General features: G+C 69.8%; 53 protein-coding genes and 1 pseudogene (2 of these 54 running past the window's edge). 34 read left to right on the top strand and 20 right to left on the bottom strand.

The features are described 5' to 3' along the window. Together VF106_RS06865 and VF106_RS06860 are read left to right on the top strand one after the other, a co-directional pair. Positions 1–722 carry part of the coding region annotated (locus tag VF106_RS06865) for a hypothetical protein (RefSeq protein WP_330838723.1) on the top strand (this coding region is incomplete at its 5' end). 629 nt of the annotated region lie to the left of the window's left edge, so 722 of the 1,351 annotated nt are shown. Between the two features lie 124 nt (positions 723–846). Further along, a complete protein-coding gene (locus VF106_RS06860) occupies positions 847–2,652 on the top strand; it encodes an MSCRAMM family protein (protein ID WP_330838722.1) in 1,806 nt (601 codons plus the stop codon). Here VF106_RS06860 and VF106_RS06855 read toward each other — a convergent pair. From VF106_RS06855 to VF106_RS06845, 3 genes are all read right to left on the bottom strand, one after another. Then, positions 2,642–3,805, bottom strand: coding sequence for an ARPP-2 domain-containing protein (locus VF106_RS06855; protein WP_330838721.1), 1,164 nt, complete (start codon positions 3,803–3,805; stop codon positions 2,642–2,644). The two genes, VF106_RS06860 and VF106_RS06855, sit on opposite strands and share 11 nt — an antisense overlap. Continuing rightward, the gene (locus VF106_RS06850) at positions 3,802–5,205 is read right to left on the bottom strand and encodes a hypothetical protein (RefSeq protein ID WP_330838720.1); all 1,404 of its coding nucleotides are present in this window, start codon (positions 5,203–5,205) and stop codon (positions 3,802–3,804) included. The genes VF106_RS06855 and VF106_RS06850 overlap by 4 nt, the downstream gene beginning before the upstream one ends. Before the next feature lie 152 nt (positions 5,206–5,357). Further along, entirely contained in the window at positions 5,358–5,801 is a 444-nt protein-coding gene (locus VF106_RS06845) for an Lrp/AsnC family transcriptional regulator (RefSeq protein WP_330838719.1), read from the bottom strand. Positions 5,802–5,930: 129 nt separating this feature from the next. Here VF106_RS06845 and VF106_RS06840 point away from each other — a divergent pair, with 129 nt between their 5' ends. Next, the gene (locus VF106_RS06840) at positions 5,931–6,785 is read left to right on the top strand and encodes an EamA family transporter (RefSeq protein ID WP_330838718.1); all 855 of its coding nucleotides are present in this window, start codon (positions 5,931–5,933) and stop codon (positions 6,783–6,785) included. Between the two features lie 22 nt (positions 6,786–6,807). On the opposite strand, the gene VF106_RS06835 is transcribed toward VF106_RS06840, so the two are convergent. The 3 genes from VF106_RS06835 to VF106_RS06825 are packed head-to-tail and all read right to left on the bottom strand — an operon-like array spanning position 6,808 to position 10,123. Then, positions 6,808–8,010: an ABC transporter substrate-binding protein gene (locus tag VF106_RS06835; RefSeq protein ID WP_330838717.1), complete on the bottom strand. Its 1,203-nt coding sequence runs from the start codon at positions 8,008–8,010 to the stop codon at positions 6,808–6,810. Continuing rightward, entirely contained in the window at positions 8,007–9,032 is a 1,026-nt protein-coding gene (locus VF106_RS06830; protein ID WP_330838716.1) for an ABC transporter ATP-binding protein, read from the bottom strand. The genes VF106_RS06835 and VF106_RS06830 overlap by 4 nt, the downstream gene beginning before the upstream one ends. Continuing rightward, positions 9,029–10,123, bottom strand: coding sequence for a FecCD family ABC transporter permease (locus VF106_RS06825; RefSeq protein WP_330838715.1), 1,095 nt, complete (start codon positions 10,121–10,123; stop codon positions 9,029–9,031). The genes VF106_RS06830 and VF106_RS06825 overlap by 4 nt, the downstream gene beginning before the upstream one ends. Positions 10,124–10,255: 132 nt before the next feature. On the opposite strand from VF106_RS06825, the gene VF106_RS06820 reads away from it, so the two are divergent. Next, the gene (locus VF106_RS06820; RefSeq protein ID WP_330838714.1) at positions 10,256–11,002 is read left to right on the top strand and encodes a class I SAM-dependent DNA methyltransferase; all 747 of its coding nucleotides are present in this window, start codon (positions 10,256–10,258) and stop codon (positions 11,000–11,002) included. On the opposite strand, the gene VF106_RS06815 is transcribed toward VF106_RS06820, so the two are convergent. Together VF106_RS06815 and sigC are read right to left on the bottom strand one after the other, a co-directional pair. Then, positions 10,977–12,095: an MFS transporter gene (locus tag VF106_RS06815; protein ID WP_330838726.1), complete on the bottom strand. Its 1,119-nt coding sequence runs from the start codon at positions 12,093–12,095 to the stop codon at positions 10,977–10,979. The genes VF106_RS06820 and VF106_RS06815 overlap by 26 nt on opposite strands. Before the next feature lie 50 nt (positions 12,096–12,145). After that, a pseudogene (sigC, locus tag VF106_RS06810) lies at positions 12,146–12,739 on the bottom strand (RNA polymerase sigma factor SigC). A 75-nt stretch (positions 12,740–12,814) separates the two neighbouring features. Here sigC and VF106_RS06805 point away from each other — a divergent pair. From VF106_RS06805 to VF106_RS06770, 8 genes are all read left to right on the top strand, one after another. Then, the gene (locus VF106_RS06805; protein WP_330838713.1) at positions 12,815–13,573 is read left to right on the top strand and encodes a zf-HC2 domain-containing protein; all 759 of its coding nucleotides are present in this window, start codon (positions 12,815–12,817) and stop codon (positions 13,571–13,573) included. 95 nt (positions 13,574–13,668) lie between these two features. After that, complete coding sequence (locus VF106_RS06800) at positions 13,669–14,418, top strand: class I SAM-dependent methyltransferase (protein ID WP_330838712.1); 750 nt, start codon at positions 13,669–13,671, stop codon at positions 14,416–14,418. Beyond that, the gene (locus tag VF106_RS06795; protein WP_330838711.1) at positions 14,411–15,472 is read left to right on the top strand and encodes a pyridoxal-phosphate dependent enzyme; all 1,062 of its coding nucleotides are present in this window, start codon (positions 14,411–14,413) and stop codon (positions 15,470–15,472) included. The genes VF106_RS06800 and VF106_RS06795 overlap by 8 nt, the downstream gene beginning before the upstream one ends. After that, positions 15,469–16,695: an ATP-grasp domain-containing protein gene (locus VF106_RS06790; protein ID WP_330838710.1), complete on the top strand. Its 1,227-nt coding sequence runs from the start codon at positions 15,469–15,471 to the stop codon at positions 16,693–16,695. The genes VF106_RS06795 and VF106_RS06790 overlap by 4 nt, the downstream gene beginning before the upstream one ends. Positions 16,696–17,118: 423 nt before the next feature. Next, positions 17,119–17,631, top strand: coding sequence for a helix-turn-helix domain-containing protein (locus VF106_RS06785; protein ID WP_330838709.1), 513 nt, complete (start codon positions 17,119–17,121; stop codon positions 17,629–17,631). After that, positions 17,583–17,996, top strand: a complete 414-nt coding sequence (locus VF106_RS06780) for an MmyB family transcriptional regulator (protein WP_330838708.1) — start codon at positions 17,583–17,585, stop codon at positions 17,994–17,996. Before VF106_RS06785 ends, VF106_RS06780 begins: the two co-directional genes overlap by 49 nt. Before the next feature lie 63 nt (positions 17,997–18,059). Further along, positions 18,060–18,944 (top strand): alpha/beta fold hydrolase, encoded by an 885-nt coding sequence (locus VF106_RS06775; RefSeq protein ID WP_330838707.1) that lies wholly within the window; start codon positions 18,060–18,062, stop codon positions 18,942–18,944. Positions 18,945–19,070: 126 nt separating this feature from the next. After that, positions 19,071–22,079, top strand: a complete 3,009-nt coding sequence (locus VF106_RS06770) for a 3-keto-alpha-glucoside-1,2-lyase-like domain-containing protein (protein ID WP_330838706.1) — start codon at positions 19,071–19,073, stop codon at positions 22,077–22,079. Positions 22,080–22,496: 417 nt separating this feature from the next. Here the strand turns inward: VF106_RS06770 and VF106_RS06765 are convergent, their stop codons facing one another. The 3 genes from VF106_RS06765 to VF106_RS06755 all read right to left on the bottom strand — a co-directional run bounded on the left by VF106_RS06765 (position 22,497) and on the right by VF106_RS06755 (position 27,903). After that, positions 22,497–23,936, bottom strand: a complete 1,440-nt coding sequence (locus VF106_RS06765; protein WP_330838705.1) for a beta-propeller fold lactonase family protein — start codon at positions 23,934–23,936, stop codon at positions 22,497–22,499. Between the two features lie 47 nt (positions 23,937–23,983). Next, the gene (locus VF106_RS06760) at positions 23,984–27,193 is read right to left on the bottom strand and encodes an ATP-binding protein (RefSeq protein ID WP_330838704.1); all 3,210 of its coding nucleotides are present in this window, start codon (positions 27,191–27,193) and stop codon (positions 23,984–23,986) included. A 65-nt stretch (positions 27,194–27,258) separates the two neighbouring features. After that, complete coding sequence (locus VF106_RS06755) at positions 27,259–27,903, bottom strand: TetR/AcrR family transcriptional regulator (RefSeq protein WP_330838703.1); 645 nt, start codon at positions 27,901–27,903, stop codon at positions 27,259–27,261. 142 nt (positions 27,904–28,045) lie between these two features. Here VF106_RS06755 and VF106_RS06750 point away from each other — a divergent pair, with 142 nt between their 5' ends. Genes VF106_RS06750 through VF106_RS06730 form a run of 5 tightly spaced genes read left to right on the top strand, consistent with a single transcriptional unit; the run spans position 28,046 to position 32,973 of the window. Next, positions 28,046–28,840 carry an SDR family NAD(P)-dependent oxidoreductase gene (locus VF106_RS06750; RefSeq protein WP_330838702.1) on the top strand — a complete coding sequence of 265 codons (795 nt, stop codon included), beginning with the start codon at positions 28,046–28,048 and terminating at the stop codon, positions 28,838–28,840. Positions 28,841–28,842: 2 nt separating this feature from the next. Then, on the top strand, positions 28,843–29,976 hold the full coding sequence (locus tag VF106_RS06745; protein WP_330838701.1) for a DUF5938 domain-containing protein: 1,134 nt from the start codon (positions 28,843–28,845) through the stop codon (positions 29,974–29,976). A 1-nt stretch (position 29,977) separates the two neighbouring features. Further along, on the top strand, positions 29,978–31,501 hold the full coding sequence (locus tag VF106_RS06740) for an AMP-binding protein (RefSeq protein WP_330838700.1): 1,524 nt from the start codon (positions 29,978–29,980) through the stop codon (positions 31,499–31,501). Continuing rightward, positions 31,501–32,595, top strand: a complete 1,095-nt coding sequence (locus VF106_RS06735) for a DUF2332 domain-containing protein (RefSeq protein WP_330838699.1) — start codon at positions 31,501–31,503, stop codon at positions 32,593–32,595. The genes VF106_RS06740 and VF106_RS06735 overlap by 1 nt, the downstream gene beginning before the upstream one ends. Positions 32,596–32,622: 27 nt before the next feature. Beyond that, positions 32,623–32,973, top strand: coding sequence for a DNA polymerase ligase N-terminal domain-containing protein (locus VF106_RS06730; protein ID WP_330838698.1), 351 nt, complete (start codon positions 32,623–32,625; stop codon positions 32,971–32,973). Between the two features lie 6 nt (positions 32,974–32,979). Here VF106_RS06730 and VF106_RS06725 read toward each other — a convergent pair whose 3' ends face one another. The 4 genes from VF106_RS06725 to VF106_RS06710 are packed head-to-tail and all read right to left on the bottom strand — an operon-like array spanning position 32,980 to position 37,346. After that, positions 32,980–33,990: an NADP-dependent oxidoreductase gene (locus tag VF106_RS06725; protein ID WP_330838697.1), complete on the bottom strand. Its 1,011-nt coding sequence runs from the start codon at positions 33,988–33,990 to the stop codon at positions 32,980–32,982. A 10-nt stretch (positions 33,991–34,000) separates the two neighbouring features. Continuing rightward, positions 34,001–34,849, bottom strand: coding sequence for a TetR/AcrR family transcriptional regulator (locus VF106_RS06720; protein WP_330838696.1), 849 nt, complete (start codon positions 34,847–34,849; stop codon positions 34,001–34,003). Beyond that, a complete protein-coding gene (locus VF106_RS06715; RefSeq protein ID WP_330838695.1) occupies positions 34,846–36,372 on the bottom strand; it encodes a class I adenylate-forming enzyme family protein in 1,527 nt (508 codons plus the stop codon). The genes VF106_RS06720 and VF106_RS06715 overlap by 4 nt, the downstream gene beginning before the upstream one ends. A gap of 5 nt (positions 36,373–36,377) precedes the next feature. Then, positions 36,378–37,346 (bottom strand): phosphotriesterase family protein, encoded by a 969-nt coding sequence (locus VF106_RS06710; RefSeq protein WP_330838694.1) that lies wholly within the window; start codon positions 37,344–37,346, stop codon positions 36,378–36,380. Positions 37,347–37,506: 160 nt separating this feature from the next. Here VF106_RS06710 and VF106_RS06705 point away from each other — a divergent pair, with 160 nt between their 5' ends. From VF106_RS06705 to VF106_RS06695, 3 genes are read left to right on the top strand one after another with little or no spacing between them, the layout of a single operon-like run. Further along, positions 37,507–38,265, top strand: a complete 759-nt coding sequence (locus VF106_RS06705) for an SDR family oxidoreductase (RefSeq protein WP_330838693.1) — start codon at positions 37,507–37,509, stop codon at positions 38,263–38,265. Continuing rightward, on the top strand, positions 38,262–39,053 hold the full coding sequence (locus VF106_RS06700; protein ID WP_330838692.1) for an SDR family oxidoreductase: 792 nt from the start codon (positions 38,262–38,264) through the stop codon (positions 39,051–39,053). Before VF106_RS06705 ends, VF106_RS06700 begins: the two co-directional genes overlap by 4 nt. After that, positions 39,053–40,285 (top strand): acyl-CoA dehydrogenase family protein, encoded by a 1,233-nt coding sequence (locus tag VF106_RS06695; protein ID WP_330838691.1) that lies wholly within the window; start codon positions 39,053–39,055, stop codon positions 40,283–40,285. The genes VF106_RS06700 and VF106_RS06695 overlap by 1 nt, the downstream gene beginning before the upstream one ends. A 7-nt stretch (positions 40,286–40,292) precedes the next feature. Here the strand turns inward: VF106_RS06695 and VF106_RS06690 are convergent, their stop codons facing one another. Continuing rightward, a complete protein-coding gene (locus VF106_RS06690) occupies positions 40,293–40,676 on the bottom strand; it encodes a hypothetical protein (RefSeq protein ID WP_330838690.1) in 384 nt (127 codons plus the stop codon). A gap of 188 nt (positions 40,677–40,864) precedes the next feature. Here VF106_RS06690 and VF106_RS06685 point away from each other — a divergent pair, with 188 nt between their 5' ends. From VF106_RS06685 to VF106_RS06670, 4 genes are all read left to right on the top strand, one after another. After that, positions 40,865–41,692 carry a DUF6597 domain-containing transcriptional factor gene (locus VF106_RS06685; RefSeq protein WP_330838689.1) on the top strand — a complete coding sequence of 276 codons (828 nt, stop codon included), beginning with the start codon at positions 40,865–40,867 and terminating at the stop codon, positions 41,690–41,692. A 55-nt stretch (positions 41,693–41,747) separates the two neighbouring features. Further along, a complete protein-coding gene (locus VF106_RS06680; RefSeq protein ID WP_330838688.1) occupies positions 41,748–43,055 on the top strand; it encodes an FAD-binding oxidoreductase in 1,308 nt (435 codons plus the stop codon). A gap of 91 nt (positions 43,056–43,146) precedes the next feature. Continuing rightward, positions 43,147–43,302 carry a hypothetical protein gene (locus VF106_RS06675; protein ID WP_330838687.1) on the top strand — a complete coding sequence of 52 codons (156 nt, stop codon included), beginning with the start codon at positions 43,147–43,149 and terminating at the stop codon, positions 43,300–43,302. 9 nt (positions 43,303–43,311) lie between these two features. After that, positions 43,312–43,695 (top strand): PPOX class F420-dependent oxidoreductase, encoded by a 384-nt coding sequence (locus VF106_RS06670; RefSeq protein WP_330838686.1) that lies wholly within the window; start codon positions 43,312–43,314, stop codon positions 43,693–43,695. A 15-nt stretch (positions 43,696–43,710) separates the two neighbouring features. Here the strand turns inward: VF106_RS06670 and VF106_RS06665 are convergent, their stop codons facing one another. Both VF106_RS06665 and VF106_RS06660 read right to left on the bottom strand, forming a co-directional pair. Then, complete coding sequence (locus VF106_RS06665; RefSeq protein ID WP_330838685.1) at positions 43,711–44,070, bottom strand: hypothetical protein; 360 nt, start codon at positions 44,068–44,070, stop codon at positions 43,711–43,713. Positions 44,071–44,234: 164 nt separating this feature from the next. Continuing rightward, positions 44,235–45,317, bottom strand: a complete 1,083-nt coding sequence (locus VF106_RS06660; RefSeq protein WP_330838684.1) for an oxygenase MpaB family protein — start codon at positions 45,315–45,317, stop codon at positions 44,235–44,237. A 68-nt stretch (positions 45,318–45,385) separates the two neighbouring features. Here VF106_RS06660 and VF106_RS06655 point away from each other — a divergent pair, with 68 nt between their 5' ends. The 5 genes from VF106_RS06655 (at position 45,386) to VF106_RS06635 (ending at position 51,537) form a co-directional block, all read left to right on the top strand. Continuing rightward, positions 45,386–46,090, top strand: a complete 705-nt coding sequence (locus tag VF106_RS06655; protein WP_330838683.1) for a TetR/AcrR family transcriptional regulator — start codon at positions 45,386–45,388, stop codon at positions 46,088–46,090. A 30-nt stretch (positions 46,091–46,120) separates the two neighbouring features. Continuing rightward, positions 46,121–47,137 (top strand): NAD-dependent epimerase/dehydratase family protein, encoded by a 1,017-nt coding sequence (locus VF106_RS06650; protein WP_330838682.1) that lies wholly within the window; start codon positions 46,121–46,123, stop codon positions 47,135–47,137. An 82-nt stretch (positions 47,138–47,219) separates the two neighbouring features. Continuing rightward, positions 47,220–49,049 carry a flavin-containing monooxygenase gene (locus VF106_RS06645; RefSeq protein WP_330838681.1) on the top strand — a complete coding sequence of 610 codons (1,830 nt, stop codon included), beginning with the start codon at positions 47,220–47,222 and terminating at the stop codon, positions 49,047–49,049. Beyond that, entirely contained in the window at positions 49,046–50,563 is a 1,518-nt protein-coding gene (locus VF106_RS06640; RefSeq protein WP_330838680.1) for an SMP-30/gluconolactonase/LRE family protein, read from the top strand. Before VF106_RS06645 ends, VF106_RS06640 begins: the two co-directional genes overlap by 4 nt. Positions 50,564–50,568: 5 nt before the next feature. Then, entirely contained in the window at positions 50,569–51,537 is a 969-nt protein-coding gene (locus VF106_RS06635) for a dipeptidase (RefSeq protein ID WP_330838679.1), read from the top strand. On the opposite strand, the gene VF106_RS06630 is transcribed toward VF106_RS06635, so the two are convergent. After that, positions 51,538–52,734, bottom strand: coding sequence for an MFS transporter (locus VF106_RS06630; protein WP_330838678.1), 1,197 nt, complete (start codon positions 52,732–52,734; stop codon positions 51,538–51,540). Between the two features lie 16 nt (positions 52,735–52,750). Here VF106_RS06630 and VF106_RS06625 point away from each other — a divergent pair, with 16 nt between their 5' ends. From VF106_RS06625 to galE, 5 genes are all read left to right on the top strand, one after another. Then, the gene (locus tag VF106_RS06625; protein ID WP_330838677.1) at positions 52,751–53,332 is read left to right on the top strand and encodes a sugar O-acetyltransferase; all 582 of its coding nucleotides are present in this window, start codon (positions 52,751–52,753) and stop codon (positions 53,330–53,332) included. Positions 53,333–53,339: 7 nt separating this feature from the next. Further along, a complete protein-coding gene (locus tag VF106_RS06620; RefSeq protein WP_330838676.1) occupies positions 53,340–53,918 on the top strand; it encodes a TetR/AcrR family transcriptional regulator in 579 nt (192 codons plus the stop codon). A gap of 620 nt (positions 53,919–54,538) precedes the next feature. Further along, the gene (locus tag VF106_RS06615) at positions 54,539–55,741 is read left to right on the top strand and encodes a radical SAM protein (protein ID WP_330838675.1); all 1,203 of its coding nucleotides are present in this window, start codon (positions 54,539–54,541) and stop codon (positions 55,739–55,741) included. 10 nt (positions 55,742–55,751) lie between these two features. Beyond that, positions 55,752–56,576 carry a phytanoyl-CoA dioxygenase family protein gene (locus tag VF106_RS06610; protein ID WP_330838674.1) on the top strand — a complete coding sequence of 275 codons (825 nt, stop codon included), beginning with the start codon at positions 55,752–55,754 and terminating at the stop codon, positions 56,574–56,576. A gap of 12 nt (positions 56,577–56,588) precedes the next feature. After that, positions 56,589–57,554, top strand: coding sequence for a UDP-glucose 4-epimerase GalE (gene galE, locus VF106_RS06605; RefSeq protein WP_330838673.1), 966 nt, complete (start codon positions 56,589–56,591; stop codon positions 57,552–57,554). On the opposite strand, the gene VF106_RS06600 is transcribed toward galE, so the two are convergent. Continuing rightward, positions 57,543–57,671, bottom strand: partial view of a Gfo/Idh/MocA family protein gene (locus VF106_RS06600; RefSeq protein WP_330838672.1) — the 3' portion only. 762 nt of this gene lie beyond the right edge of the window; the window shows 129 of its 891 coding nt (coding positions 763–891); its start codon lies off the right edge, out of view; its stop codon occupies positions 57,543–57,545. The genes galE and VF106_RS06600 overlap by 12 nt on opposite strands.

Genomic DNA, 57,671 nt, shown 5'->3' with positions numbered 1-57,671 from the left:
TGTGGCAGGAACCGTTGACCGACCAGGTCGCCAGGGCGTTCGCCGCCCACGCACTCCCCGAGCCCGACCGCCCGGCGGGTGCGGACCTGCTCTTCCTCGACGCGGAGTTGCTCGGCGCCGCGGGCCCTGCCCTGCGGGTGGCGGCAGGGGGCACCGAGATCGACCTGACCGGCGACACCGACCGCACCCGCCAGAACCTGCGTGTCCTGGCCGCCGCCACCGGCACCCGGCTGCGCGTGATCGCCCGCCTCCTCCCCCACCAGCCCGGCACCGCCACCGCCCTCGCCGTCCAGGGCGATGCCCTCACCTTGCCCAAGGCGCTGAACGGCACCGTCCACCTTGCCTTCGACCAACTCCAGCGTTCCCATGTCCCGGCGGGCGACCCCCGCGACCTCCCGGGGCGCCGGCCGCCCGAGCACCGCGTCCCGCCGCCGCTGCACCCGCTGCGCAACCTCGTGCACCGCATCGCCCTCGCCGGCCGCTCGGTCGCCACCGCCACCTCGTCGGACCGGAACGTCCAGTCCCTGACCGCGAACGGCCTCACCACCACCGCGGCCGTGCTCTCCACCCTGAGCGCCACCACGCACGCCCGCCACCGCGACGCCTTCGGCCGCACCACCGACGACCACACCGACGACTTCCCCCGCGCCTGGCTGACCGCCGCCCTTCACCTGCGCGAGTTCACCACGGCGGCGGCACACCACACCTGGCTGTCCACATAGGACATAAGGTCTGAGCGGGGTGATGGGATCGCCTGCGGCTGAACGGACCTCGTCGTCCGGCGGCCGCGATCACTACAGTTCTTCCTGTCGGTGATGCGTCGGGGTGATCTACTGGGGGATCATGATGAGGCGGCGTGTTCTGTCGGTACTGGCGTGCGTCGTGGCGGTCGCCGCCGCACTGGGTCTCGCCGGCGCACCCGCGTCAGCGCAGACAATCATGCTGCAGGGTAAGGTCCTCGCGCGGTTCACCGGGGTGCCGGTGCCCGGGGCCTGCGTCTCACTGTTCGACGACACGGCCACCGAGGTCGCCCACACCTGCGCGGACGGCGTCGGCGACTACCGGTTCGACGACACGCCCGCGGGCTCGTACCGCGTCAGGACCTCGGCCACCGGATACGCCGACACCTGGTACGCGGTGCATTCCGGCGTCGACGCGCGGGACTTCGCTTCCGCCGACCCAGTACACCTGCCGCGACAGCTCAACCTCGGTCTGCGGCCGGCGGGTGTCGGTACGATCAGTGGCCGCCTGACCGACCGCGGCGCTCCCGTGGCCGGCTACTCGGTCTCCTACGTCGACGTCGACGGCAACCACTGGGGGAACCAGTCGGTCCGTACCGACGCGGATGGCCGGTACTCGTTCTCGGGACTGTGGGTCGGACACTACATGCTGCAGTACAGCAACACCCCGCTCGTGCAGTACTACCACCAGAAGGAGAGCCTCTCCGACGCCGAGCCGGTCGTGGTCACCGACGGGCCGGCCACCGTGGTCGACGAGGAGCTGATCCCACCCGGCACGGTCGAGGCCACGATGACCGACGCGAAGACCGGCGCTCCGGTGCAACGATTCTGTGTGGTGGCCCCAGGAAGCGGCCTCAACCAACGGCCGTGCACGACCACCGGCCTACTGCGGCTCGAGCTGGCTCGGGGTAGGTACTCCCTGGCGTTCAACGGCAGCCCCGAGTACTTCGGCACCAACGTCGGGAACGTGGTCGTCACCCCGAACGCGACCACCGTCGTCACCGCTGTCGCCGAGCCGGGCCTGGCCGTGCACACCACGGTCCGGGACGCCGAGACAGGCGACCCGGTGGCCGGGACCTGCCTCCAGACCCTCGAGATCGGCGCTCCCGGCATCGGCACGTGGGACGATGACGAGGGCTGCAGCGACGCGAACGGCGAAGTCACGATCGGACCGTTGCGGCCATCGACCTACCGGTTGCTGGCCATCCCCGGCGACGGCGCCCACGGCATGCAATGGGTCGGGCCCAACGGCGGAACGGGCGACCAGGAGCAGGCGACACAGGTGACCGGCAATCCCGGCACGCTGACAACGCTGCCCGACATCCACCTGGACCCGGCCGGCACCGTCACCGGCATCGTGCGTGACGAACAGACCGACGCGCCGGTGCGGGGCGTCTGTGTTTTCCCGTACGCGACCGACTGGGGCTACGGCGACTTCTGCACCGGGCTGGACGGTCGGTACCGCATGACCGGGCTCGGACCGTACGACTGGCCGCTGGAGTACGCGGACACCTCGGACACCTACGGGTGGCAGTGGTCAGGTGGCGCCGCCAACCGGCTGGCCGCCACAGCGGTCACGGTCGTCGCGGGCCAGGAGGTGACCGCCGACGAGCGGCTGCGGCCCGCCGGCGCCATCACCGGGCTGGTCACGGTCGCGGACGTGGAGTTCTCGGACGTCTCCGTGATCGCCTACGACGCCACCACCGGTGACTATGTCGGCCCCAGCGCGTTCGGCGCACCCGACTTCGTGCTCGGCAATCTCGGTGCGACCACCGTGAAGATCTTCTACCGGGACATGAGCACCGGAGCTCAGGGCTGGTATCTGGCCGCGACCTCGCCGGCCACGGCGACCCCCGTTTCAGTGCAACCCGGTGTGACGACGACGGTCGCCGACCAGGTACTCACCCCGTGACGGGACCGGTCCCCTTCCGAAGTTGCGCGCGATAGTGGTCCAGCACGTCCTGGCGCAGGAGGGCGCCGAAACCGGCTGACTGGATCCGCATGCCGAGCTGCGCCTCCGACACGTTCATGGCGGTCGCGGTGTCGGCCAGATGCCAGTCGTTGGTGGCGAGTTGGGTCAGCAGGTGGCCGCGTCGTACCTGCTTCTCGGACAGGCGGAACGTCTTGAGGTAGGCGGTGGTGCCACGCCGGTCGGTGATCAGCTCACCGATGTGGTTGGGCTCGCCGGGCCGGAACCCCGGCAGGAACCGCGACAGCGTGAAGTCGCCGAGCCGGTACACGCGCCGGATGTCGTAGCTGGGTTCGAGCAGTCCGGCGGCCATCGTCGAGTCGTGGAACGCCGCCCAGTCCGCGCGCTGCCGCCCGGCCGCGGCACGCAGGTCGGCCAGCGTGCGCACCTGTGTGTCGCTGATCGCCGCGTGGAACCGCGGCACGGGCAGGGCGAGCATCGCGTAGTGGTAGATCATCTCGCCGTACAGGTCGAGCAGCAGCGTCGGGTGCAGCGCGCGGTAGTCGTCGGGGTGCGGCACCACGAACGCCGCCGCCAGCGCGTCGGCCACGTAGCAGAGCACACCGCACTGTCCAGGGTGGATCTCGAACACCCGCAGCGCGTCGGCAAGGCCCGCGACGTTCGCGCCTCGGTAGGCCTGCTCCTCGCGTGGGGACAGCCCGCGGGCGACGGCCCGCTGGGACCACTCGTCCCAGACGATCGTCGGACCGCCGAAGTGCAGCGCGAGGTAACCCTCCAGGGCAAGGTGCAGCGGCATGAACCGCAGCCGGTTCTTGTCCACTCGCTTGGCCATCCGTCGGTGCGTGCGCAGCGGCATGCAGCCCACGGACGTGGTGGTGCCGTCCTTGGTCAGCTGGGTGCCGTAGGCGGCGGCGGGCGTGCCGTCTCCGTTCCACGTGGCCACGAATCCGTGCGGTATGTAGCTGACGTAGGAGGACCTGGCGTTCAGCGCGACCACCGCCGACTCGATCTCGTAGACCTGGTTGTGCAGCCGCAGTCCGGTGATCGGTCGGTCACGGACCAGCGGCACCAGCCGCACGCCGCCCCACACCTGTGCCGGCAGCACGGTCAGCCCATCGAGGCTCAGCCTCGTCATACCGACTCCCCGAGGAACAGCGCGGTGCGCTGGGTGAGATAGGACCGCAACACGTCCAGCTCGCCGGCGCCCGATGCGAACTGGGCGAACTCGACCAGTGCCGGGATGTCCTCGGCGTCTCGCACACCGACGGTGGGCACGTCGGCCGACAGCCGGTGTACGTCGAAGTCGTCGGCGTCGTACACCGGGTTGAGGTGCACCACCGCGGTGCGACGCTCCGGGTCCAGCCGCGCCCGCCACACCCGCAGCACCTCGGCGGCCAGCCCGGGCGGGGCGTTGTCCCAGCCGTCGGACACGATCAGCAGCCGTTCCGGCGCGTGCTCGAGCCCGTCGAGCACGCGCTCACCCAGGGGCGTCGCACCGTACGGGTAGAGCAGCAGCGCGTCGGTCCGCCCCGAGGTCCACAGTGGAACGTAGGTGGTCGCCAGCGCCTCCAGCAGGAAGTGCGCGGCCAGCGCCACGGCCAGGGGGCGACGCCGCTTCTGCGTCGAACCGATCGACGAGAAGCTGTCGTCGAGCACCGCGACCACCCGGCCCCAGCGTCCGGCGTGCCGGCCGGCGACGCGACGCGCGGCGGCACGCAGAACGCCGGTGAGCTCGGTCCGCCGGGCCGCCCGGTCGTCAAGGGACAGCGACAGCACGTAGGACGCCAGCCTGGTCAGCGGCATCGCGGTCAGGTCAACGGCCACGTCGATCCCGGCCCGGTCAGCCACTCCCTGCAGTCGCAGCCGCTCCAGCCGCGTCATCGTCGGCGTGGCGCGCTCCAGGAACAGGGCGCGGTCGATCCCGTGCCGGGCGGCGAAGCCCTCGGCGACCGTGAACGGCAGCTCGTAGACCGCGGCCTTCTCGTAGTGCGCGCGCCGCCAGGAGTCCAGGATCGCCGTGCTGTAACGGTTGTGGCGCCGGGCGAACAGGAACGGGCCGAGCTCGCCCGGTGGGGCCAGGTGCGCGTGCCGTGTCGCCTCCTTGACCGCGCCGCGGTACTTCACCGCGTCGAACGCCGGATCCGGCCGGGCGGCCAGCCAGTCGCGGATGATCGCCCGGGTCAGCCGGTTGTTGACCCGCGACCGCCGCAACGTCCGGAACAGGTCGTAGACCCGCTGCGGCGGCAACAGAGCCAGGCGCGCGGCGATCAGCCGGCCCTCCAGGCGGCGCTCGTCGGGGCTCACCTCACCGGGCGAATCCAGCAGGTTCGCTACGATCAGCACGGCGTTGTGGTCGTTGATGTCCAGTGCGAGCGTCGCGGCGTACAGGTCGCGGTAGTTGCCGACGATGTAGCTGTGCAGGAAGTCCAGCGACAGCCGCTGGTGCCCGGCGTCGCCGCGGAACTCCCGCTGACCAGTAGCGGTGATCGCCGCGTTCACGAACAGCAGCAGATCCGACGCGGCAAGGGTGTCCATCACTCCTCCGGGCAGACGAACGGTGGCGCCGGCCGGGGAATGAGGGCGCGAGCAGCGAATCACCGCTTCAGAGACGAGTTCCGGAAGTCGCGCCGAAGTCCCACGGCCGGCCCGAGGACAGTAGCAACGATCGGCGGGCCGGGACCCCTGAATTAGCGTGGCTTGTCCGGGAAGGACACGGGCAGTGGCCGTCGCGGGACGGGCTCGGACACCACGATCGACGTGGTGGTCTGGCCGAACATCAGGAACCGGTCGAGCACCTCCTCGAGCTGACTGATCGACGGACCGTGCACCTTGAGCAGGAAGCAGTCCTCGCCGGTGATCCGGTAGCACTCGACGACCTGCGGCGTGTCCTGTGCCGCCGCCACGATCTTGGGCAGCTGGCCGGGGCCGGGCCGGATGCGTACCAGAGCGGTCACCGGCATGCCGAGGGCGGCCGGGTCGACCTCCATCCGGAAGGCGGTGATCACGCCGGCCCGTTCCAGGCGCTGTACCCGCTCGGTGACCGCGGGCGCCGACATGCCGACGCGGCGGGCGAGCGCCGACATGGACAGTCGCGGATCGCCGTGCAGCTCGTTCAGCAGCCGCACGTTCACCTCGTCCAGCAGCTGCGATCGATCAGTGAAGGTGCCTTGGCCATTTGACCTTGAGTTTCCAGACAACTCACGCCGTCTTCCTGGTTAGTGCCATTCCGGGTGTGGGTTCCACTTTGGAAGATACTCCGGGTGACCACACTGTCCAGGCGGGTGCCGGCGCCGGCCTACTTCGGCATCAGCGCGGTCTTCCACTATCTCGGGCCGGCCTTCGCCGTGTTGCTGTTCGCCCAGGTGGACGTCCTCGGCGTGGCCTGGCTGCGGATCGCCAGCGCCGCGGTGGTGTTCGCGGTGTGGCGCAGACCGTGGCGGCTGGTCCGGCATCTCACACGGGAACAACGACGGGTGCTGCTCGGGCTCGGCGTGGTGCTGGCGGCCATGAACGCGACGTTCTACCTGGCCATCGCCCGGCTGCCGCTGGCCACCGTCGGCGCGATCGAGTTCCTCGGCACGATCGTCCTCGCCGCCATCGGTGTGCGGAGCGGCCGCAACGCGATCGCCCTCGTGCTGGCCGTGGGTGGGGTGGCCGCGTTGACCGACATCCAGCTCGCCGGCCAGCCGCTCGGGTTCGTCTTCGCGTTCGCCAACTGCGCGCTGTTCACGCTGTACGTGATCCTCGGCCACCGGATCGCCAACACCGGCGCCGGTCTCTCCGGGATCGACCAGCTCGGTGCCGCGATGCTGATCGCCACGGTGGCCGCGACACCGTTCTGCGTCGGCGCCGCCCCGGCCCTCACCGACCCGGCCGCACTGCTGGCCGGTGCCGGAGTCGGCATCTGCTCGTCGGTCATCCCCTATGTGACCGACCAACTCGCGATGGCCCGGCTACGACGGAACACCTTCGCGCTGATGCTGAGCATCCTGCCGGCGGTCGCGACGGCGATCGGGATCACTGTGCTCGCCCAGGTCCCCACCCTCCAGGAGCTGACCGGCATCGCGCTGATCGCCTGCGGTGTCGCGGTCCACCAGGAACGACGGGGGCACTGAGGGGTCAGCGCGCGCCCGTCGGTCACGTTGAGCGGGCGAAGCAGGTGCCCTTCGCGTCCGGGAACAGGTCGGGGGCGAGGCCGATCGCGACGTCGCGGATGAGCACGTCCACGTCGAGGTAGGTCTTGGCGCGGCACTCGTCGAAGTTCTCGTCGACCCCGGCGATGAAGTCGCCTTCCTTGAACGGCCGGAACTGGCTCATGCGCGGGTCGGTTCTCAGCGTGTCCTGGGCCATGGTCATGGGGTCGTAGACCACGAAGAAGTCGGCGCCCGCCCCGGCGCCGATGCTCTCCTCGAAGTCGTACGGTTTGCCGTTGGGGGCTGGGTTGTCGCCGGCGAAGACGTTGCTCACGCCGAGTTCCGTGAAGAGGCGGCCGACGAGGGTCTCGTCGCCGTGTGCGTAGACGAACTCGCAGCCTCGTTCCGCGTTGATGCACAGGTAGCCGACCTCGCGGTCGTCCACCTTGCCCGAGATCGTGGCGACGACGTCGTCGAACCTGGACCTGATCGCGTCGAACTCGGTGTTCGCGGCGGCTTCGGCGTTGTAGAAGGCGGCGATCATCTTGATCCACTCCGCTGAGGCCAGCGCGTGTCGCTCCATCCGGTTGGACACGCTCACCCCGGGCAGCCCGGCGGCGCGGGCGCCTGAGACGTCGTCGAAGCCCTGACCGAACCCGGACATCAGGATGACCTGGTTCTCGAGGCCGAGGATCGCCTCCCGGTTGAGGTCGGTGTACTCGCCGATGGACATCGGCGTGCCCGCGTCGGACACCACACCGGCGTACCAGTCGTCCTTCTCCGCCCAGCCCAGAAGCTCGCCGGACAGGCCCTTGATGGTGTCGTTCTTGCCCAGCCGGTCCACCATGGCCAGTGCGTTGAACGAGGTGACCGACACGTTGGTGACCGGGACCTCGACGAACAGCGCGTCGCCGGCGGCCTCGGGTCGTGGCGTGCCGCACTGGTAGAGCACGTACGTCAGCTTGTCCCCCTCGGCGTTCTCGGTGTCGGTCAACGTGATGGTCTTGTAGGAGCCGTGGTAGCTGATGTCCCACAGCTCCGACTCCTCCACCGTGCTCTTGTCGGGGAAGTAGTCCTTGCCCTCCGCGTAGTCGGTGACACAACCCGCCGTGCTCCCGGTGTCGCTCGACGCGTCGGAGCCTCCGCACCCGGCCAGGGCGATGGGCAGCACCAGTAGTGCGACAGCGGAGCGGATGACCTTCTTCACTGTGGTGCTCTCCTGCTTGTCAGATGGATGACGAGGGATTCGAAGCCGAGCCCTTCCGTCCCGTCGAGCTGCCAGAGGCACGGGGTGCCGTGCATGACCTTCAGGACGGGGCCGGAGATGTCCTCTGTGGATGTCCAGCCTGCGCGCCGCACGGCGTGTTCGGCCCACTGCCGCAGCCGCCCGTCGGCGGCCACGTGCACGGTGGCGCCCGGGTCTCCGTCGGCGTCGGCGACGACGATCGTGGCGGCGGCGTCGTCGAAGGACATGTTGGCCCCGGCGAAGGTCCGGGTGATGGCGCCGCTGTAGGCGAGGTCCTCCGGGGCACTGGCCGTGACCGTCGCATCAGGACCGACCAGCCACACCTGGTCGGCGCGGCGGAGCGCGAACCCGAGGTCGTGGGTCGACAGGATGATCGCCGCACCGGTTGTCGTGGTGAGCCGGGTCAGCATCGCCGCGAGCTCGATCCGGCGGGCGACGTCCAGGAAGGCGGTGGGCTCGTCGAGTACCAGCACCGCCGGCTCCTGGGCGAGGGCTCTGGCGACCATCACCCGTTGCCGTTCGCCGTCGGACAGGTCGGTCAGCATGCGGTCACGCAGTTCCGCGACGTCGGCGTCGGCGAGGGCCCGGTCGACGGCGGCGCGGTCCTGTTCCTTCTCACCGCCGACCCACGACCGGTACGGCAGCCGGCCGAGATTCACCACCGCCTCGACGCTCATCAGTCCCACGTCGACGGGCTCGGTCAGCACGACCGCGAGCCGTTGGGCTCGGTGCCGGGGTGAGAGGGTCGCGAGGTCCTGTCCGTCCAGCAGTACCCGGCCGGCCAGCGGGGGCTGCGCTCCGACGAGGGTGCGCAGCAAGGTGGACTTGCCGGCGCCGTTGGGGCCGATCAACGTGATCAGCTCGCCGGGTCGGGCGACCAGCTCGACGTCGTGCAGCACGGTGACGCCCGGATGTCGGCGGCGCTTCCGGTAGCCCGCGCTCAGTGCGAGGGTCTGCAATGCCGGTCGGGTTTCCTCGGTCACTGTGTCCCCCTTCGTGCCCTACCGGACATGAGCACCCAGAGGATCACCGGTGCGCCGACGAACGCGGTCACCGACGTGAGCGGCAGTGACGTGCTGGTGATCCCGTTACCACCGGCGATGAACTCGGCGACGAGCACGATGATCGCCCCGGTGAGCGCACTGGCCGGGAGGACCAGCCGGTGATCGGCGGTGCGCAGGAGTCCGCGGGCCAGGTGGGGCGCGGCGAGGCCGATGAAGGCGATTTCCCCGCAGTAGGCGGTGATGATGCCGGCGAGTCCGGCGACGCTGGCGAGGGAGAGGAAGTGGACGCGCCGGACGTTGATCCCCAGGCTGGCGGCATACCGTTCGCCGAGCAGCAGAGCGTTCAGCGGCTGGGCAAGGAGAATCGACACGCCGAGGACGGCGCCGCAGGTGATGCCGACGATCTGTAGCTCGTTCCAGGTCACGTTCCGCACCGAGCCGCGGCGGAAGGTCGTCAGCGCCTGCAAGCGGTCCGGGTCGGTGTAGTAGACGAGCATGTCGACGCCGGCTTCGGCCAGGTAGCCGAGCATGACGCCGATGACGAGGACCACGACCGGGTTGCCTACGCGGCGGGAGATGCCGAGCGTGATGAGCAGGACCACGGCGGCACCGGCGACGGCGGCACCGGTGACCCCGAGTTGGCTGACCACGCCGAGTCCGGCCAGCCAGCCGACACCGCTGGTGCCCAGGATGACGATGGCGGCGCCCAGGATGGCGCCGGAGTTGACCCCGAGCACGAACGGCTCGGCCAGCGGGTTGCGGAACAGGGTCTGCATCTGGACCCCACTGACCGCGAGCGCGGCGCCGGCCAGCAACCCGGCGACGACCTTGGGCAGTCGGGCGTCCATGACGATGGTCTGGTTGATCTCGGACTCGGTGCCCTGCCCCGTGAGGATCCGCAGCACCTCGCCGATCGGGATGGCGATCGAGCCCTGCGCGATCAGGACCACGACGGCGCTCAGGAGCAGGAGGACGAGCAGCACGAACAGCCCTGCCACGTACCCGGTGCGTCGACGCGGTGTTGACTCGCGCGACGGTGCGGGAACCTCCTCGACGTCCGTGTCACTCACCGACACCCTGGTGTTCTCCCTCCGCTCGACGCGGACCGCCCATCACGTTGGAAGGTCGGCTCCGGTCGGGGTGAAGTTCCCGCGGGATCGTGGCTGGGAACTTTCGCGGTCGGCGGGCCGACCTGTTGTGCCATGGAGAACTACGGGCCGGAGACCTACGGCGAGCTGAACGCCGACGTCTACGACGAGTGGCACGCCGCGCTCGACCCCACGGAAGCGGTGCGGGGCCTGGCCGAACTCATCAGGGAGGGACCGGCCGGGCCAGTGCTCGAACTCGCGGTGGGCACCGGCAGGGTGACGATTCCGTTGGCGGAGCAGGGTTTCGACGTACGGGGCATCGACGCGTCCGAGGCGATGGTGGCACGCATGCGCGCCAAGCCCGGCGGCGACCGGATCCCCGTCACCATCGGCGACATGGCCGACGTCGAACCCGACACCGACGAGCGGTTCGCGATGGTGTTCGTCGTGTTCTCCACGTTCTTCTTCCTGATGACCCAGGAGGACCAGGTGCGTTGCTTCGGCGGCGTCGCCGAGAGACTCGTGCCGGGCGGCCGGTTCGTGCTCGAGTGCCCGATGCCGGATGTGGCGCGCTACCAACGGAACCAGACCGTCGAGGTGCACGAGATGGGCCTTGGTCAGGTACGGCTCGTCGCGGTCCGCCACGACCCGGTCGAGCAGCGCTTCGACGGGCACCACGTGCTGATCTCCAACAACGGGATCAGGTTGGCGCCCGCGTCCATGCGGTACGCATGGCCGACCGAACTCGACCTGATGGCCCGGCTGGCCGGTCTCGAACGTCGTCACCGGTGGGGCGGCTGGCGCGGTGAACCGTTCCGCGCCGAGGGAAACTACGTCACCGTCTACGAAAAGCCTGTCTGACCAACAGAACCAGCGGCAGCAGCGCACACTGCGCGGCGACGACGAGCCAGAATCCCGCCAGCTGGTCCGCCTGCTCGAGCAGACCGTACACGCTGCCACCGAGCACACCACTGAGCAACGAGCCGACGCCGGCTGCCAGCCGCTGCTGGCCGAAGGTCACCGTGTCCGACCGTCTGGACCGCGCCAGTGCCTCCAGGTCGTTCTTGAGGAACAGGACCGCGGTACCGACGCTCATCGCCGCCGCACCGGCGGCGACGGCGACCGGCGTGCCACCGGCGAACGCCGCCATGCCCACCGCCATCAAGGAAAAGCCGACCGCGGCAGCCGCCGGATAGCCGATTCGTCCGATCCAGCGCGCCGCCAATGGTTGGACCACGGCCAAGCCGAGGGAGTAACCCATCATGATCACGCCGTAGACGGCCGTGGGCAGGCGACCGTCCGTGAACACCGACAGATACTGGTAGAACTGCATGTAGAGGTAGTGGGTGAGCACCGTCACCGCGAACGGCAGCACGGCCAGGCCGCGGAGCACCCGCCAGAACGGCTCGACGCGCGGTCCGTTCTCCACCGGCCGTTCCCGGCGCAGCAAAGCGTGGCCGACCGCCAGGACGGCGTAGAGCCCGGTGGTCGCGGCGAACAACCGGCTCGGATCATGCAGGAACCACGCCCCGACCACCGGGCCGAGTGCGATGCCGAGGTTGCTGGCGGCGTTGCCGGAGGACACCAGTCTCGGGCGCTGCTCGGCGGTCGCCGACTGCGTCAGGTAGCCGCGGTACGCGGGTGAGTACAGCGCACCCGCGCCACAGCTCAGAAAGAGAGCCAGCACCGTCAGCCCGGCGTTGCCCGCCCCATTCAGGTAGGTCACCGCACCGACGCAGTACAGGAACGTGGCGAGCAACAGTGCCCGTTTCAACCCGACACGTTCGGCGAAAGCGGCGGTGAACGGCGCGCTCGCGAACTGCACCAGCGTGGCCGCCCCGAGCACCGCGCCGACCTGCGCCATCCCGGCGTCCAGCCGCTCACGCAACAGGACGGCCAGGTACGGGTAGACCGCGAACGTGCCGATGTTGACGAGGAGTCCGAAAAGGAGCAGCGCGCGCTGGGACCGGCGGCTCTTCTCCTCGTCGACCGGTCCGACCCGCGTCAGTGTCCGATCGCCTCGTTCCCCTCGGCGCCCAACTGCCCCGAGGAGACTGCACGTTCGAGGTCGTCGCGGGCTCGGGCGACGCGGGAGCGGATGGTGCCGACCGGGCAGCCACAGATGTCGCCAGCCTCGGCGTAGGAAAGGCCGAGGACCTGGGTCAGTACCAGCGCCTCACGTCGTTCGGGTTCGAGCGCGTCGAGCAGCACGGTGAGTTCGACGATGTCCTCGAACCCGACGGCGTTTCCGTGCGCGGCGGCCTGGCGCCGGTCGGCGGCCTGGGCCTAGTCGACGGACGCGGCTTTCCTTGGTCGGGCCTGGATCGCGCGAATATGGTCGACCACGACACGCCGGGCGATGGACAGCAACCAGGTCCGCGCGGAGGAGCGTCCTGCGAACCGGGCGAGGCTGGGGATCGCGCGGAGGTAGGTTTCCTGTGTGAGGTCATCAGCCACCCCGACGTTCGCCAGGTGGGCGACCAGCCGCCACACCTCCCGCTGGGAGGCGCGGACGAACTGCTCGAGAGCGGACTGGTCACCGGCTCCCGCGGCCAACGCCAACACGGTCAACTCGTCACGAACCTGCGGGATCGGCACAACACGAAAGGATAACGACCCCGCCGCCCAAAAGGGAAATATCCTCCGGGAACTTTTTCCGGCCGGTGCGCGACCATGACTGATGTGGACTGCCTGACATGTCGAGAAGCGGTGTCGGCTCGCCTGGACGGTGAGGCCGAACCGGTGCCAGCCGAGCACACCGACGAACACCTGGCATCGTGCGCGGACTGCCGGGCCTGGCAGGCGCGGGTCACCGCGACCTCCCGCCTGCTGCGAGTCCGGCAGGCACCGGACGTGCCCGACCTCAGCGCCGCCATCCTGGACATGGCCGTGCCACCGTCCAACACGCGGGGCTGGTGGGCACGCATCGCGCTGATCGCCGTCGCGGCCGCACAGCTCAGCCTCGCCCTCTCCCAGATGCTCGGAGTCGGCGCACCCCACAACGCCGAACACGCCGGCGTGCCGATCGCCGACCACTTCTTCAACGAGAGCACCGCCTGGAACCTGGCACTCGGCATCGGTCTGTTGTGGACGGCGTTCCGTTCCCGGGCCACCTCCGGGCTGATCCCCGTGCTCGGCGGGTTCGTGCTGCTCCTGGGGATCTACTCCACCTACGACCTCGTCACCGGGGCCGCGCCGGTTGCCCGGGTGATCGGACACGGCCTGCTGCTGGTCGGCTTCGGCCTGCTGGTCGTGATCAACCGCTGTTACAACGACCCGGCACCTCAACCCGGCCAGTCACTCGACGACACACGCGACGACCTGCCCGGTGGCCCCGCCGCCGAAGCCGATCAACCGCAACCGGACACCGCCGCGGGGAACGGGAAACGTCACCGGCATCTGCGACCGGCGGGCCGCCACCGGGCCGCCTGAACCGTCGAGTCACCGATTGTCGGGAACCGGTGTGATGTCCGGTCCGACTACCAACGCCAGAACGACTTCCACCGAACACGAACGAGTGGAGCGGCATGACGTGGTACGAGGACGAGAAGTTGTGGGTCGACTTCGCGTGCGTGATGTTCCCCGAGCGGCGCGAACGGGAGGCGGCCGAACTGGTCGCGACGTCACCGCTGCTGAAGGTCGTGCGCGGGACGCGGGTCCTGGACCTCGCCTGCGGGCCGGGAGTGCACGTCGTACCGCTGGCGGCGCGGGGCGCTGAGGTCACCGGCGTCGACCTCAGCGAGACGATGCTGGTCCGTGCTGGCGAGGCGTGCGCGCGGGCCGGTGTGGCCGCCCGGTTGGCGCGTGCGGACATGCGGGAGTACGTCGAGCCGGGCGCCTACGACCTGGTGATCAACATGTACACGTCGTTCGGCTACTTCACCGATCCCGGCGACAACCTGGCCGTGCTGCGCAACGCCCACGCGAGCCTCGCGCCCGGCGGCACACTGCTCATCGACGTACTGGGCAAGGAAGTTCTCGCCTCCTGGGTCGGCCGGCCGCAAGCCGTCGACGTCGACCCGGAACTGGGCGGCGGCACGGTGTTCATGCGTGACACCATCCTGGACGACTGGACCCGGCTGCGCACCGACTGGACCCACGTCCGCGGCGACGAGGTGCGACAGGCATCGATCATGTGTGTGCTCTACAGCGCGGCCGAACTGCGGGCACTGTTCGAGCAGGCGGGGTTCACCGACGTCGAGTGCTTCGGCGGCTTCGACGCCGGCCCGTACGACAACCACGCGCGCCGGCTCATCGTGCGAGGTGTCCGTGGGTGAGCGACTGGAGATCCACGAGCACGTCACGGACGCCATCAGGACACCCACGCTCGTCCGTCTTGCACCGAACGTGGTGCTGGTCCGCTTCGAGACCCTCAAGGTCTACGCCGCGCTCGGCGCCGTGCGCCACCTGCTCGACACCGGGAGGATCCACAGAGGACATACCCTTGTGGACTCGTCCAGCGGCATCTACGCGCTGGCGTTGGCGATGGCCTGCCACCGCTACGGCCTGCGGTGCCACATCGTCGCCTCCACGACCGTCGACGCCACCATCCGCGCACAGCTGGAGATCCTCGGCGCCACCGTCGACCAGATGCCGCCCTCCGACGACCTGTGCCTCGACCAACAACGCCGCGTCACCCGGGTACGCGACCTGCTCGCGCACCGCCCGGACATGCACTGGATGCGCCAGTACCACGACCCGATCCACTATCTCGGCTACACCGCACTGGCCGACCTGCTGCGCACCACGCTGCCACGCGGATCACTGACGGTGGTCGGCAGCGTCGGCACCGGCTCCTCCACTGGAGGACTGGTCCGCGCGTTACGCGAGCACGATCCCGACGTACGCCTGGTGGGTGTGCAGCCGTTCGGCAGTGTCACGTTCGGCAGCGACCATCTACCCGACCCCGAGGCCATCATCGCCGGCATCGGCAGCGCCATCCCGTTCGACAACGTCCACCACGAACTCTACGACCGGATCCACTGGGTCAACTTCACCCACGCCATGGCCGCCACCGTCGGCCTGATGCGCGACCACGCCGTCTTCGCCGGCCTGTCAACCGGCGCCGCCCACCTCGCCGCCCGCTGGGAAATCCGGCACGCGCCTCACCGCACCCACCTCGTCATCGGCGCCGACACCGGACACCGCTACACCACCCGCGTCTTCGCCCGTCACCGTGAGGCCCTCGACCCGACCGGCCTGACCCCGGTGGAGATCAGCTCCCTCGACGACCTCGCACCGCCATGGTCCACGATGGACTGGAGTAGGCGCCGGTTCGGCGCGGCCCCCGCGATTCCCCCACAGTTACGGAGAAAGGACCGCGTCCCGTGACCATCGCCCTGCTGGAGGCCCTCTCGTTCGGTCTGGGCCGGCTGGTGGACGCGGCCACCGAGGCCGGGCATCGCCTCTGCCTGCTCACCGGCGACCGCTCCATCTACACCCACGAGCTGTCCCGGCTCGACCCCGGCCAGCTCGACGTGATCGACATCGACACCACCGACCTCAACGCGTGCGAGGACGTACTGCGCGCGATGCCGGACCTGGCCGGTCTCATCAACTCCACCGACACCTGGGCGATCCCCGGCGCCGAGCTGGCCGCACGGCTCGGCCTGCCGGGTCCCGACCTCGACACCGCCCGACTGCTGCGCGACAAAGGAAAAGTCCGGGCCATGCTGTACAAGCACGGGCTGAGCCGCGCCCCCGCGGTCCCGGTCGACGCGATCGACGAACTGCCACTACCGGTGATCATCAAGGACTCCGCCGGCACCTCCTCCCGAGCCGTGTGGCTCGCCCGCACCCGCACCGAGGTCGACAACGCGCTGCGGGAAGCGGAATCCGCCCCGCTCAAAGGACATCTGGTCGCCGAGCCCTACTTCGCCGGCCCGCTCTACAGCGCCGAGACCATCACCTGGCAAGGCCGCACCCGGCTGCTCGGCGTGTTCAGCCGACAGGTCTCCCCCGAACCCCGGCGCCGCGAGGAGGCCGCCGCCTTCCCGGTCACCCTCCCCGCGATCGAGCACGCCGACCTCGCCAAGTGGATCGCGCGTGTGCTCGACACGCTGGGACACCAGGGCTTCGCGCACACCGAGTTCATCCTCACGACCGACGGCCCGGAGGTCGTCGAGGTGAACGCCAGGATCGGCGGCGCTCTCGTCGGCGAAGCCCTCTGTCGAGCACTGGACACCAACGTCCACACCGCCATGATCGCCGCCGCCGCCGGTCAGGAACCCGCGCTGTTGACCCAGTCCCTTCGTCCCGGCCACGGCATCGGCTTCGTCCTGCTCTACCCCACCCAGCCGGGCACACTGGCCGGCTGGACCGGACTCGACCGGCTCGCCGACTTCCCCGGCGCACCCGAGTGGTACCCCACCGCGAGCCCCGGCGATCACCTCCGCCACATCGACGACCAACGCGGCTGCACGGGCATCCTTCTCGCCGAAGGACCCACCGCGGAACTCGCTCTCCACCGCGCACTCGCCGCCGCGGGCGCGATCACCCCCGTCATCGAGGCGAGAGAGGCGGCACTCGTCGGTCAGGTGCGCGCCGCCGACTGACCTGGCCGGTGACCGCGTCGATGACCAGGAAGGCCAGCAGACTCCATCCGAGCAGGGGGATGGCCCAGGCGAGCGCGACCACCGCCAGTGCGCCGACGACGAGCGGGACGCGGGGCAGGTTCCGCCACGCGCCTCGGGCCGGCGGGTCACCATCAACAGTGACATACCCACGCGGTGATGTCCGGCAACGAAGGCCCCTGTCTGGCAAGGAATGTCGTCACCTCGTCGGCCACGTTGTCGCGGATGAACCGAGGTAGCCGCCGATCTATCGTGACCGTGTCCAGCGCCGGACACGCACCAATTGTTCCTCTCTCCCCATGTTCCACTGTGGACTGTGGTCGTGGGTGCCCGAAAGTCTTCTGGACAATGCCTGATCGCGCACGATGGCGGACTCATCGCCCACGGCGTGGCACGATGGGGACGATGCCGGAGCACACCATGCGGGAGGAGTTGGCCGACTTCCTCCGCCGGCGACGAGACGCCCTGTCACCTCACACGGTCGGGCTGCGGGTCGATCGGCGGCGCCGCACGCCGGGACTGCGCCGGGACGAGGTGGCGCGCCTGGCGAACATGTCGACGAACTACTACGAACGGCTGGAGCAGGGCCGTGGTCCGCAGCCGTCGGCCGCCATCCTCGCCGGGTTGACCCGCGCGTTGCGGCTGGACCCCGACGAGCGTGGCTACCTGTACCGGCTGGCCGGGCACGCCGCGCCCGCGGAGGCGAAACCGGACGGCTTCGTCGATCCTCGGCTGCTGTCGGTCATGCGGGCGGTTGCCGCGACCTCGCCGGCGTTCATCGCGGACGACCTCGCGACCGTCGTGGCCCAGAACGAGTTGCACACCACGCTGTTCGGTCACGTCACCGGCCTCCCGGCTGGGAGGCGAACATGTTCTGGTGCTGGTTCGGGTCGGGCCGGTGGCGGCGGGCCGTGCTGAACCCACCGGCTGAGCAGGAGGCCATCGGCCGGGCCTATGTCGCGTACCTGCGTGTCATCGTCGCGCAGCGCGGCTACGACGCGGCCGCGGTGGCACTCGTCGCCGACCTTCGCGCGGCGAGCGCCGAGTTCTCGCAGATGTGGGACGACCACCGAGTCTCCAGGTCCTATTCCTCGACGGTGAGCGTGCGCGACAGTCGCGTCGGCCGCCTCGACTTCGACTACGCCCTGATGGTGAGCTCGCAGTCACGTCAGCGCCTGCACACGCTGCACGCCGTCCGCGGCACGTCCACCCAGGAGCGGTTCGTCAGGCTCATGGAACTCCCACCCGACGGCGATATCCACGTACTGACAGACCGTGGTTGAGCCCACCGGCCGACCGTAGCGTTTTCGGGCGAAACCCCTGAAGCACTCGGATCGAAGGTGAGTATGGAATCCGTTCCCCCGGTCGTCCTCGTACACGGTTCCTGGCACGGGAGCTGGTGCTGGAGCCTCGTCACCGAACACCTGGCCGGCCTCGGCGTGCCGGCGGTGGCCGTGGACCTGGACGGTCACGGGCTGAAGGGCCCGTCGCCGCTGTCGCGCTGGAGCCGGCCGTTCGACCAGGACGCGTACGCCGCCGAGCTTTCGCCGGTCGCGGATGTCACCGCCTCCTCCGCGGCGGCGACGCTGGTCGGCCAGCTGCGTCGGATCGGCAACGGGCGGCCGTGCGTGCTCGTGGCGCACAGCATGGGTGGCGTCGTGGCGACCGCCGCCGCGGAGCAGGCCCCCGAACTCGTCAGCGAGCTCGTCTACCTGTCGGCGTACGCCCCGGTCAGCGGCAAGCCCACCAGCGACTACTTCACCCTGCCCGAGTCCGGCGACGCGGTGCTCCGCCTCCTGGTCGGCGATTTCCTGGAAACCGGCGCGTTGCGCATCGACCCCGGCGACCCCGAACGGCACCGCGCCATCCAGGACACGTTCTACAACGACGTCGACGACGCCACCGCGGCCGCCGCGATCTCGCTGCTCACCTCCGACGGCCCGATCGGCATTCCCGCGGAGACGCTCACCGTGACGGCAGAACGGTACGGAACCGTGCCGCACACCTACCTGATCTGCTTGCGGGACAACGCTTTTCCGGTCGCGCTGCAGCGCGGCTTCGTCGCGGAGATCGACGCCGTTTCGGACCGACCCACCACCGTGCGGGAACTCGCCACGTCGCACTCGCCGTTCCTGTCCCAACCGGCCGAGCTGGCACGGGCCATCGCATCGGCACACCGCGACGCCAGCGCACGAACCTCACCCTCGGTAAGAGGAAACCACATTTCGTAGCACTTTGGGTCATAGTGCGCAAAAGAAGGTCAGAAATCAGCGAAAGCGCCTTCCACTTTTGCCTGATTGGCTGAAAGATCCTCGGTGGGCGCTACGCCCGGCTCGGGTGATCTTCAAGGAGGAAGAATGCGCTTACCATCGCGACGTCGTCGCAGGAGAGGCCTGGCCGGTCTTCTCTGTGCCAGTGTCATCGGCTCGATCGCCGCGCTCACGGCGCCTACCGCCGCGGCAGCCCCCGCGGAACTGCCGCCGCAGGAACCCGGTGTCACACTGCGCACCTACGACATGCAGGCACCGCTGAGCGCGATCTGCACCCTCAAGACCGGCCAGACCCCCAACGTCGACAAGCTCATGCCGACGATCGACTGGACCACCTCGGCCGACTTCGGCCTCGAGAGCAACTTCATCACCCACGCCATCGGCAACATCAACATCGCGGAGGCCGGCAACTACACGTTCCGCCTGACGAGCGACGACGGTTCGCGGCTCTACATCGACGACCAGGTCGTCGTCGACCACGACGGGCTCCACGGCGAGACGTCCAAGGACGGCACGGTCACCCTCACCGCCGGCTACCACTCGCTGCGGACCGAGTTCTTCGAGGCGGGCGGCGAACAGGTCCTCCGGCTGGCCTGGCAACCGCCGGGTGCCGCCGACTTCGCCGTCGTGCCCAACTCCGTGCTGTCCACCGACGCCGGCGTGGTGCGCGTGACCGCGCCAGGACGCAAGGCGTGCGAGGGCGACAACGACTCCCCCGGCGACGGCCTGCCGCTCGACGCGGTGAACCCGAACTACACGCTGACGAACCTGCGCCCGGCGGGGTTCGAGCCGCAGGTGTCAGCAATGGACTGGACCAGGGACGGCAGGCTCGTCATCGCCACCTGGGGCGGCAGCGAGAACACCCTGGGCGAGGTCTACATCCTGGACAACGTCACCGGGCAGACCGACCCGTCCAAGGTCACCTACAAGAAGGTGGCGAGCGGGCTGCGTGAGCCGATGGGCCTCAAGGTCGTCGACGGGATGATCTACGTCTCCCAGAAGCACGAGCTGACCGAGCTGCGCGACACCAACCGCGACGACGTCATCGACACACAGCGAACCGTCGCGACCTGGCCGTTCGGCGGGAACTTCCACGAGTTCGCGTTCGGCCTTCTCTACCGGGACGGCAACTTCTACCTGAACCTGTCGGTCGCGATCAACTACGGCGGCGCGACGACCGACCCGCAGCCAGCGCCCAACCGGGGCACGAGCATCATGGTGAACCGGAAGACCGGGAAGATCACCTACGTGGCGGGCGGCCTGCGCACCCCGCACGGCATCGGCTGGGGACCGAACGACGAGATCTTCGTGACCGACAACCAGGGCGGCTGGCAGCCCGCGTCGAAGCTCGTGCACATCAAGAAGGACCGGTTCTTCAACCACTACACCAACCCCGACGGCCCGTTCGACACGAACCCGGTGACCAAGCCCGTGTTGTGGTTGCCGCAGAACGAGATCGCGAACTCGCCTGCCATGCCGGTGACGCTGAAGTCAGGGCCGTTCAAGGGCCAGCTGCTGATCGGTGACGTCACCTACGGCGGTCTGCAGCGTGCGTACCTGGAGAAGGTGAACGGCGAGTACCAGGGCGCGGTGTTCCGGCACACGCAGGGCCTGGAGTCCGGCCTCACCGAGACCACGATCGGGCCAGACGGCGCGATCTACGTCGCGGGGCTCGGCGCGGGCGGCAACTGGGGGCAGGAAGGGAAGCTGACGTTCGGCCTGCAGAAGCTGACCCCGAACGGCGCCAACACCTTCGACATGAAGTCGATGAGCGCCACCGGGGACGGCTTCAAGATCACCTACACGCAGCCGCTGTCGGACGAGACCGTCGCGAAGCTCGCCTCGGACGCCGGCAAGGCCTACCAGGTCCAGCAGTGGCGCTACGCCGCGACCGAGCAGTACGGCGGTCCGAAGGTGGACGAGGAGACTCTGACGGTCACTTCCGCCCAGGTGTCGCGTGACCGCAGGACGGTGACGCTGAAGGTAACGGGCCTCAAGACCGACCACGTCGTGTACCTGCGCTCGCCACGCCCCTTCGCCGCGGCCAACGGCGAGGAGCTCCTGAGCACCGAGGCCTGGTACACGCTCAACGCCGTGCCGGGAAAGCACGAGCGCCAGGTGTTCTACGAGGCCGAGGAGGGCAACCGCGAGGGCGGCGCCGGGGTGAACACCGACCACCGCGGCTACACCGGCATCGGGTTCGTCGACCGGTTCGGCAACCAGGGCGCGTCCACCACGATGCACGTCACCGTGGACCGACCAGGCACCTACGACGTCGGGCTGCGCTACTCCAACGGCCCGAACCCGTTCTCGGGCGACAAGTCCGTGAGCGTGTACGTCAACGGCACGAAGGTGAAGCAGACCGTGCTGCCCACGACGGTGACGTGGGAGGACTGGGCCACCAGGACCGAGTCGCTGTCGTTACGGCGCGGGCTCAACACCATCCAGTACAAAGTGGACGAGGGCGACACCGGGCACGTCAACCTCGACCTGATCTCGGTCCGCGAACCGGGTGAGCGGATCGTCCTGTTCGACGGCAAGAACACCGACGAGTGGCGGCACACCGACGGTCGGGTCGCGGGCTGGCCGCTGGTCGGCGGCGACGCGATGCAGGTCCGCGGCGGCGACCTGCGCACCAAGCAGGCGTTCGGCGACTACCGGCTACACGTCGAGTTCAAGGTGCCGCAGCTGCCGCCGGAGGTCACCGGCCAGGACCGCGGTAACAGCGGCGTCTACCTGCAGGAGCGCTACGAGGTCCAGATCCTCGACTCGTACGGCGACACCACACTCGCCGACAACGAGGCCGGCGCGATCTACACGAGAAAGGCGCCGGACATCAACGCGGCCAAGCCGCCGGAAACCTGGCAGACCTACGACATCTGGTTCCGCGCCGCCCGCCACGACGCGACGGGGACCAAGATCGAGGACGCGCGGGTGACGGTGGTGTGGAACGGCAAGGTCGTGCACCGCGACTTCGCCATCCCGGGCGTGACAGGAGGCAGCATCCCGGAAAGCCCGTCGACGGGCGCGATCCGGTTGCAGGACCACGGGAACGCGGTCCAGTTCCGGAACATCTGGCTCCAGCCGCTGAGCTGATCCGATTCCTGTGGCGGGTCCGGACCCGCCGGGCCCGCCACAGGAATCGGTCCCGCAGCGCGGTTTCGGCGGCATGCGGGGAAGGCGTCCTTCATCACCGCCAGGGTGAGGATGGCGTCCTTCACCACATGCTCAGCCCAGATCCACCGATGATCATGCTGCTGCCCCGCGCGTGGTTCTGTGGATTCGGCGGGCGAAGCCCGCTTCGCGGGCGGTTTCCACGCGCAGATGGATGCCTTCCTCACGCCCAGGGTGAGGAAGGCATCCATCACCACATCGCCCGGGACGCCCAGTGCCGCGAACGGCGTGTCTGTGCCACCGGCACAGTCCCGAAAGACGCTTTCGGGTCGTTGACCGTCATCAGCGCGTCTTTCGAGACATCAGCGATGCCCCGAACGCGTCTTTCGGGCGGCCGGGCTATTCGACGGCGACGGTCTTCGTGTGGGTCGCCCGGGGGGAGCCGGCGCAGCTCGCGGACTGGCCGAAGGACACCCGTCGTGTCGAGCAGCCTTCGTCGTCGGTGACCGTGACCGTCACCGAGTAGGTGCCCGACTGCCGGAAGACGTGGCGCGGCCTCGCCGTGCCGCCCTGCAGGACCGTGCCATCGCCGAAGTCCCAGTCATAACGCGCCACGCGCCCGTCCGGGTCGGTCGAGCCGGAGGCGTCGAACTGGACGGTTCGTCCGTTCGCGACGGCCGAGAACCTCGCCGTCGGGCCCTCGTCCGGCGGCAGCTGGACCGCGCCAAAGGCCGGCCCGTCCCCGCCCGTGAGGTACGGCGAGGACGGCAGTTCCTCGAGCCTGCCGGTCGGCAGCACCCGGTAGGCGGAGATGTCGTCACTGCGGAAGTTGCTGATGTAGACGAACTTCCCGTCGGCTGTGGTGGTCGCCGCGCCCGGGCCGTCACCGGTGGGGATCCGGTCGCCGACCTGGGTGAGCGAGCCGTCGTCCCCGATGGCGAACACGTACACGCCGTCCTCGTCGGCCTGCTGTCCGCCGAGCGCGGTCACGTACAGGAACTCACCGTCCGGGCCGATCGCCGCGCCCTCGGAGAAGTCCGGCGCCAGTATCGGGAGACCGGGCAGCTGGGTGAGCGCGCCGTCCGGCTCGATCCGGAACCCCCACACCTCGTCGGAGCCCTGGCAGGCCACGTACACGAACTGTCCGTCCGGTGTGATCACGATTCCTGACCCGGATACCCCGATCGGTGTGGCCGGGCCCCTGGCGCGGATCGACCCGTCCGGGTTCAGGTCGAACCGCACGATCGCGTCCGGCACCTGGTCGATCGGCGTGCCGGTGGCCACGTACACGAACCGGCTGTCCGGGGTGACGGCGACGCCCTTGCCGTGACTCTGGCCCGTGTGCACCGGCGGACCGAACTGGTGCAGCCCACCGTCCTCGTCGACCCGGAACGCCGTCACGTCCGCACTGTTGAAGTGCGCCACGTAGACGCCGCGGCCGTTGGGTGCCACCGCGATGCCGAACGGGAGGTCGCCGCTGGGCACCGGGTCGGACAGCGGCACCAGCGTGCCGTCCGGCTCGACTCGGAACGGCGCGACCGTGTCGCCTCCGCTGTCCGCGACGTAGGCGGTACGCCCGTCGTCGGCGAACACGATGCCGCGCGGCGAGACGACCCCGGGAGCTGGCGCCCCGTACGGGGTCAGTGTCCCGCTCGGCTGGATCGCGAACGTCGTGGTGTCGTGCCGACCGTCGTTGGTGCCGCCGGGGACGAGCATGCCGCTGTTGGTGCTGTAGAGAAGCCGGCGGGGATAGGCGGTCGCGGCTTCCGTGGTGCCCGGCGACAGCGCGGCGATCATCGTGACGACGGCCGCGAGAACAGCACCGGAACGTGGTTTCATAGCTGGCTCCCTTCATGCCCCTCGTTAGGTGGGCGTGAAGAAGGCCGTCACGGATGTGAAGCGGTGTGCCAGATGACCGGATTACGTGGATCGGGCAGGTATCGGCAGAACGCGCCGGTGTGCACCGTCGCGTTGAGATGACCGGCGAGCCGCGGGTCATGCCTGGCGATCGCGGCCATCGCCGCCTTGATCGCCTTGGTGACGCTCTGCCGTGCCCGCTCGGCAGAGGTGGTGGTGTGCCGGGCCCGGCCGCCGAGACCGAGCGCGGCGGACAGTTCGGCGGCGATGAAGTCCTTCTCGCTGCGGGCTCGGGCGACCCGCTCGTCGTCGTGCCACGCGTCGGCCTCGGCGATCTCTTCCTCCAGCACGCCGAGCCGGGCGGTGTAGGCGGCCCGCGCGGTCGCGTCGAGTACCTCCGTCCGCGCGCCTTCCACGACCAGCCGCGCCCGCCCGGCGCCGGCCAGTGCGAGGTCCAGCACGTGATAGGACCGGCCGGGGGCGGCGAGGAGCCGCGCGAGATACGCCAGGCCCTTCGTGGCGTGCAGCCGGCACGACCGGCCCTTGTAGCTGATCGCGTAGAAGTCGCCCTCGCACCGGAACCGGCACTCCTCGGGCGGCGTGCGCATCACGGTGTCGAGTTTGGCCAGCACGCCGGCCAGGCACAGTTCCTCGGCCGCCACCCGCGCCTGGGCCAGCAACACGGCCGCGGGCTCCCGGTCCCCGCGCCGCATCAGCAGTTTGACGTAGTCGGCGAGGGTCTGGGCATGCCACGGCCTGGCCCGCATCCTGGCGTTCATCGCCAACGCCGCCTGGAAGTGGTTCTCGGCATCGTCGAAGCGATCCAGGACCAGCGCGAGCACACCGAGGCTGCGTGCGACCGAGCCGATGCAGTCGTCCGGCGCGCTCACCCCGGCCCGATCCGCGAACGGGAGCAACCGCACGTACAGCCGCTCGGCCGCGTCCCGGTCGGCCAGGGACCCGGCCACGTCGGCGAGCAGGCACAGCCCGTACACCAGCTGCTCGGTCGGGGCGATCACGAAGTCGTCCGCGGCCAGGCCGGCGAGGATCTCCCTGGCCTGGCCTTCCCGCCCCGACTCGGCGGCGACGTGGGCCTGGATGCACCGGAACACCCCGTAGGTGGGCAGTTCGTTGACCGCGGCCGCGATGTCCTCGGCGATCTCGGCCAGCCGGCCCTGCGCCCGGCGCACCGCGTAGAGCTGCACCCGGCGCCACAGCCGTGGCAGCGAACCGTGGGCGTGCAGCAGGTCGTACGCCTCCTGTGCGTGCGCCTCGGCCTCGGCCAACCGCCCCTCCAGCGTCGCCAGGGTGGCCGCGCTGGCCGCCACGTAGCCGAGTTGCGCGGGCTGGCCCAGCTCCGCCGCCAGGTGCGCCTGTACCGAGTGGGCGGCGTGAGCGGCCGCGATGTCGCCCTGCTCCAGCAGTGCGACGAACCGGTAGTGGTGCCCCTGGAACACCCGTTCCTGCTCGCCCGCCGCGGTCGCCACGTCGACCAGCTCGTCCGCGATCGCCAGGCGGTCTTCGAGGTTCTCCGGCCACCACACCGCCGCGTGCCGGCCGTCGAGCGCCCAGGCCAACACCGCCGGATCGCCCAGTTCCCTGGCCAGATCGAGTGCCTCGCGGCTCAGCCGGTCCCTGCGCTCCCGGTCCACCTCGTCGCGCAGCGGACCGCCGGCCAGCCGGGCAAGTAGCCGCGCGCGCAGCGCCGGGTCCTGTGCCGGCACGACCCGCAGCCCTTCCTCCAGCAACGGCACCAGGTGCGGGTCGCCGCGATCGGCCTCCCAGACGAACCGACCGCCGTACCCCAGCGCCGCCCTTGCCAGCGCGGACGACCGGCCCATCGCCCTTGCCGCGCTCGCCGCCTCGAGGAACGCGCGTTTCGCCGCCGGCCGGTCCCCTGCTCTGGTCTGCGCCTCGCCGAGGGTGAGGAGCAGCTCGCACCGGGCGTCCACATCGGACCCGACGTCGAGGTCGAGTGCTTCAAGAGCCATCCGGGACAGCCGCCCGGCCTCCTCGAAGGCCAACCCTCGGATGGCCCGCTCGGCGGCCAGCCGGCAGTAGAACACCGCCCAGCGAGGATCACCACTGGGCGCCGCGATGAAGAAGTGGTGCGCGAGCTCGGTGAGGTTCGGCTCCAGGTTGGCCGCGTAGCGGGACTCCAGCGCCTCCCCGGTCCGCCGGTGCAGGTGTAATCGACGCCAGGTCGGCAGTTCGTCGTACAGCGCCTCGCGGATCAGCGCGTGGGTGAACCGCAGCCGTGGGCACGGGCCGGTCATCTCGATCACCACCTGTGCCCGCAACGCCTCGTCCAGCCCGGCACGCACCACCTCGTCCGGTGCCTCGGTCACGCCGGCCAGCACGCTCAGGTCGACCTCGCGCCCGGCCACCGAGGCGACGGCCAGCAGTTCGCGGCAACCGGGTGACAGATGGGAAAGCCGCCGGGCGATCGCCTCCCGGATCGTCTGTGGGAGGGCGAACCGCCAGCCCTCCGGTGGATCTCCCAACCGGCCCTCGGCCAGCAGCAGCCGGACCACCTCGCCGAGGAACAGCGGATTGCCGTCGGTCTTGCCGTGCAGCACCGCGAGACCGACATCGGCCGGCCGGAAGCCGGCCGTCTCCTGGACGTAGGCGGCGACCTCGGCCCGGTTCAACCCACCGAGCGTGATCTGCCTGGTCGCCGGCGCGCGGGTGAGCGCGGCGAGCGATCCGGCCAGTGGGTGCTCCGGGCCGACCTCGATGTCCCGGTACGTGCCCACGACCAGTACCCGCCCACCGGCCAACCGCTCGGCCAGGAATCGCAGCAGGAGCAACGACGGGGTGTCCGCGGCGTGCAGGTCGTCGAGCAGCACCACGATCGGCGTGGTGTCGGCCGCGCGGAACAGGTATGTCGCGACCGCGTCGAACAGCCGGAACCGGGCGCTGTCGGGTTCGGCTGGCGCCGACCGCAGCTCGGGCACGAGCTCGGACAACTCCGTCAGCCGGCCCTGGTCGCGCCCGCGCAGGTGGCTGCCCAGGGCCTGCACCCACGGCCAGAACGGCGGCGCGCCACCGACTTCCCAGCACCGGCCGCAGAGCACCTGGGCACCGGCCTCTCGAGCCCGGCGGTCGACCGCGTCCACCAACCAGGTCTTGCCGATCCCCGGTGCACCGCTGATCAGCACGAGGCCGCCGGCACCGTCGAGCGCCCCGTTCAGCGCGCCGAGTAACTCCGCCAGCTCGCGGACCCTGCCGACCGGCATGTGAACATTGTGCGCCTGATCAAGGCAGGTTGGGTAACTGGCAACACGCGGTCCGGCCAGGAAGATCAGCCGGTCGTGGCAACGGGTGTGAGCATGAGGGGCAGCACGGTGCGCACCTGTGCGACGAGGATGTCCAGGACGGCGGTGTTGCCGCCGACGTAGGCCAACAGCGCCTGCTGGAACAACCCGTCGAGCATGCCGTAGGCGACCGGTGGCTCCAGCGACACGGGCCGGCCGTCGAGTTGGGCGTAGCGGGTGACGACGCGCCAGATCATCTCTTCCAGTGTTTTGTCGATCATGGTGACGTCCGCCCGGAGCTGTTCCTCGAACATGCTCTGCGCCCGTAGGTCGTACCAGAGGCGGTGCATCGGGGCCTCCTCGCGGATCGTTTCCGCGAGCTTGTCCGCGAAGGCGTCGAGGAGGCCGTCGGCGGTTGTCGAGTCCGCGACGACCGAGTCGTACCGGGTCACGCAGCGTGCCTTGTAGTAGCGCACGCTGTGGATCACCAGCGCCAGCTTGTCCTGGAAGTAGTAGTGGACGACGCCGTGGCTGAACGTCGAGTTGTTCGCGATCTCCCGCAGGGTGGTGCGCGCGTAACCGAGGTCGCCGAGGGTCTTCAGTGCCGACTCGGCCAGCTGGTCGCGGCGCGCGTCGAACTTGTCGACCGGTCGCACCCCGCCGCGGCGCGCCGTGTTCTTCGAGGTAGCCACGCTCGCATCCTAGAGGAGTTCGGCACCGGATTTGACAGCTGTCCAGATATTTCTTGACGTCCGACCAGGAATCTCTTGACATGCGTCAAGACGGTGGACTGTGATGGGGGTCCCACCGTCGCCGCTGGACACAGGAGTTCCCATGGCCTCGCTTGATCTCAACGGACGCAAAGCACTTGTCACGGGCGCGGCCCAGGGACTGGGCGAGGGCATGGCCCATGCCCTCGCCGCCGCCGGCGCGACGGTCGTCGTCGCGGATGTTCAGGACGACCTCGGCGGCAAGGTGGCCGAGTCGCTCGGCGAGGGACACGGCTTCGTGCACCTCGACGTCACGGACGACGCGGGGTGGGAGACGGCCGTTGCCGAGGCCACCGGCCTGCTCGGCGGCCTCGACATCCTGGTCAACAACGCCGGTGTGGAGATCACGAGCCTGCTGGTCGACCTCGACGCGGCGGCGGCCCGCAAGCAGATGGAGGTGAACCTGCTCGGCACCGCACTGGGCCTCAAGCACGCGTTCCGCGCGATGCGCCCTGGCGGGCCCGCGGGGAACGGGGGCGTCGTCATCAACGTCGCGTCCGTCGCGGCGACCATCGCCTTCCCCGGCATCGGGGTGTACTCGGCCACCAAGTCCGGTGTGGACCGGCTGACCCGAATTGGCGCGGCCGAGTCGGGCAAGCTGGGCTACGGCGTGCGGGTGAACTGCGTCTACCCGGGTCTGGTGCCGACCGCGATGGGCGCCGGGTTGGCCAACGACGTCGCCGAGATCGGTCTGTTCGGCTCGCCGGAGGAGGCGGTCGGCGCGGTGATCGGGCTGACCCCGTCCGGCCGGCTCGGTGAGGTCGCCGACATGGCCGCCGCCGTGGTCTTCCTGGCCTCGGACGCGGCCTCGTTCATCAACGGCGTCGGCCTGCCGGTCGACGGCGGAATGGGGATGTGACCATGCCGAACACCGACAAGCCCGTCGTCGTCTACGGCGCCTCCGGCTACACCGGACGGCTCATCTGCGAGTACCTGCGCGAGTACAACGTCCCGTTCGTCGCCGCCGGCCGCAGCGCCGGAACCATCAAGACGTCGATGGAATCGCACGTGCCCGGCATCGAGACGGCCGACTACGAGATCGTCGAGGTCACGCACGACGTCGAGTCACTGACGTCGTTGTTCGCCGGCGCTTCGGTGGTGTGCAACACCGTCGGGCCGTTCGCCAAGCTCGGCCCCGAGGTCGTCGAGGCGTGTCTGGCCGCCGGGACGCACTACATCGACACGACCGGTGAGCAGGACTGGCTCATCACCTGCGACGAGAAGTACGGCGCGGACTTCGCCGCCGCCGGGCTGCTGCTGTCCCCCGGTATCGCCCAGATGTACACCACCGGCGAGATCGCGGCCGAGCTGTGCCTCGAGAAGCCGGGACTGGACACATTGGACATCGCGGTGTTCTGGGGCGGCAGCCCGACCATCGCCTCGACGCTGACGATCCTGGTCAACGCGGCGCTGTCCGGCGCCTTCTACCTGGAGCAGAACCGTTACGTCCCGTGGGATCCCGACGCCGGGCTCTACCAGCTGGCCATCCCAGGCCAGCACGAGCTGGCGCTGGCCCTGCCGTGGGGCGGCACGTCGCATCCGGTCTGGTACCGCAAGGATCCCCGGGTCGCCAACGTCAAGGTGCTGGGCGGGGTGTTCAACAAGCCGTTGATGATGGGCGTGCCGCAGATCGTGGCAGCGGCTGTTGAGGCGACGAAGGACCTGCCGCCCGACGAGCAGTACGCCGCGCTCACCGCCACCGCGTCGCAGGTGATGAACCAGATGCCACCGAGGGAGAACCCGCGGCTCAACAAGTCCCTGGACTCCGTGCACGCCTCCGGGCCGCTCGGCCGGGCGCACTGCGTGATCCACGGCAACTCCAACTACAAGCAAACCGGGCTGTTGCAGGCATACGCGGCGTACTCGCTGCTCCAGCGACCACCTCGCCAGGCCGGCTTCGCGTCCGCCTGCCAGGCGTTCGGGCACCGCGAGCTGCTCGGCGTGCTGAGCGGCTTCGGGCTCGTCCGTGAACCGGTCGTCACGGTCGAGGGCTGACATGCGGCTGGTCGACTACCTCGACAAGGGCGCGTCGCTCGACGGCGACGCGCCCTGCCTGACCACCGACGGGCAGAGCCGCTCCTACGCCGAGGTGCGGGAGCTCAGCCTGCGCGTCGCGGCGTCCCTGGCCGCCCGGGGCGTTTGCCCCGGCGACCGGGTCGCCATCCTGTCGGCGAACGACCCGACCGCGTTCACCTGTGTCTTCGGCATCAGCCGCGCCGGCGCCGTCTGGTGCCCGATCAACCCGCGCAACGAGGCTGCGGAGAACCGGGAGCTACTCGACCTGTTCGGCTGCACCGTCCTGATCTTCGCCGACCAGTTCACGCCGCTCGTGACACGGATCCGCGACGACCTGCCCGGCCTGACCACGCTCGTGTGTCTCGACGGCACCGTCGACGGCGCGCTCGGCTGGGACGACTTCCTCGCCCTCGGCACGGAGGGCGTCGACGAACCGGCGCTCGACGACCTCGCGATGATCGTCGGCACCGGCGGCACGACCGGCCGTCCCAAGGGCGTCGAGCTGACCGGGACGAACATCGAGACGATGACCGCCATCACGCTGATGAGCTACCCGTTCGACGGCAGGCCGGTCTACCTCGCCCTCGCGCCGCTCACCCATGCCGCCGGCGTCCTGTGCTTCCCCGTGCTGGCGCTCGGCGGCGAGATCGTCGTCATGCGCAGCCCCGACATCGACGCGTTCCTCACCCTCGTACGGCGGCACCGGGTGACGCACACCTTCCTGCCGCCCACTCTCATCTACCTCGTGCTCGCCAACGAGGGCCTCGACGAGGAGGACCTGTCCTCGCTGCGGTGCTTCTGGTACGGCGCCGCGCCGATGTCGGCGGCCCGGCTGGCGGAGGCGCTGGTGCGGATCGGTCCGGTGATGGCGCAGCTGTTCGGCCAGACCGAGGCGCCCATGATGATCTCCACCATGGCCCCCCGCGACCACTTCCGCCCCGACGGCTCGATCGCCACCGAACGGCTGTCGTCAGCCGGCCGGCCGACTCCGCTCGTGACGGTGGCCATCATGGGAGAGGACGGTTCCCTGAAGCCACGCCGTCAGACCGGAGAGATCGTCGTGCGCGGCTCCCTGGTGATGCGCGGCTACCACCGTGACCCCGCGGCCACCGCGGCGGCGTCCGCCCACGGATGGCACCACACCGGCGACATCGGCTACCTCGACGAGGACAACTTCCTGTTCATCGTCGACCGCGCGAAGGACATGGTCATCACCGGTGGGTTCAACGTCTACTCCACCGAGGTCGAGCAGACGATCATGCAACACCCGGCGGTGCAGGACTGCGCGGTCGTGGGCCTGCCGGACGACAAATGGGGCGAACGCGTCACCGCCGTACTGCAACTGCGTGCCGGCGCCACCGTCGAACCCGAGGAACTGCGGTCGTTCGTCAAACAACGGATCGGCGGCGTGAAGGCACCCAAGCAGATCGAGATCTGGCCGGACCTACCCAGATCCAAGGTCGGGAAGGTCCTGAAGACGGACATCAAGACCAGGCTCACGTAGTGCTTGGGCCGGATCAACGGGCCAAGCGCACGGGTAGGGCCCGCACACTCGCGCAGGTGTACCGGCACTTCGGCGAGGTCGACGCCGCCGGAACGTCGCCGCTGTACGAGCGCGTCGCCGTTGCCCTGAGCGAATCCGACGAGGCGTTGCGCGCCGCCGAGAAGGCGCCGGCACGCAAGCGGCACCCGAAGGTCATCCTCGCCGCACTGCACGACCTCGCCATCGCCGGACGCGCACCGGCGCTTGCCAAGGCCTATGCCGCTTCGGACGGCGACGCCGCCGCGGCCGCGGCGATCGACACGCTGCTGCGCATGACCGAGGCGGTCGTGGCCGTCGCCGTGCGTCGGCAGACGCGGACAGGCGAGACCGGACGCTGCGCGGTGCTGTATCCGGCCATTGCCGAGGCGGCACGGCGGGTCGGCGCGAACGCGGTCGGGCTGATCGACGTGGGCAGTCCGGCCGGGCTCAACCTCAACGTCGATCGCGTCGGCATCACCTACAGCAACGGACAGTCGCTGGGCGACCCGTCATCTCCTGTTCGGCTGTCGTGCGGGGTCGTCGGAGACCGACCCATCCCGACAAAGGCCATCCCCGAGGTTGTCGCCCGTATCGTCGTCGACCGCGACCCGGTCGACGTGGCCGACACGGACGACGCCCGATGGTTGCGTGCCTGCCTGGCGCCGGACCAGCCGGAGCTGGCCGCGCGGCTCGACGCGGAGCTAGCCCTGTCCGCGACAACCCCTCCGCTGCTACTGCGCGGTGATCCCGTCGAGGTGCTGCCCGACGCCTTCGCCCGTGTGCCAGCGGACGCACTGCCAGTGGTCACCACGACGTGGGCGCTGTCGACGTTCCCGGTCGAGCGCCGCCTGCGCTTCCTGGACCGCCTCCGCGAAGCGTCGGCCGGCCGGGCGGTCGCGTGGGTGTCAGCGGAGGGGGTCGGGGTCGCGCCGGAGATACCGACCCTGGGCGATCGCCGGGCTTCCGGCCACAGCATCGTCGGCCTGGCGGTGTTCGAACGGCCGGCCCTGCACGCCGAGGCCGTCGGCCGCTGCTGGTCGCGGGGCCGTTTGCTGGCGTGGCTGGCAGACTCCTGACCGGAGACGATGACGGAGGGCTGACTCATGGTGGGCGCGCAGCCGGCGTTCGTACTGCACGAGCACCACCGCCCACGGCACCACTTCGACCTCCGCCTCGAGGAGAGCGGCGTGCTGCGCTCGTGGGCGGTCCCGCGCGGCCTGCCGACCAAGGCGGGCGAGAACCGCCTCGCGATCGCGGTACCCGACCACGAGCTCGAACACCTCACCTACACCGACGAACACAAGACGATCGCCGACATCGGCTGGTGGGAAGAGCACGACCGCACGGAACGCCGGATCCTGTTCACACTGCACGGCAGGCAGGAAGCCGTGCGGTACGCGCTCATCCACACCGACCCCGACTGGCTCCTGCGCCGCACGACAGAACAGCCGTGACCGCGGTCAGCGCGGCAAGGCCAGCACGAGCTTGCCGGTGTTCTCGCCGCGGAACAGTCGCAGTAGCACGTCGGGGAAGTCGTCGATCGTGGCTTCGACGACGTCCTCCTGGGAGCGCACGTCGCCCGAACCCAACCACTCCGACAGCTTGTCGATTCCCTCTGCGTAGCGCTTGGCGTAGTCGAAGATGACGAAGCCGGTCATGGACGCCCTGGCGACGAGCAGCTGCAGGTAGTTGGCCGGCCCTTTCACCGGCTCGGTGGCGTTGTACTGCGAGATCGCGCCGCTGATCACGACGCGGGCGTGTGTGGCCAGCCGGACCAGGACCGCGTCGAGGATGTCGCCGCCCACGTTGTCGAAGAAGACGTCCACCCCGTCGGGCGCCAGATCGCGCAGCCTTCGGCGCACGTCCTCGGTCTTGTAGTCGATCGCCGCGTCGAAGCCCAGGTCGCCGACCAGCCAGTCGCACTTGGCTTTTCCGCCTGCGATGCCGATGGTCCGGCACCCGTGCACCCTGGCGATCTGTCCCGCGATGCTGCCGACCGCGCCGGCCGCCCCGGACACCACCACGGTCTGGCCCGGCCGCGGCTTGCCGATGTCGAGCAGCCCGAAGTACGCGGTGAGGCCACTGAGCCCGAGCACGCCGAGGTGTGCGGCGGGCGACGCGAGGTCGAGGTCCACCTTGGTCACTCCCCGGCCGTCGGACACGGCGTACCGCTGCACGCCGAACGCTCCGCTGACGTGGTCGCCGACCGGGAAGTCGGGGTGGTTCGACCGTTCGACGCGACCGATGGCGGCTGCGCGCATGACCGCGCCGATCTCGACGGGCGGGATGTAGGAGCGGGCGGCGTTCATCCAGCCGCGCATGGCCGGGTCGATGGACACGTACTCGACCGCGACGAGGAACTCGCCGTCGCCGATGTCGGCCACCGCCTCGTCCGCGAACGTCCAGTCCGACGGCTGGGGAAGGCCGACGGGACGGGCGGCCAGCCGGCACTGGCGGTTGATGAGCTGCACAGATTTCTCCTCAGGTGGATTGTTCGGCCGTGCCAAGGCCGATGCCCTCGACCCACAGTCGGGTGAGCGTGGTGATCGCGGTTTCCTGGTCGTGGTCTTGTCCGTAGGTGATCCACACGCGGGTGGTGTGCCCGACCATGGCCGCCACCGCGTCGGCGGTGTGCTCGGCGTCGAGGTCGGCGTGGACGATGCCGAGTGCCTGCCACTGACGCAGGCTCGCGGCGATCTGTTCTGCGTAGCCGGCGTGCAGTTCCAGCCGCAGCGGGACGAGTTCCGGATGCACGCCGATCGCCTCGTCCACGCGGAGCATCAGCAGCGCGTGCCGCGAGTAGCCGGAGATGTAACGCTCGACCGCGAACCGGACCCGCTCCCGGGCCTCCGCTCGTGCTTCGGCGGTGGTCGGTGCCGCGAGAGGTTCGTGCAGCGCGTTCACCCGGGTGCGGTCGAGCTCCACCAGCAGGCCCTTGTGCAGCACCTCGGTGAAGATCTCCAGCTTCGACGCGAAGTAGGTGTAGAACGTGCCGACCGAGACCCCGGCCTCGGCGGCGATATCGCTGATGCGTGCCGCCGAGTAGCCGTCCCGTTCGATGCACACCCGCGCCGCGCGCAGCAGCGCCTGTCGGCTGCGCTGCGCCCTGGCGCCCAGCTCGGGCTCGTTCTCCCCGGCGGCCGGCGGCGGAGCGCCCATCGCGGCACGGTGCGCCTCCTCCTTGGAGCCGAGCCGGGCATAGAACGTCGATACGGACGTCCCGGCCGCGCTCGCGATGTCCGCGATGTGCGTGCCGCTGTATCCCTTGCTGGCGAACAGCTTCCTGGCGGCCGCCACAAGCGCGTCCCGCACAGCGTCCGCGCCGGTCATGATGTGGTGGACCTCCACACGGCCATCTGGCGGACCTCGTTCTTGCGCACCTTGCCCCCGGCGTTGCGCGGCAGCGGGCTGTCGAGGACGCACACGTACTCCGGCAGCTTGTAGTCGGCGAGCCGGACCCTGGCGTGGGCCAGGACCGCGTCCACGTCAAGGCGTGCGGGGTCCGTGGGGACCAGAACGACCCCGACCTTCTCCCCCATCACGTCGTCCGGCACGCCCACGGCGGTCACCTCGGCCACGCCGGGCGCGTCCGACAGCGCGTTCTCCACCTCGACGCTGGAGATGTTCTCACCGCCCCTGTTGATGATGTCCTTCAACCGGTCCACGATGACCACCCTGCCGTCGGCGTCCACCTCGACGATGTCCCCCGTGTGCAGCCAACCGCCCGCCAGTGCCTCCGCGTTCGCGTCGGGCCGGCGCCAGTACCCGGTCATCACGTTGGGGCCTCGGGCAAGCAGCTCGCCCCGGTTCGGCTGGTCGAGCGGCGCGACGGCCAGGTCGACGACGGGCACGGAGTAGCCAACGGAGTCGGCGTGCTCGGCGGCCTCGTCGTTGGGCAGGACCGTCATCAGGGACGCGGTCTCGGTCATCCCGTAGCCGTTGAACACCTGGCAGCGGGGAAACGCGTCCCGCAACGCGTGGACCAGGGAGGCCGCGATCGGGGCTCCGCCGTAGCCCACCCACCGCACCGAGGAGGTGTCGGCGCCGGCGAAACCGGGATGACGCAACAACAACGCGTACACCGCGGGCACGGTCACGAGGAACGTGATCCGCTCCCGCTGGATGGTGTCCAGCAGTACCTGGAGATCCAGGGCCGGCAGGACGATCGACGCGCCACCGGCGTACGCGGCGGTCAGCAACTGGGAGTTGCAGCCGGTCACGTGGAACAGCGGCACGCTGATCAGCGTGCGCAGCCGCGCACCGATCTCCCTGGTCTCGCCGAGGCAGCGGATCATCGTCTCGGCGTTGGAAAGGAACGCCTCGTGGGTGGTCGGCACTCCCTTGGGATGGCCGGTCGTCCCGGAGGTGTAGAAGATCGCGGCCACGTCACCTGACGAGGGGTCGGACGGGGCGGTCGGTTCGCCGTCCGGCAACACCGTGTCGGGCCCCAGGTCGATCGTCACATCGGCGTCACCGAGCACGAACGACACCTCGTGCTCGGTGAACCGGGTGTTGACCGCGACCGGGATGCCCCCGGCCAGAAGCGTGCCCCAGAAGGCAAGTACCCACTGGACTCCCGCCGGATATCGCAGCGCCACGCGGTCGCCCGAGGACAGACCCTCGGCCCGCAGTCCGCCGGCCACCCGGGAGGCCTGCTCGTACAGCTCGCGGTACGTCAGGCGAGGACCGCCGACCTCGATCACGGCCTCGGACCCCGGTGTCGTCTCGGCCCAGTGGCGAAGGACCGCCACCAGCGAGCGCGGCAGGTCCTCGTAGCGGGCGATGCCGTCACTGTCCCGCCGGATCCCGTTCGTGGAGAAGGGATAGCGCGCCGGCCGCGGCACGGGTTCCATCGCCGTCACCGGTCCGTCGAGTCGAAGTACCGACGGGGGTTGTCCACGAGCATCGTGGTGATCTGCGGCTCGGTCACGCCGGCCGCGCGCAGGGCGGGCAGCACGTCGTCGTGGATGTGGTTGAAGTGCCAGTTCGGCGCGACCTGCTCACGAAACCCGGGCGGGAACCAGTCGATGTGGCAGGAGGCGTCCTGCGCCAGCACCATCCGGTCCGCGTACCCCTCGGCCGCCAGCGTCGCGATCGTGGCGACCCGCTGGTCCCCCGGGAGCAGCACGTCGAGACCGAACCGGTCCATGCCCAGCACCGAGCCGTTGTCGATCAGCTCGCGGAGATGGTCCACGTCGGCCGTGTCCCCGCTGTGGCCGATCACGACCCGGCCCAGGTCCACCCCCTCGCGGCGGAAGATCTCCTGGGCGACGAGGCCGGTCCGGTGCGGAGCGCTGGTGTGCACGGTGATCGGGGCCCCGGTGCGCTTGTGGGTCTCCGCGACGGCGTTCATCACGCGTTCGACGTCGGGAGAGAGCTCGGTCTCGATGGCGCACTTGAGGAACGCGGCCTTGATCCCGGTGTCGGCGATGCCCTCGGTGATGTCCTGGACGAACATGTCGACCATCGGCTCCGGACCGCCGAACATCGTGCCAGGACCGTGGTAGTGGAAGAAGAAGGGCACGTCCCGGTAGGTGTACAGCCCGGTGGCCACGATGATGTTGATGTCCACCTCGGCGTTGATCCGTGCCACGCGCGCGACGTCGCGGCCAAGGCCCAGCACCGTCGGATCGACGATCGTCCGCACGCCGCGCCCGGCCACGGACCGCAGCCGGTCGACGGCGTCCGCCACCCGCTGCTCCTCGTCCCAGAGCCGCGGGTAGTTCCGCCGGATCTCCTCGCTGAGTACGAACACGTGCTCATGCATGAGGGTCACGCCGAGGGCATCGACCGACACCGGACCACGAACCGTCTCCACAGAACCCATCGATGCCTCCGTCGCCGTTGACTGGAGCGGAACCGTAATCGAACCTGACTTCATCGTCAATTACGATTCTGCCCGCTGGCCGGTTGACGTTCCGCGCGCCCTTGGGCACAGTTGGGGCCACCCTTTGCTAAGCAAGCGCTTAGTCATCCCGAGGAGTTTCATGAGCACCCGGTTCGCAGGACGTACGGCGATTGTCACCGGCGCCAGTCGGGGCATCGGGCTCGCCATCGCCGAACGACTGGTGGCCGAGGGCGCCAGTGTGGTCGTCACCGCGCGCAAGCAGGAAGCCCTCGACGAGGCCGTCACTCGGCTGGGCGGACCGGAACGCGCGCTGGGCATCGCCGGCCACGCCGACGACGTCGACCATCAGCGCGAGGTCGTGAAGAAGACCCTCGACGCCTTCGGCAGCGCGGACCTGCTGGTGAACAACACCGGCATCAACCCCACCTTCGGGCCGATGATCGGCCTGGACCTCGAGGTCGCCCGCAAGATCGTGGACGTCAACTGCCTCGCCGCGCTCTCCTGGACACAGCAGGTGCACCAGGCGTGGATGTCCGAGCACGGCGGCGCGGTGGTCAACGTCTCCTCCGTCGCCGGGGTGAAACCCGCGCCAGGGATCGGCATGTACGGCGCGAGCAAGGCGATGCTGACCTACCTCACCCAGGAGCTCGCCGTCGAGCTGGGCCCTCGGATCCGGGTCAACGCGGTGGCTCCGGCGGTGGTGAAGACCCGGTTCGCCACGGCGTTGTACGTGGGCCGCGAGGAGCGGGTGGCCGCCGCGTACCCGCTCAAGCGGCTCGGGGAGCCCGAGGACATCAGCGGCGTGGTCGCGTTCCTGCTCTCCGAGGACGCGGCCTGGCTGACCGGACAGCTGATCGTGGTCGACGGCGGCGTGACACTCACCGGAGGTGCCGAGTGAGCAACTCTCAGATCACGGGCCGGGGCGTCGTCGTGACCGGGGCCGGACACGGCATCGGCCGGGCCCTCGCCACCCGCATGGCCGCCGAAGGCGCCCGTGTGGTCGTCAACGACCTCGACGCCGAGGCGGCGAAGACGGTCGCCGCCGAGATCGGCGGGTTCGCCGTGCCGGGTGACGCGGCCTGGGAGCAGGGTGTCGAGGCGCTGGTCGACGCGGCCCGCGAGCACCTCGGCCAGATCGACGTCTGGTTCGCCAACGCCGGCATCGACCGAGGGCACGGCCTGGACGCGCCCGAGGCCGACTGGGCCGCCGCGCTGGACGTCAACCTGCTGGCCCACGTGCGTGCCGCCCGCCTGCTCGTCCCGGACTGGGTCGAGCGGGGCGCGGGCCGGTTCGTGGTCACGGCCTCGGCGGCCGGACTGCTCACGATGCTCGGCAGCCCGGTGTACTCGGTCACCAAGCACGGCGCGGTGGCGTTCGCCGAGTGGCTGTCGGCGACCTACCGGCATCGAGGCATCGTGGTCCACGCGATCTGCCCTCAGGGGGTCCGAACCCGGATGCTCGAGGAATCGGGCCCGCTCAAGGACCTGCTCACCCGCGACGCCACGCTCGAGCCAGAGGACGTGGCGGACGCCGTGGTCCAGGCCTTCACCGACGACCGGTTCCTGGTGCTGCCGCACCCCGAGGTCGCCGACTACTACCGCCACCGCGCGGCCGACACCGACCGCTGGCTGGGGGGCATGAACAAGCTCCAGCAGGGCGTCGAGCGACTCGAGGAGAACCGCTGATGGACTTCGCATACGACGGGAAGACCGAGGAACTGCGTGCCTCGCTCCTGGACTTCATGGACAGCCACGTCTACCCGGCCGAGCCGGTGTTCCACGCCCAGATCGGGCAGCTCGAGAACAAGTGGGCATGGGACTCGGTGCCCGTGCTCGCTGAGCTGCGCGCCGAAGCACGCCGCCGCGGTCTGTGGAACCTCTTCCTGCCCGGTGAGCACGGCGCGGGCCTGACCAACCTGCAGTACGCCCCGCTCGCGGAGATCACCGGCCGAAGCGGCCACCTCGCGCCGGCCGCGCTCAACTGCTCCGCTCCCGACACCGGGAACATGGAGGTGCTCGCCCTCTTCGGCAACGAGGCGCAGCGCAAGGAATGGCTCGAACCGTTGCTGCACGGCGAGATCCGCTCCTCGTTCGCGATGACCGAGCCAGACGTCGCCTCCTCCGACGCCACCAACATCGCCACCCGGATCGAACGCGACGGCGACGAGTACGTGCTCAACGGCCGCAAGTGGTGGATCACCGGCGCGATGAACCCGAACGCCCGGATCTTCATCGTGATGGGCAAGACCGACCCGGTCGCCGACCGGCACCGCCAGCAGTCGATGATCCTGGTTCCGCGCGCCACCGCCGGCGTCGAGATCACCCGGGGGATGGAGGTCATGGGGTACGACGACCGCGACCACGGCGGCCACGCCGAGCTGTCCTTCACCGACGTCCGTGTGCCGGCGGCCAACCTGATCGGCGGCGAGGGCGAGGGGTTCGCGATCGCCCAGGCCCGGTTGGGCCCCGGCCGGATCCACCACTGCATGCGTTCGATCGGCGTCGCCGAGCGCGCGATCGAGCTGATGTGCGCACGCGCGGACGCGCGGGTGGCATTCGGCAAGAAGATCTCCGAGCAGGGCGTGGTCCGTGACTGGATCGCCGAGTCGCGCGTGCGGATCGAGCAGCTGCGACTGCTGGTGCTCAAGACCGCGTGGCTGATGGACACCGTGGGCAACAAGGGCGCGCACACCGAGATCCAGGCGATCAAGATCGCCACACCGGCCACCGTGCAGTGGATCCTCGACAAGGCGATCCAGGTGCACGGCGCGGGCGGCCTGTCGCAGGACTTCCCGCTCGCCTCGGCGTACGCGGGCATCCGCACGCTCCGCTTCGCCGACGGCCCGGACGAGGTGCACAAGAACGCACTGGCCCGCACCGAGCTGCGCAGGCAAGCCGCGGCGCGGGAGTCCGGCTAGAACCCGGTCATCCCTGGGGCGGCGTCTCGCGTGGGCTGTCCGGGAGGGCACGGAGACCCTCGAGGACTCGTCGCATCAGCGCGATGTCGGGTGGGGCGAAACGGATGTCGCTCGGGTACGGGCTCGGCGCCACATCGGTACCGACGTAGCGGGCCGGCTCGATCGTGCCCTTGATCGGCATCGGCAGAGTCGACAGTGCGACCGTGCGGGTGGCCATGAAACGCACACCGACACGAGTGATCTCCGGCATCGGTGGGCGCTGTTGTTCTCGCCGCACGGCGACGACGCGGCGTTCCGGGCCGCGATGATGCCGGCAACAGAGCTGCCAGCGGAGGAACAACACGAGCGTCGTCGCGACGACGACCAGGACCTGCCAGATCAGGAGGTTCATCCGCCAGACCGATCGGGGGCGGCCGAACCGCCCGCACAACTCGGCGTCACGTCTGCTCCTGCACGATGCACCCCGCAACTCTCCCCTCCGCTCGCTCGTCGGGCCCTGGAACAGACACGGTCCGACGGTGCGGCGGGTTCACTCACCGAGGCCGTGCTCAGGCGCATTTCAGTGCGAGAATCACCACGATGGAGTCCTACGTCGAACGTCCGCCGTCGCCGGAGTTGGCGGGAGTGGTGCGGACGGTCTGGATCCAACGCACCGGTGCGGCGGCGTACGTGCAACGGCACCTGCCCACGGGCGGGGTCGAGATCCATTTTCCGATCGGCGGCCCGCCCCAACTGGTTGGTCCGCTGACCGGGCCGGAGATCGAGGTCATCCCGGCGCACACCACGATCGTGGGTGTGCGGTTCCAGCCAGGGACCGCGCCGCCCCTTCCGGCGGTGCTCGACGGCCTGGTGGACCAGCGCCTGGGGCTGACGGACCTCTGGGGCAGTTCGGTGGACCATCTCGTGGAGGCGATGGACGCGACACCCGAGCGCGCGCTCATGCTCGTGCAGGCCCACCTCCTGCGGCGGTTTCGCAGCGCGGCCCGCGTGGATCCCCTGGTACGCGAAGCCGTGCGGGCGCTCATGCCCTGGCATCCGGTCGACATCGACACACTGGCCACCCACCTGGCACTCTCCGCGAGCCAGCTGCGCCGCCGCTGCCTGCACGCGGTGGGGACGAGCCCCAAGGTTCTCCAGCGCACGTTGCGGTTCCAGGGATTTCTCGCCCTGGCCCAGGCCGGCGCCACGGCCTCGGGTCGACGTGGCGCGGACGGCACGGCGGGGCTGGCGGTGGACGCGGGGTACGCCGACCAGGCACACCTCAGCCGGGAATGCCTGCGACTGACCGGCCTCACCCCGCGACAGCTCCTCGGCGGCGACCTCGACCGGTGCGCCTGTGGTCATGAGCACTCCGCGTCCTACCGGCCCTTCCTCGCCACCCGCGGCCGGCCACCACTACGAGCCTGACCCTGCGCGATTCGTTCAAGACCGGACGGCACGCCGCCCCCTAGGTTTCGATCTTGTGCCCGACCTCGCGACGTTCCGCGCCTCACTCGACGGCGAGGTGTTCAGCCCTGACTCGCCGGGCTACGACGCGGTCCGCCGCCCGGTCAACCCCGCCTACCGGGAGGTGCGGCCGCGGCTGGTGGTTCTGAGCCGCTCGGTCTCGGACGTCGCCCGCGCCATCGCGTACGCCGCGACCACCGAGGACCGCATCGTTCCTCGAGGCGGCGGGCACTGCTTCGCGGGTCGCTCGTCGACCGACGGGATCGTGCTCGACCTGTCCGGCATCGACGACATCGACATGGCGGATGACCGGGTCGCCACGATCGGCCCAGGCGCCCGTCTCCAACAGGTGTACGCGGCGCTCGCCACGTATGGCCGGACACTGCCGGCCGGGTGTGGTCCCACCGTCGGCATCACCGGGCTCACCCTCGGTGGCGGGATCGGTCTGCTCGGGCGCGAGCACGGGCTGACGTGCGATCGCCTCGTCGGCGCACAGGTCGTGCTCGCGGACGGCAGCGTCGTGGACTGCGACCACGAGCGCGAACCAGGCCTGTTCTGGGCCCTGCGCGGCGCGGGCGGCGGGCAGTTCGGGGTGGTCACGGCGCTGCGGTTCGACACCGTCCCGGAGCCGTCGACCACGCGTGTCGAGGCGCGCTGGTCCGGCATCGCGCTCGAGGAACTGGTCTCTGCCTGGCAGACCTGGGCACCGGACGCCCCGGACGAACTCACGGTCAACCTCACCGTGGTGTCCGAGCCCGGCGCACCAGTCCAGGCCACCCTCTTCGGTGCCGCCACCCTCGACGAGGGATCGACCCGTGCGCTGCTGCGGGAGTTCACCGATCGGTCGGTCGAGTTGCGCGCCGGCCTGCCCTACCACCACCTGAAGAAGACCTTCGCCGACCCGAGGGAGGTACCCGTGCGCGCATCGAGGAGCCGGGCGGAGTTCTTCTCCCACGCGATGTCCGACCACACCCTCGCATCGCTCCTGACCCAGCTCGGCGAGCCGAGATCCACAGGCCGACGGGAGATCACCTTCACCGCGATGGGCGGGGCGTACAACAGGGTCGCCGAGGACGCCACCGCGTTCGCCCACCGCGGTGAGCGTTTCCTGCTCGACCACGTCGCGCACGCGGCCGACCCGTGGGTCGACCGTTCCTGGGCGACCGCCCACGCCGACGGGTCGGGACGTGTCTACCTCAACTTCCCCGATCCCGCGCTCGACGACTGGGCCGTGGCGTACCACGCTGGCAACCACCCCCGGCTGGCAACGGTCAAGAACGCCTATGACCCACAGCGGTTCTTCGACTTCCCCCAAGCCATCTGAAGGTGAGCATGAGCAAGGTGTTCAGCGCCCACGGCTGCTGGAGACCATCCCCGCGCCCGGCGTGCCCCACCTGCGCTACGGAGGTGGTCCGATGATCCTCGTCACCGACCGGGACACTTCCTCGCGGGGCTCCGGCCCCTACATTGACATCACCCGGCTCACCCGCGACACCGGCTTCGCACCGGCCTTCGACGTCGCCACGGTGGTCGCCGACCATGTCGTGTGGCGCGCCACCAACCCACTCTGAAGGAGACCCATGCTCGACCCCGACGTGCGCAGCGTACTCGACGGCACCTCGATCGCTCACCTCGCGACCGTCCTGCCGGACGGCTCGCCCCACACCGTCCCCGTGTGGGTCGGCACTCACGGCGATCGCGTCGTCTTCCTCACCGGTCCGGGCTCGCGCAAAGCACGCAACCTGCGCCGCGACCCTCGGGTGGCGCTGTCCATCGCACCCGCCGACAACCCGTTCGAACCCGTCGTCGTCCGTGGGCGCGTCGTCGAATGGCTCGAGGGCGACCCGGCGTGGGAGATCATCGACCAGCTGTCCACGAAGTACATCGGCGTGCCCTACGACCGGAGCCTCGAACGCATCGTCGTCGTGATCGAACCCGAGCGACAGACCGTCGGCGTCCGCTGAGCGGGCCTTCCTGAGCTAGCGCAGCCAGCGCAGAGCGGCGTCGAGGCAGTCCGTTGGGCGGTTGTTGAATGCGATGGCCGCGTCGGGGGCGTGCTGCCGGACCAGGTTGACCACCTTCTCGAAGAGCTCGAGCAACGACTCGGACTTGCGAATGCCGCCCCCGATCACCACGCAGCCGTAGTCGTCACCGGTCAACGCCGCCACGATCGCCTCTTCTGGGTGCTCGTCGGGCGCCACCAGGCACCAGTCGGACTCCACACCGCGCTCGACGAATCGGGCCCGACCGGCCGCGATCTCCGCCTGAACCGGCTCGGGGTCCCAACCCTCGAGCTTGGCCGGATCGAGGCCGATCACCAGTACTCGCGCCACTGTCACGCCTCCTCCTCCCACGCGTGTCCAGAAGTCAGCCGAACTCTACTGACAACGGGTGTCAGGAGGCTCCGTCTAGCGTGCCGGTCATGATCTTCACGGAAGAAGGCCGAGTTCCTCGGTCGCCTCGCTGACGGCGAGCCCGAGCTACCACGTCTACGAGGACAGCCTCACCGTCGCGCGAGCACTCGGCGGCTGAGCAGCCGGCGTGCGGACTCGATCAGCATGACGCCGTCCGGTCCCCACATCAGGCGCATGTAGTGGCGCTCGAACGGCTTCTGCTGCAGAAGCCAGATCAACGGCAGGGACAGCTTGGTGATCGCGACGGCGATGCGGCCACGCAGTGGGGACATGCCGATCGACCGTCGTGTCCGTCCCGAGACCGCGCCCGCCAGGAGCTGCCGGAACAGGCCGTGGTCGAGGACGAGGGCGTAGAACGCAGCGGCCAGCTGGGACCGGTGGAAGTTCTTCTTCATGTTCTCCCCCACCAGTGTGGCGAAGTCGCCGCCGGTGTCGGGAAAGACCGTCAGTGTGGCGCTGTGTCCGAAAAGGTCGTCGTACTTCGCGTACAGGGCGGCCAGTTCGGCGGTCGTGGTCGGGATCTCGTCCTCGCGGGCGCCCACGAGCCGGCAGTACTCGGCCACCTCGGCGATGTAGCGGTCCCGTTTTTCCGGGGAGAGCCGGTGCGGCGTCCTGCCGTCCCGGAACGCGAACGACTCGTAGAGCCACAGCATGGAGTGCATCTCGGTCAGCGCGGCCCACATCGCGTCGCGCGGCTCGCTCGCGGCGTACCCGCCCAGCTCGGGACGGCCGACGTCGATGACGTCCCCGGCGACCTTCTGGTGGATGTTGTGCAGGTGCCGTGCCATGCGCCGGGCGGTTTCGGTGTCGCCGAGCCACATCGGCGCGTGCATCCCCGAGTTGCGCTGGCCGCGTTCGAAGAGGTCGAACACGGTCAACGTCCCCTTGCGGGCATTGCGGGCGAGCGGGTCGCGGTCCCGGACTCCCGCGACGATCGGCTTGTACGTCGCCTGCAGCAGACCCTGTGCCGCGAACTGGAACACGATCGTGGCGGGGTGCAGCAGCACCTCCCACACCACCGAGCCGGGCCCGAAGATGCCGTGGTCGGGGGAACCGTCCTCGCGTACCGACCCGCCGGCCGGCACCGGCTCCCCGAAGCGGCGCCATCGCCGGACGGAGCCGAGCAGGCGCTCCTTCGTGACGACTCGATCGGCGACGGTCTCGGTCGTCACGACCACTCCTTCGTCGGAGACGAGTGAATTCCCGGGCGGGAATTAACTGGGACAGTAGGCTCCCTGCCATGGCTGGTCAAGGCCGGGACACCACGGCTCCCCTCCGCCCGCGAGAAGCCCGGTCGCGCGGCAGCCGGGCGGGGCTGGATCTCGGCCGGATCGTCGCGGTGGCCCGGTCACTCGGGCCCACCGAGGTGACCATGCAGGCCGTGGCGGACCGGCTGGGCGTCGACCGCAAGGCGCTCAACCACCACGTCGGCAACCGGGAGAACCTCCTGCGTCTCGTCGCCCTCGACACCTTCTCGGCGAACTTCTCCGCGGTGGAGATCGCCACCCGAGGCCGGTGGGAGGACGCCTGCCGGGCCTACGCCGCGGGCCTGGCCGACAGCCTGATCGCCACGGGCGGGCTCGTCGAGTACCTGCCGTTGGCGGACCCGGTCGTGACCCGCTTCCTCGATCCGACGGAGGCTCTGCTGGCCAAGCTGGTCAAGGCGGGCTTCGACCAGGGCACCGCGCAACGGGCGCTCGTGCTGCTGACCGCCATCTGCACGGCTTTCGCACGCGATGTGCTGCAGGCGGCTCAGGAGGCCGAGCGACCCCGGCCCCGCATCCTGCGGACGGCGCTGCGGGCGCGTGACGCCGACCAGTACGAGAACCTCGCCCGCATCAGCGCCAACCCGGTCGACACGTACGACCGGGCACAACTGGAGTTCAGCGTCGACGTGTTCGTGCGCGGGGCGGAAGCGCTTCTCGCGTCCAGGGAACCCTCCTAGGCAGCTTTCGGGTCGCGCTACTGTTGATCAATGTCTCGTGCGGTGATTCTGGGTGGTACCGGGGTGATCGGCCGCGCCGCCGCGCGGCGGTTGCTGGCCTCTGGTTGGGATGTGGACGTCGTTGGCCGAGATCGGTCTCGCGTGCCAGAGGATGTCGCGGCGGCGGGAGGACGGTTCGTCGCCGCGGACCGCGACGAGGCCGGCGAACTCGCGGCGACCCTTGGCGCGGGAGCCGATCTGCTGGTCGACTGCCTGTGCTTCACCGCCGCGCACGCGCGGGGTCTGCTGCCGCTGCTGGACGATGTCGGGTCCACGGTGATGATCTCCACCAAGGCCGTGTACGTCGACGCCGAGGGAAACCACGTGAACTCGGCCAACCCACCGAACTTCGCCGGCCCGATCCGCGAGTCGCAGCCGACCGTGGCCCCGCGGGAGGACATCGACTACCGCAGTGGCGATGGCTACGGCGCCAACAAGGTGGCCGCCGAACGGGTCCTGCTCGACAGTGGGCACCCGGTGACGGTGCTGCGGCCGTCCAGGGTGCACGGCGAGGGTGCGTCGAAGCCCGACGAATGGGTGTTCGTCAAGCGGGTGCTCGACCGGCGCGGGGTTCTCCTCCTGTCCCACGGCGGACGCGGCGCCGACCAGACGAGCGCCGCGGCCAACATCGCCGCGCTGATCGAGGTCGTCGCCAATGATCCCGGCGCGCGGATCCTCAACAGCGCGGACCCCGACGGGCCCAGCGCGCTGGAGATCTCGCGAACCGTCGCCGCGCATCTCGGCCACCAGTGGCGGGAAGTACTCCTCGACGAGCACGCGCCCCCTGGACTCGGCCTGCATCCCTGGGCTCGGATACCGGCGATCCGGCTGGACATGAGCGCGGCCGCGCAACTGGGCTACCGACCGGCCGGCGACTACGCCACCACCGTGACCGCCGAGCTGGACTGGCTGGTCTCCACCCAGCAGCTGCCCCCGACGTTCGAGCACGACTATTTCGCGCCGATGCTCGACTACGCCGCGGAGGACGCCTACCTCGCGACTCGGTAGCCAACCGCACGCTGGCGTGACCTTGATCCACAATTAAGTCAGTCGCTTGACTCAATTCGGGATGTTCGCTAGTTGTGTCGTTATGACCACTCTCCGTGTCCCGTCTCCCGACCATGACCTGGTTCCGGACGAGCTGGGTTTTGACCCGGACGCGCTCCGCGCGAAGTACCGCGCCGAGCGCGACCGCCGCGTCCGGCCCGACGGCAGCACGCAGTACGTCCGAACCGACGGCGAGTTCAGCTCCTACGTCGACGACCCGTACGCGGACTCGACCATCACGCGGGACCCCCTCACCGACCGGATGGACGCCGTGATCGTCGGCGGCGGGTTCGGCGGGCTGCTCGCCGCCGCACGGCTGCGCCAGGCCGGTCTTCGCGACATCCGGGTGATCGACAAGGCCGGCGACTTCGGCGGCACCTGGTACTGGAACCGCTATCCCGGCATCCACTGCGACATCGAGTCCTACATCTACCTGCCGTTGCTGGAGGAGGTCGGCTACGTCCCGAAGTGGAAGTACGCGCCCGGCGAGGAGATCTGGCAGCACGCGCGCGCGATCGGTGAGACGTTCGACCTCTACCGCGACGCCTGCTTCCAGACGCAGGTCACCGAGCTGCGCTGGGACGAGGAGCACGCCGAATGGCTCGTGAGCACCGACCGCGGCGACCGGATGCGGGCCACGTACGTCGTGGTGTCGAGCGGGACGCTCAGCCAGCCCAAGCTCCCCGGCATCCCGGGCATCGAGAACTTCGCCGGGCACACGTTCCACACGAGCCGCTGGGACTACGGCTACACCGGCGGTGACGCGAACGGCGGCCTCGACAAGCTGGCCGACAAGCGCGTCGCGCTCGTCGGCACCGGCGCGAGCGCCATCCAGGTCGTGCCGCATCTCGGACGCGATGCCCAGCACCTGTACGTGTTCCAGCGCACGCCGTCCTCTGTGGATGTTCGGGACAACCGGCCGACCGATCCGGAGTGGACACGTTCGCTGACCCCGGGCTGGCAGCGGCGCCGCATGGAGAACTTCCTCTCGGTCGTGCACGACGGCCACACCGACGAGGACATGGTGGCCGACGCCTGGACCCGCAGCGCGCACCTGCTGCACAACCTCGTGCGCACCAACGTCTACAGCGACCTCGATCCGCGGAACCGGGAGTATGTAGACGAAATCGTCGACTTCCAGAAGATGAACGAGGTCCGTGCCCGCGTGGACGCCGTCGTCACGGACCAGGAGATTGCGGAGAAACTCAAGCCCTGGTACCGCTACACGTGCAAGCGGCCCACGTTCAGCGACCACTACCTGGACACGTTCAACCGCCCCAACGTCACGCTGGTCGACACCGCGGACCACGGCGGCGTCACCCGCATGACCGAGCACGCTGTCGTGGTCGGCGACACCTCCCACGAGGTCGACTGCGTGATCTTCGCGACCGGTTTCGAGGTCGGCGTCTCCGGTGTCCTCTCCGGCCTCCTTCCCGTGTACGGCAGGGACGGCGTGCGGCTGCTGGAGCACTGGGCGGCAGGCCCGAGGTCGCTCCACGGCTTCTACTGCGACGGCTTCCCGAACCTGTTCCACCTCGGGCCGTTGCAGAACGCCTCGTCGGTGAACTTCGTGCACGTTCTCGACGAGCAGGCGACACACATCGGCGCGGTCGTCGCCGAGGCCCGCGCCAGAGGTGCTCGCTACGTCGAACCGAGCGCGGCGGCCGTGGACGCCTGGCTCGCGACGATCAACGAGAAGGCGGCGGACACATACAGGTTCCAGGCAGAATGCACCCCCGGCTACTACAACAACGAGGGGATGCCGTCGATGGTGAACTTCTCCTTCGGTGACGGGCCCGTGGCGTTCCACGAACTGCTCCGGCAGTGGCGTGCGAACGGCGGTATGAACGACGTTCTGGTGGTGAGTGCATGAAGAGGTTATGGGGCTCCAACGGCATCGCGTTCGGGCCGGACGGTCGGTTGTACGTCGCCCAGTTCCTCGCCGGGCAGATCAGCGCCGTGGACGTCGCGACCGGTGACGTCGAGGTGGTCGTGCCACAGGGCGGTCCGGTGCAGTCGCCGGACGACCTCGCGTTCGGTTCCGACGGTTCGATGTACATCACCGACCTGGTGCCGGGGTGGGTGTGGCGACGCAGCCCGGCCGGTGAGTACTCGCTGGTGTCGGACCAGGTCGCGGTGCCCAACGGCATCGCGACCGTCGGCGACCGGTTGTTCGTCAACGAGATGAAGCTCGACGGCCGCGTGCTCGAGCTGTTCCCCGACGGCGGTGACCCGAGGGTGCTCGCCGACGGGCTCATGATGGGCAACGCGATGCAACTGGGTCCGGACGGTTGTCTGTACTACCCGCACATGCTCACCGGACAGGTGTTCCGGGTGCCGCTCGACGGCGGGGCGCCGGAACTCGTGGCCGAGAACGTGCACGAGCCGGTCGCGGTCCGCTTCGACCGGGGCGGTGTGCTGATGGTGCTGTCACGTGGCGACGCGGGTTTCGTGACCCGCATCGACCTCGCCGGCGGAGAGCGCACGATCGTCCGGAGTGGAGTGCTGGGGCTGGACAACGCGGCGTTCGACAACGAGAACCGCATGTTCGTCTCCAGCTTCGCCAGCGGTGGGATCGCCGAGCTGCACCCGGACGGCCGTACGCGGCAGATCGTGGCGCAGAGTCGGGTCGGGCCCTACGGGGTGGCGGTGAGTGGCGGCCGGGTGCACGTGGCCGACCACTACACCTTGGTGAACGGGGACAAGCGCGAGATGTTCGTCTTCGTCCACGGTGTCGCCGCGGCGGACGGGTTCCTGCACACGGCGTCGCAGTACGGCGACGTACGCACCTACGACCTGGCCGACGGGTCGGTGCGGATGCGGGCGAGCGGGTTGAACCGGCCGGTCGGCCTCGCGGTGCGCGAGGACGGCGTGCTGGTGGTCGCGGAGGCGGGCGCCGGCCGGGTCGTGGCCGTTGACGGGGACGACGCCGTCACCGTGCTCGCGGAGGGGTTGGCGTGTCCCGTCGACGTCGCCTTCGACGGGGACACGGGCTACGTCAGCGACGAGGAGCGCGGCGCGGTGCTGCGACTCGACGACGGATCGCCTGTCGTGGAAGGACTGTCGGCGCCGCAGGGTCTCGCGATCCGCGATGGCGAGGTGCTCGTCGTGGAGACCGGTGAGCGGCGGCTGCTGGCGATCAACCCGCCTACGGGCGAAACCCGGGTAGAGGCGGACAACCTGGCGGTCGGGTTGCCACCGGGCGTGACCCGGACCGACCCGGCGCTCTTCACCCACGGCATGCCGGGTGTGCCGCGCCCGTTCGCCGGCCTCGCCGTGGAGCCGGACGGGACGCTGCACATCTGCGCCAACGCCGAGGGTGGCGTGCTGAGGCTGTCACCCGTCGACGGGAGACAGACGAGCGGATCCGTCGTCGACGAAGGCTGATCCCCGTGTCCGACGCGCTCTTCTGGGAACAACACGTCTGCCTCCCGCACTCCACGAGCGCGGAGGTCGGCGAGCTGCTCCGCTACGCCAGGCCGGGCGGCGCCTACATCTGCGTGAACGTGGGCTACGCGCCGACGACCGCCGCGCAGACGCGTGCCCTGCTGAACCACTTCCGCGCGGGGATCGAGCGGGACGACCACCTGATGCTCGCCGCGACCGTCGACGACGTCGACGCGGCACACGCCGACGACCGGATCGCCGTCGCGTTCGACCTCGAGGACGCCGGCCCGCTCGAGGGCGACCTCGACCTCGTGGCGGAGTTCTACGCCGCCGGCGTCCGCTCGCTCCTGCCGACCTACAACCTCCGCAACGCCGCCGGTTCTGGCTGCCTCGACACCCACGACGATGGCCTCACCCGCTACGGCCGCGACCTGGTCGCCAGGATGAACGAGGTGGGCATGCTCGTCGACGGCTCGCACTGCGGCATCCGCACCGCGCTGGACCTGTGTGCGGCGTCGACCGACCCGGTCATCTACTCCCACAGCGGTCTGCGGGCGGTGTGGGACCACCCCCGCAACATCACCGACGAGCAGGCCGTCGCCGTCGCCGAGACCGGCGGGGTGATCGGCATTCCCGGCGTGGGCATCTTCCTCGGGCCCAACACGGCCACCGTGGACGCCATGGTCGCTCACATCGACCACGCCGTGTCCCTGGTCGGCATCGACCACGTCGGCATCGGCTCCGACTTCGCCTTCGACGCCGACGACATCAACGCCGAGATCGCGCGCAACCCGCACCTGTTCCCGGAGTCGATGACCCGTTGGGGCCTGGTCCAACTGATCGAGCCGGAGACGTTGCTGCTGCTGGAATCCGCCCTCGCCGACCGCGGCTACGCGCCCGAGCACGTGGCCGCGATCGCCGGCGGCAACTTCCGGCGGGTGGCCACCCAGGTCTGGCAGCCACCGGCCGGGTGATCAGGCATCGCGGCGGCGCGGCTGGAGTGTGCCGGCGAGCGCGACGACGAGCAGTCCGGCCGCGGGTACCAGCAGCAGACCGAGGCGCAGGCTGGACGCGTCGGCTACCAGTCCGACCAGGGGTGGCGAGAGCAGGAAGCCAAGGCGCATCAGCCAGGAGACCACGGTCAGGCCCGTGCCCGGCCGGAGACCGGGCAGCTCGTCGGCTTCGTGCATCGCGGCGGGCACGAGCGTCGCGATGCCAAGACCGGCGGCCGCGAAACCGGCGATGGTCCCTGGCACGGTGGGAAACGCCAGCGCGATCCCCATTCCGCCCGCGGTGATGACACCGCCCGCACGGGCCACGGTTCGCTGGCCGAACCGGTCGACCAGGCGGTCCCCGACCATACGCCCGACGAACTGGGTGCCGACCAGCGCGATGAACCCGAACGCCGCGAGCGCGCCGGGCGCCTGCAAGGACCCGGACAGGTACACCGCCGCCCAGGAACTGCCGGCATCCTCCACGATCGTGCCTCCCATCGCGATCAGTACCAGCGCGCCGAGCACGAACATGGTGCGTGACCCGGCCGAGCGCGCGACCGTCGTCGGCACCTCCTCCTCGGCGGCGGTCCGGTCCGCGGCGTCGGGGCCGGGTAGGCAGTAGCGCAGGGCCACGAGCGCGACCACCGCGAACAGGACCGCGGATGCGGTCAGGTGAACGCCGCGGGACAGGCCGACGGCGATCGCGCCAGCGGCCATCGCCCCGCCGGTGACCGCGCCGATGGACCACACCGCGTGGAAGGAGTTGATGATCGAACGCCCGTAGCGGCGCTGCACCCGCAGCCCGTGCGCGTTCTGCGCGACGTCGGTGATGGCGTCCATCGCGCCGCCGAGGAACAACGCGGCGGCGAGGGCGACCGTGGACGGCGCCACTCCCGCGGCCAGCGTGGCCACGCCGGTGACCAGGGTGCCGGCCACCGCCACCCGCGCGGAGCCGAACCGGCGGACCAGCACCCCGGCCGCCAGGCCGGCCACGATCGCACCGGCCGGGAACGCGGCGACCGCGAGCCCGTAGGCGGCGTTGCCGATCCCGAGGTCGGCCTTGATCTGCGGGTAACGCGGCACGAGGTTGGCGAACAACGCCCCGTTCGTCAGGAACAGCACCGCCACGGCCACCCGCGCGGCCTGCTCTGGGTGGACGGCCGTCTCACCACTCATGCGTACGATCGTACGCATGACGGACTACTTCGCCGGTGACCCCCGCACGAACCGGGAGCGGATGCTTGCCGGTGACCTCTACGTCGCCGACGACCCGGAGAGCGCCCGCATCGCACAACGGGCGGTACAGCTGCTGGAGGCCTACCGACTCGACATGGTGGCCGGGCGAGCGGACGCCGCCCGCCGAACCCTGGCGGAGGTGCTGGGCACGCTGGGCGAGGACGCCGTGATCAGACCGCCGCTGTACGTCGACTACGGCGAGAACATCCACATCGGCGCCCGCACCTTCGTCAACTGCAACCTCACCGCGCTGGACGTCGCCACGATCACCATCGGCGAGGACTGCCAGATCGGCCCCGGTGTCCAACTGCTCACCCCGACCCACCCCGTCGAACCGCGACCACGCCGCGACAAGCTGGAAGCGGCCAGGCCGATCACCATCGGCGACAACGTCTGGCTCGGCGGCGGGGTCATCGTCTGCCCCGGCGTGACCATCGGGGACGACAGCGTCATCGGCGCCGGCGCGGTGGTCACCCGCGACATCCCCTCGGGCGTCGTCGCCGTCGGCAACCCCGCCCGCGTCACCCGCGAGATCTGAGCCCGTCGTGACCGACTCGCGCGGCACGGGCCGCCGCTACGACCCGGACAGACGAAACCGGATCATCGACGCCTGCCTCGACGTCATCGCCGACAGCGGCGTCGCAGGCGCCTCCCACCGCAGGATCGCCGCCGTGGCCGACGTGCCGCTCGGCTCGATGACCTACCACTTCACCGGCATGGACGAACTCCTCCACGAGGCCTTCGACCGCTTCGCCCGCACCGTCAACGACCAGTTCGAACGACGCATGACCGCCGCGACCGACCCCGCCTCCGCCCGCCAGGCCGTCGTGGACATCATCACCCGCGACGTCTTCGGCGACCAGCGCGACCTCGTCCTCACCCACGAGCTCTACACCCTCGCCGCCCGCGAGCCCGCCTACCGCGACATCACCAACGCCTGGATGGCCCGCAGCCGCCACGCCCTGGAACGACACTTCGACCCCGTCACCGCCCGCCTGCTCGACGCCCTCATCGAAGGCCTCACCATCCACCGCGCCCTGGACACCGAACCCCACGACCCCACCGCGGTCACCGTCGCCGTGGAACGCATGACCGGAATTGCCGACGACCCTTCATCGACCTGATCGTGGAAACCCAAATCCACCGATGATCTTGTCAGGGTGTTCGTACGGCGAGAGAAGGGTGCGGGCTGACCGGGCCGCTTCGCGGCTGCCGGGCGCACAGCAGCGCATCCGCTGGGTCCCGAAAGTCTCGTCCAGGGCATCGCCGATGTCTCGAAAGACCCGCTGATGACGGTCAACGACCCGAAAGCGTCGTTCAGGACAGCGCCGGTGGCACAAGCACGCCGTTCGCGGCACGGGGCTTCCCTCGCGATGCGGAAGCCGCCCGCGCAGCGGGCTTTGCCCGTCGGATCCGCAGAACCGCGCGCGGGCTGCATGATCACCGGCAAGCCGGAAGGTCCACAATAGAGAATTAACCGATCGCCCGGATCGCACTACAAAGCGTTCGTCCGTTTGGACCTCACGGGGATCGTCCGCCAGTACGATCGCGGGACAAATGATCAATTGGCGGGTCTCACGAAATATGTGTGATCACAATTGGTCTCATTGCGTCGCTCAACCGATTCTGTTAGCGTTCGCGGACTAAGGGGACCCCGCCACGCCACGCAGAATGCGTCATCTGAGTGACGCGTAATCGTCAGTGTCCTGAGGATGCCGACGCCTTCGCCTAGGGGGAAATCCCAATGACCACAAAGACTACGGGAACCCACAACGCCGCCTTACCCAGCAACCGCCGCGAGTTGCCGATCGTTTCGCTGGACGAGGCGCACGCGCCCAACAAGGTGCTCGCGCACGAGGACATGCTGCGGAAGTTCATCGAGGGCCAGGAGATCCAGCCGGTCCACATGCGGATCGGGATCATGGGCGCGTGCAACATGCGCTGCAACTTCTGCAACTTCCACTCCCCCAACGAAGAGAACTTCTACGACCTTTTCTCCTTCAAGGACCTGATCCACACCGACAAGGCGATCAAGCTGCTGCGGGAGTTCGCCGGCACGGGTGGCCGGGCAGTCACGTTCTGTGGCAGTGGCGAGTGCACGATCCACCCCGGCTACACCAGGATCTGCGGGGACGCGCACGAAGCCGGGTTGCGGCTCGGGTTGATCACCAACGGATCCCGCCTGCACACCGACGAGTTGGCCAGCTGTGTGACGGAAACACACACATGGGTGCGGATCGGCATGAACGCCGGCGCCGAGGAGACGTTCAACGAGATCACGCGGGACCGGGAGCACACCTTCTCCCGCTTCGTCACCGCGGTGCCCCGGCTGCGTGCGGAAGCACGTGACCCGGACTTCCGGGTCGGCTTCAACTTCGTGATCACCCAGCAGAACTACAAGGAGATCAGACAAGCGGCGGCACTGGCCAAACAGGCCGACGCGCACTACATCCGGTTCGAGCCCGAGTTCTACAGCGCGTTGGGACACGAGACGGTCGAATCCGTGATGTCCCAGGTGTCCGACGCGCTCACCGAGGTCGCACAGCTGTCGACACCGGACTTCGAGGTGTCGGTGCCCAAGCTCGACCGAGGCCCGATGGACGAGACCGAGGCGGTGGAAGGCGACTTCGAGCACTGCCACTACAGCCGGTTCGTGACGGCGGTCGGCGCCGACGGTCACCTTTACCCGTGCCCGCAGGTGCACCTCAACAGCCGCTACCGCATCGGGAACGTGTTGGAGGAGGGCTACGAGCAGGTGCTCGAGGGCGGCCCCCGCGCCGAGTGGGAGGCGTCCAACCCCCGGCGGACCGACCTGTGCAAGTCCTGTTTCTACCGGCCGCAGAACGAGTTGCTCGAATGGCTGCGCCGGGGCCAGATCTCACTCGACGACGCACTGGCTAGCTACCGCGTCGAAATCCCCCGGACGCTGCACGCCGACTTCGTCTGAGGGCGCGGGCATGAGCATCGACATGTTGACGAGCACTGTCAGCTCGAACGGCGCCGAACTGCCGTTCACCGCCGAGTTGTTCGCGCCGATGCGGGACAGCACCGCACTCGTGGCCGATCCGGCCGCGTTGCGCGCACGGCTGCGCGCGGACGGTTACCTGTTGCTGCGCGGGGTGCTCGACCGGGCCGCCGTGCTCCGGCTCCGGCAGTCCTATTTGGACACGTTCCCGGCGGACAGTGAACCACTGCCCGCGTATGGGGTGGCGGGCCATCCTGCCCACGACTTCGTGCGTTCGGCGGAGTTCGCTGAGTTCGTCGACCAGCAGGCGCTCGCGGACCTCGCCGCGACGCTGCTGGACGGTCCGGCTCACCGCCTGCCCCGTGCCATCCTGCGCCACTTCCACGGTGGCACCAGGCAGTCGTCGCGGGCACACACCGACTTCGACTACATGGACCAGGGTTCGGACGACCTGATCACCATGTGGCTCCCCGCCGGGGACTGCACGCCACAGGGCGGCGGTCTGGTGTACCTGGACGGTTCGTGCGACATCGAGCCCGAACGCCTCGCCGAGCTGCGCGCGGTGACCGACCGGACACACGATTCCCGGCCGTTGAGCCATGACCTCGGCTGGGTGGCACGCAAGCTCGGCCGGCGCTGGCTGTGGACCGACTACCGCGCCGGAGACGTCGCGATCCACACGCCACACCTGGTGCACGCGGCGCTGGACACGACCACCCCGACCGCGCGGGTGTCGGTCGACGTCCGGTTCCTCCGCGACGGCGCGCGGGTCGACAAGCGCTGGACCCGGCCGTGGTCCGCCGATGACGGCGCCTGACGGCGGGTCGTGGTGACCTGGCTGGTGGTCGGCGGGGCCGGCTACATCGGCGCGCACGTGGTCCGGCGACTGTGCGCGGCGGGCCGGCGGGTGGTGGTGCTCGACGACCTGTCGACCGGCATCCAGGCACGGGTGCCGCCCGAGGTGCCGCTGACGATCGCTTCCGTGCTCGACCCGCACGCGGTGCGCGCGGTGCTGGTCGAGCACGGTGTCGACGGCGTGATCCATCTGGCCGGCGCCAAGTCGGCGCCGGAGTCGGTGACGGATCCGCTGCGGTACTACCAACAGAACCTGGCCGCGCTCCAGGTGCTGATCGGTGCGATGGTCGAGCTTGGCGTCAGCAGGATGGTGCTCTCGTCCAGCGCGGCGGTGTACGGGGTGCCGCAACACCGCCTGGTGACCGAGGAGTCCCCGACCCGGCCGATCAACCCGTACGGGGAGACCAAGCTGCTGTCCGAGTGGCTGCTGCGCTCGGCAGGCGCCGCGTACGGGATCTCGTGGATCGCCCTGCGTTACTTCAACGTGGTGGGCTCCGAGGACGAGGTGCTCGCCGACCGTGGCGGGACGAACCTCTTTCCCTTGGTGTTCGGCCAGATCGCCGCCGGGCGGCCGGTGCTGGTAACCGGGTCGGACTACCCGACCAGGGACGGCACGGGGGTTCGGGACTACGTGCACGTCGCGGACGTCGCCGACGCGCACCTCGCGGCGATCCGGCGGCTGGACCGGTGCGCGGCGGCCGAGGTGTACAACGTCGGCACCGGACGTGGGCACTCGGTGCTGGAGGTGCTCGCGGCGGTGCGTGAGGTGACAGGCATGCCGGTCCGGTGCCGGGTGCTGCCACGGCGGCCCGGCGACGCGCCGGAGGTCGTCGCCGGGGTGGCGAAGATCGGCCAGGAACTGTTGTGGGAAGCCAGGAACGGGCTGCTGGACATGGTGCGCAGCACGTGGCGGACCTGGCTGCCGATGTCAGCGGCGTAACGCCCTCGCGATGAGAGCGTCCACAAGGGACGCGTCGCCGAGCGGGCACGCCGGCGTGGTGCCTTCTCTTGCGGCGCGGGCGAAGTCGACCACCAGTGGGGTGTGCGGGTTCGGCGC

Source organism: Actinophytocola sp. (genome assembly GCF_036378875.1).
Lineage (GTDB): Bacteria > Actinomycetota > Actinomycetes > Mycobacteriales > Pseudonocardiaceae > Actinophytocola.
The sequence above is the reverse complement of the archived record's forward strand: the minus strand, read 5'-3'. Positions and strand labels throughout refer to the sequence as shown.

Coding starts and splice junctions, on each gene's coding strand:
- VF106_RS06860 (WP_330838722.1), top strand. CDS start 847: ATGAGGCGGCGTGTTCTGTCGGTACTGGCGTGCGTCGTGGCGGTCGCC.
- VF106_RS06855 (WP_330838721.1), bottom strand. CDS start 3,805: ATGACGAGGCTGAGCCTCGATGGGCTGACCGTGCTGCCGGCACAGGTG.
- VF106_RS06850 (WP_330838720.1), bottom strand. CDS start 5,205: ATGGACACCCTTGCCGCGTCGGATCTGCTGCTGTTCGTGAACGCGGCG.
- VF106_RS06820 (WP_330838714.1), top strand. CDS start 10,256: ATGGAGAACTACGGGCCGGAGACCTACGGCGAGCTGAACGCCGACGTC.
- VF106_RS06805 (WP_330838713.1), top strand. CDS start 12,815: ATGACTGATGTGGACTGCCTGACATGTCGAGAAGCGGTGTCGGCTCGC.
- VF106_RS06800 (WP_330838712.1), top strand. CDS start 13,669: ATGACGTGGTACGAGGACGAGAAGTTGTGGGTCGACTTCGCGTGCGTG.
- VF106_RS06785 (WP_330838709.1), top strand. CDS start 17,119: ATGCCGGAGCACACCATGCGGGAGGAGTTGGCCGACTTCCTCCGCCGG.
- VF106_RS06780 (WP_330838708.1), top strand. CDS start 17,583: ATGTTCTGGTGCTGGTTCGGGTCGGGCCGGTGGCGGCGGGCCGTGCTG.
- VF106_RS06775 (WP_330838707.1), top strand. CDS start 18,060: ATGGAATCCGTTCCCCCGGTCGTCCTCGTACACGGTTCCTGGCACGGG.
- VF106_RS06770 (WP_330838706.1), top strand. CDS start 19,071: ATGCGCTTACCATCGCGACGTCGTCGCAGGAGAGGCCTGGCCGGTCTT.
- VF106_RS06765 (WP_330838705.1), bottom strand. CDS start 23,936: ATGAAACCACGTTCCGGTGCTGTTCTCGCGGCCGTCGTCACGATGATC.
- VF106_RS06760 (WP_330838704.1), bottom strand. CDS start 27,193: ATGCCGGTCGGCAGGGTCCGCGAGCTGGCGGAGTTACTCGGCGCGCTG.
- VF106_RS06750 (WP_330838702.1), top strand. CDS start 28,046: ATGGCCTCGCTTGATCTCAACGGACGCAAAGCACTTGTCACGGGCGCG.
- VF106_RS06745 (WP_330838701.1), top strand. CDS start 28,843: ATGCCGAACACCGACAAGCCCGTCGTCGTCTACGGCGCCTCCGGCTAC.
- VF106_RS06740 (WP_330838700.1), top strand. CDS start 29,978: ATGCGGCTGGTCGACTACCTCGACAAGGGCGCGTCGCTCGACGGCGAC.
- VF106_RS06730 (WP_330838698.1), top strand. CDS start 32,623: ATGGTGGGCGCGCAGCCGGCGTTCGTACTGCACGAGCACCACCGCCCA.
- VF106_RS06720 (WP_330838696.1), bottom strand. CDS start 34,849: ATGACCGGCGCGGACGCTGTGCGGGACGCGCTTGTGGCGGCCGCCAGG.
- VF106_RS06715 (WP_330838695.1), bottom strand. CDS start 36,372: ATGGAACCCGTGCCGCGGCCGGCGCGCTATCCCTTCTCCACGAACGGG.
- VF106_RS06710 (WP_330838694.1), bottom strand. CDS start 37,346: ATGGGTTCTGTGGAGACGGTTCGTGGTCCGGTGTCGGTCGATGCCCTC.
- VF106_RS06705 (WP_330838693.1), top strand. CDS start 37,507: ATGAGCACCCGGTTCGCAGGACGTACGGCGATTGTCACCGGCGCCAGT.
- VF106_RS06695 (WP_330838691.1), top strand. CDS start 39,053: ATGGACTTCGCATACGACGGGAAGACCGAGGAACTGCGTGCCTCGCTC.
- VF106_RS06690 (WP_330838690.1), bottom strand. CDS start 40,676: ATGAACCTCCTGATCTGGCAGGTCCTGGTCGTCGTCGCGACGACGCTC.
- VF106_RS06685 (WP_330838689.1), top strand. CDS start 40,865: ATGGAGTCCTACGTCGAACGTCCGCCGTCGCCGGAGTTGGCGGGAGTG.
- VF106_RS06675 (WP_330838687.1), top strand. CDS start 43,147: ATGATCCTCGTCACCGACCGGGACACTTCCTCGCGGGGCTCCGGCCCC.
- VF106_RS06670 (WP_330838686.1), top strand. CDS start 43,312: ATGCTCGACCCCGACGTGCGCAGCGTACTCGACGGCACCTCGATCGCT.
- VF106_RS06655 (WP_330838683.1), top strand. CDS start 45,386: ATGGCTGGTCAAGGCCGGGACACCACGGCTCCCCTCCGCCCGCGAGAA.
- VF106_RS06650 (WP_330838682.1), top strand. CDS start 46,121: ATGTCTCGTGCGGTGATTCTGGGTGGTACCGGGGTGATCGGCCGCGCC.
- VF106_RS06645 (WP_330838681.1), top strand. CDS start 47,220: ATGACCACTCTCCGTGTCCCGTCTCCCGACCATGACCTGGTTCCGGAC.
- VF106_RS06640 (WP_330838680.1), top strand. CDS start 49,046: ATGAAGAGGTTATGGGGCTCCAACGGCATCGCGTTCGGGCCGGACGGT.
- VF106_RS06630 (WP_330838678.1), bottom strand. CDS start 52,734: ATGAGTGGTGAGACGGCCGTCCACCCAGAGCAGGCCGCGCGGGTGGCC.
- VF106_RS06625 (WP_330838677.1), top strand. CDS start 52,751: ATGACGGACTACTTCGCCGGTGACCCCCGCACGAACCGGGAGCGGATG.
- VF106_RS06615 (WP_330838675.1), top strand. CDS start 54,539: ATGACCACAAAGACTACGGGAACCCACAACGCCGCCTTACCCAGCAAC.
- VF106_RS06610 (WP_330838674.1), top strand. CDS start 55,752: ATGAGCATCGACATGTTGACGAGCACTGTCAGCTCGAACGGCGCCGAA.